52 protein-coding genes and 1 pseudogene (2 of these 53 cut by a window edge) are annotated in these 56,601 nt (G+C 63.0%); 26 read left to right on the top strand and 27 right to left on the bottom strand.

Annotated elements, in window-relative coordinates:
• The 3 genes in view from LDN70_RS18295 to LDN70_RS18285 are tightly spaced (at most 29 nt apart) and all read left to right on the top strand, a layout consistent with a single transcriptional unit that may run on beyond the window.
• Positions 1-24 carry the final stretch of an arsenate reductase ArsC gene (locus LDN70_RS18295; RefSeq protein WP_142937795.1) on the top strand. 399 nt of this gene lie to the left of the window's left edge, so only the last 24 of its 423 coding nucleotides appear in the window; the start codon falls outside the window, past its left edge; the stop codon is at positions 22-24.
• A gap of 24 nt (positions 25-48) precedes the next feature.
• Positions 49-1,026, top strand: a complete 978-nt coding sequence (trxB, locus tag LDN70_RS18290; RefSeq protein ID WP_142937796.1) for a thioredoxin-disulfide reductase — start codon at positions 49-51, stop codon at positions 1,024-1,026.
• A 29-nt stretch (positions 1,027-1,055) separates the two neighbouring features.
• Positions 1,056-2,438 carry an NAD(P)-binding domain-containing protein gene (locus LDN70_RS18285; RefSeq protein ID WP_223941040.1) on the top strand — a complete coding sequence of 461 codons (1,383 nt, stop codon included), beginning with the start codon at positions 1,056-1,058 and terminating at the stop codon, positions 2,436-2,438.
• Here the strand turns inward: LDN70_RS18285 and LDN70_RS18280 are convergent.
• Positions 2,435-3,292, bottom strand: a complete 858-nt coding sequence (locus tag LDN70_RS18280; RefSeq protein WP_166842221.1) for a prephenate dehydratase — start codon at positions 3,290-3,292, stop codon at positions 2,435-2,437. The genes LDN70_RS18285 and LDN70_RS18280 overlap by 4 nt on opposite strands.
• Positions 3,293-3,436: 144 nt before the next feature.
• The gene (locus LDN70_RS18275) at positions 3,437-4,849 is read right to left on the bottom strand and encodes an aldehyde dehydrogenase family protein (protein ID WP_223942683.1); all 1,413 of its coding nucleotides are present in this window, start codon (positions 4,847-4,849) and stop codon (positions 3,437-3,439) included.
• Positions 4,850-5,010: 161 nt separating this feature from the next.
• On the opposite strand from LDN70_RS18275, the gene LDN70_RS18270 reads away from it, so the two are divergent.
• Positions 5,011-5,652, top strand: coding sequence for a LysE family translocator (locus LDN70_RS18270; RefSeq protein WP_223941039.1), 642 nt, complete (start codon positions 5,011-5,013; stop codon positions 5,650-5,652).
• A 2-nt stretch (positions 5,653-5,654) separates the two neighbouring features.
• On the opposite strand, the gene LDN70_RS18265 is transcribed toward LDN70_RS18270, so the two are convergent.
• Positions 5,655-6,281, bottom strand: coding sequence for a DUF4230 domain-containing protein (locus LDN70_RS18265; RefSeq protein ID WP_223941038.1), 627 nt, complete (start codon positions 6,279-6,281; stop codon positions 5,655-5,657).
• A gap of 171 nt (positions 6,282-6,452) precedes the next feature.
• Entirely contained in the window at positions 6,453-7,043 is a 591-nt protein-coding gene (locus LDN70_RS18260; RefSeq protein ID WP_142937800.1) for a TetR/AcrR family transcriptional regulator, read from the bottom strand.
• A gap of 122 nt (positions 7,044-7,165) precedes the next feature.
• On the opposite strand from LDN70_RS18260, the gene LDN70_RS18255 reads away from it, so the two are divergent.
• The 3 genes from LDN70_RS18255 to LDN70_RS18245 all read left to right on the top strand — a co-directional run bounded on the left by LDN70_RS18255 (position 7,166) and on the right by LDN70_RS18245 (position 10,822).
• Positions 7,166-9,148, top strand: coding sequence for a primary-amine oxidase (locus LDN70_RS18255; RefSeq protein WP_223941037.1), 1,983 nt, complete (start codon positions 7,166-7,168; stop codon positions 9,146-9,148).
• 19 nt (positions 9,149-9,167) lie between these two features.
• Positions 9,168-9,599: a hypothetical protein gene (locus LDN70_RS18250; protein WP_223941036.1), complete on the top strand. Its 432-nt coding sequence runs from the start codon at positions 9,168-9,170 to the stop codon at positions 9,597-9,599.
• Positions 9,600-9,784: 185 nt separating this feature from the next.
• Positions 9,785-10,822 carry a zinc-dependent alcohol dehydrogenase family protein gene (locus tag LDN70_RS18245; RefSeq protein ID WP_166842226.1) on the top strand — a complete coding sequence of 346 codons (1,038 nt, stop codon included), beginning with the start codon at positions 9,785-9,787 and terminating at the stop codon, positions 10,820-10,822.
• Positions 10,823-10,892: 70 nt separating this feature from the next.
• Here the strand turns inward: LDN70_RS18245 and LDN70_RS18240 are convergent, their stop codons facing one another.
• The 3 genes from LDN70_RS18240 to LDN70_RS18230 all read right to left on the bottom strand — a co-directional run bounded on the left by LDN70_RS18240 (position 10,893) and on the right by LDN70_RS18230 (position 14,578).
• Positions 10,893-12,128, bottom strand: coding sequence for a pyridoxal phosphate-dependent aminotransferase (locus LDN70_RS18240; RefSeq protein WP_223941035.1), 1,236 nt, complete (start codon positions 12,126-12,128; stop codon positions 10,893-10,895).
• Between the two features lie 48 nt (positions 12,129-12,176).
• Positions 12,177-12,836: a hypothetical protein gene (locus tag LDN70_RS18235; protein WP_223941034.1), complete on the bottom strand. Its 660-nt coding sequence runs from the start codon at positions 12,834-12,836 to the stop codon at positions 12,177-12,179.
• Between the two features lie 146 nt (positions 12,837-12,982).
• Positions 12,983-14,578: an alkaline phosphatase D family protein gene (locus LDN70_RS18230; protein WP_223941033.1), complete on the bottom strand. Its 1,596-nt coding sequence runs from the start codon at positions 14,576-14,578 to the stop codon at positions 12,983-12,985.
• A 122-nt stretch (positions 14,579-14,700) separates the two neighbouring features.
• On the opposite strand from LDN70_RS18230, the gene LDN70_RS18225 reads away from it, so the two are divergent.
• Entirely contained in the window at positions 14,701-15,111 is a 411-nt protein-coding gene (locus LDN70_RS18225) for a hypothetical protein (RefSeq protein WP_223941032.1), read from the top strand.
• Here LDN70_RS18225 and LDN70_RS18220 read toward each other — a convergent pair.
• The 5 genes from LDN70_RS18220 to LDN70_RS18200 form a co-directional block, all read right to left on the bottom strand.
• Positions 15,093-17,525 (bottom strand): HAD-IC family P-type ATPase, encoded by a 2,433-nt coding sequence (locus LDN70_RS18220; protein ID WP_223941031.1) that lies wholly within the window; start codon positions 17,523-17,525, stop codon positions 15,093-15,095. The genes LDN70_RS18225 and LDN70_RS18220 overlap by 19 nt on opposite strands.
• 83 nt (positions 17,526-17,608) lie before the next feature.
• The gene (locus tag LDN70_RS18215; RefSeq protein WP_223941030.1) at positions 17,609-18,622 is read right to left on the bottom strand and encodes a hydroxyacid dehydrogenase; all 1,014 of its coding nucleotides are present in this window, start codon (positions 18,620-18,622) and stop codon (positions 17,609-17,611) included.
• On the bottom strand, positions 18,619-19,554 hold the full coding sequence (locus tag LDN70_RS18210; protein ID WP_223941029.1) for a carbohydrate ABC transporter permease: 936 nt from the start codon (positions 19,552-19,554) through the stop codon (positions 18,619-18,621). Before LDN70_RS18210 ends, LDN70_RS18215 begins: the two co-directional genes overlap by 4 nt.
• Positions 19,551-20,483 (bottom strand): carbohydrate ABC transporter permease, encoded by a 933-nt coding sequence (locus tag LDN70_RS18205; RefSeq protein WP_223941028.1) that lies wholly within the window; start codon positions 20,481-20,483, stop codon positions 19,551-19,553. Before LDN70_RS18205 ends, LDN70_RS18210 begins: the two co-directional genes overlap by 4 nt.
• An 84-nt stretch (positions 20,484-20,567) precedes the next feature.
• Positions 20,568-21,881 (bottom strand): ABC transporter substrate-binding protein, encoded by a 1,314-nt coding sequence (locus LDN70_RS18200; RefSeq protein ID WP_223941027.1) that lies wholly within the window; start codon positions 21,879-21,881, stop codon positions 20,568-20,570.
• 289 nt (positions 21,882-22,170) lie between these two features.
• On the opposite strand from LDN70_RS18200, the gene LDN70_RS18195 reads away from it, so the two are divergent.
• From LDN70_RS18195 to LDN70_RS21180, 4 genes and pseudogenes are all read left to right on the top strand, one after another.
• Positions 22,171-24,192 carry an outer membrane protein assembly factor BamB family protein gene (locus LDN70_RS18195; protein WP_223941026.1) on the top strand — a complete coding sequence of 674 codons (2,022 nt, stop codon included), beginning with the start codon at positions 22,171-22,173 and terminating at the stop codon, positions 24,190-24,192.
• A 128-nt stretch (positions 24,193-24,320) separates the two neighbouring features.
• Entirely contained in the window at positions 24,321-25,400 is a 1,080-nt protein-coding gene (locus LDN70_RS18190) for a substrate-binding domain-containing protein (RefSeq protein WP_223941025.1), read from the top strand.
• A gap of 81 nt (positions 25,401-25,481) precedes the next feature.
• Positions 25,482-25,841 (top strand): annotated as a pseudogene (locus LDN70_RS18185) (DUF1016 N-terminal domain-containing protein); the annotation flags it as partial.
• A gap of 85 nt (positions 25,842-25,926) precedes the next feature.
• A complete protein-coding gene (locus LDN70_RS21180; RefSeq protein WP_286198889.1) occupies positions 25,927-26,055 on the top strand; it encodes a hypothetical protein in 129 nt (42 codons plus the stop codon).
• Between the two features lie 23 nt (positions 26,056-26,078).
• On the opposite strand, the gene LDN70_RS18180 is transcribed toward LDN70_RS21180, so the two are convergent.
• The 3 genes from LDN70_RS18180 to LDN70_RS18170 form a co-directional block, all read right to left on the bottom strand.
• Positions 26,079-26,870 (bottom strand): glucosamine-6-phosphate deaminase, encoded by a 792-nt coding sequence (locus LDN70_RS18180; protein WP_223941024.1) that lies wholly within the window; start codon positions 26,868-26,870, stop codon positions 26,079-26,081.
• A 156-nt stretch (positions 26,871-27,026) separates the two neighbouring features.
• Positions 27,027-29,075: an NHL repeat-containing protein gene (locus tag LDN70_RS18175; protein WP_223941023.1), complete on the bottom strand. Its 2,049-nt coding sequence runs from the start codon at positions 29,073-29,075 to the stop codon at positions 27,027-27,029.
• A 137-nt stretch (positions 29,076-29,212) separates the two neighbouring features.
• Positions 29,213-30,079, bottom strand: a complete 867-nt coding sequence (locus LDN70_RS18170) for a helix-turn-helix domain-containing protein (RefSeq protein WP_223941022.1) — start codon at positions 30,077-30,079, stop codon at positions 29,213-29,215.
• Between the two features lie 121 nt (positions 30,080-30,200).
• On the opposite strand from LDN70_RS18170, the gene LDN70_RS18165 reads away from it, so the two are divergent.
• The gene (locus LDN70_RS18165) at positions 30,201-31,052 is read left to right on the top strand and encodes a phytanoyl-CoA dioxygenase family protein (RefSeq protein WP_223941021.1); all 852 of its coding nucleotides are present in this window, start codon (positions 30,201-30,203) and stop codon (positions 31,050-31,052) included.
• Positions 31,053-31,071: 19 nt separating this feature from the next.
• Here the strand turns inward: LDN70_RS18165 and LDN70_RS18160 are convergent, their stop codons facing one another.
• On the bottom strand, positions 31,072-31,923 hold the full coding sequence (locus tag LDN70_RS18160) for a CPBP family intramembrane glutamic endopeptidase (protein WP_223941020.1): 852 nt from the start codon (positions 31,921-31,923) through the stop codon (positions 31,072-31,074).
• 55 nt (positions 31,924-31,978) lie between these two features.
• A complete protein-coding gene (locus LDN70_RS18155; protein WP_223941019.1) occupies positions 31,979-32,920 on the bottom strand; it encodes an NAD-dependent epimerase/dehydratase family protein in 942 nt (313 codons plus the stop codon).
• Between the two features lie 134 nt (positions 32,921-33,054).
• On the opposite strand from LDN70_RS18155, the gene LDN70_RS18150 reads away from it, so the two are divergent.
• From LDN70_RS18150 to LDN70_RS18120, 7 genes are all read left to right on the top strand, one after another.
• The gene (locus LDN70_RS18150) at positions 33,055-33,798 is read left to right on the top strand and encodes a TetR/AcrR family transcriptional regulator (RefSeq protein WP_223941018.1); all 744 of its coding nucleotides are present in this window, start codon (positions 33,055-33,057) and stop codon (positions 33,796-33,798) included.
• Positions 33,799-33,815: 17 nt separating this feature from the next.
• Positions 33,816-34,607 (top strand): oxygenase MpaB family protein, encoded by a 792-nt coding sequence (locus LDN70_RS18145; protein ID WP_142937822.1) that lies wholly within the window; start codon positions 33,816-33,818, stop codon positions 34,605-34,607.
• The gene (locus tag LDN70_RS18140) at positions 34,600-35,493 is read left to right on the top strand and encodes a DUF817 domain-containing protein (RefSeq protein WP_223941017.1); all 894 of its coding nucleotides are present in this window, start codon (positions 34,600-34,602) and stop codon (positions 35,491-35,493) included. Before LDN70_RS18145 ends, LDN70_RS18140 begins: the two co-directional genes overlap by 8 nt.
• 779 nt (positions 35,494-36,272) lie before the next feature.
• On the top strand, positions 36,273-38,135 hold the full coding sequence (gene dnaK / locus LDN70_RS18135) for a molecular chaperone DnaK (protein WP_223941016.1): 1,863 nt from the start codon (positions 36,273-36,275) through the stop codon (positions 38,133-38,135).
• 2 nt (positions 38,136-38,137) lie between these two features.
• Positions 38,138-38,797 carry a nucleotide exchange factor GrpE gene (locus tag LDN70_RS18130; protein WP_142937826.1) on the top strand — a complete coding sequence of 220 codons (660 nt, stop codon included), beginning with the start codon at positions 38,138-38,140 and terminating at the stop codon, positions 38,795-38,797.
• A 187-nt stretch (positions 38,798-38,984) separates the two neighbouring features.
• Entirely contained in the window at positions 38,985-39,965 is a 981-nt protein-coding gene (locus tag LDN70_RS18125; protein WP_166842239.1) for a DnaJ C-terminal domain-containing protein, read from the top strand.
• A gap of 10 nt (positions 39,966-39,975) precedes the next feature.
• Positions 39,976-40,398 carry a heat shock protein transcriptional repressor HspR gene (locus LDN70_RS18120; RefSeq protein ID WP_223941015.1) on the top strand — a complete coding sequence of 141 codons (423 nt, stop codon included), beginning with the start codon at positions 39,976-39,978 and terminating at the stop codon, positions 40,396-40,398.
• A 6-nt stretch (positions 40,399-40,404) separates the two neighbouring features.
• On the opposite strand, the gene LDN70_RS18115 is transcribed toward LDN70_RS18120, so the two are convergent.
• The gene (locus LDN70_RS18115) at positions 40,405-40,872 is read right to left on the bottom strand and encodes a hypothetical protein (protein ID WP_223941014.1); all 468 of its coding nucleotides are present in this window, start codon (positions 40,870-40,872) and stop codon (positions 40,405-40,407) included.
• A gap of 194 nt (positions 40,873-41,066) precedes the next feature.
• Here LDN70_RS18115 and LDN70_RS18110 point away from each other — a divergent pair, with 194 nt between their 5' ends.
• Positions 41,067-41,369, top strand: coding sequence for a DUF3040 domain-containing protein (locus LDN70_RS18110; protein ID WP_166842241.1), 303 nt, complete (start codon positions 41,067-41,069; stop codon positions 41,367-41,369).
• A gap of 99 nt (positions 41,370-41,468) precedes the next feature.
• Here the strand turns inward: LDN70_RS18110 and LDN70_RS18105 are convergent, their stop codons facing one another.
• From LDN70_RS18105 to LDN70_RS18095, 3 genes are all read right to left on the bottom strand, one after another.
• Positions 41,469-41,891 carry a hypothetical protein gene (locus LDN70_RS18105; RefSeq protein ID WP_223941013.1) on the bottom strand — a complete coding sequence of 141 codons (423 nt, stop codon included), beginning with the start codon at positions 41,889-41,891 and terminating at the stop codon, positions 41,469-41,471.
• 203 nt (positions 41,892-42,094) lie between these two features.
• Positions 42,095-42,745, bottom strand: a complete 651-nt coding sequence (locus LDN70_RS18100; RefSeq protein ID WP_223941012.1) for a CG0192-related protein — start codon at positions 42,743-42,745, stop codon at positions 42,095-42,097.
• A gap of 59 nt (positions 42,746-42,804) precedes the next feature.
• Positions 42,805-43,440, bottom strand: a complete 636-nt coding sequence (locus tag LDN70_RS18095; protein WP_223941011.1) for a TetR/AcrR family transcriptional regulator — start codon at positions 43,438-43,440, stop codon at positions 42,805-42,807.
• A gap of 81 nt (positions 43,441-43,521) precedes the next feature.
• On the opposite strand from LDN70_RS18095, the gene LDN70_RS18090 reads away from it, so the two are divergent.
• The 3 genes from LDN70_RS18090 to LDN70_RS18080 all read left to right on the top strand — a co-directional run bounded on the left by LDN70_RS18090 (position 43,522) and on the right by LDN70_RS18080 (position 46,826).
• Positions 43,522-44,565, top strand: coding sequence for an agmatine deiminase family protein (locus LDN70_RS18090; RefSeq protein WP_223941010.1), 1,044 nt, complete (start codon positions 43,522-43,524; stop codon positions 44,563-44,565).
• A complete protein-coding gene (locus LDN70_RS18085; protein WP_223941009.1) occupies positions 44,562-46,283 on the top strand; it encodes an amidase in 1,722 nt (573 codons plus the stop codon). The genes LDN70_RS18090 and LDN70_RS18085 overlap by 4 nt, the downstream gene beginning before the upstream one ends.
• Positions 46,284-46,484: 201 nt before the next feature.
• Entirely contained in the window at positions 46,485-46,826 is a 342-nt protein-coding gene (locus LDN70_RS18080) for a hypothetical protein (protein ID WP_142937835.1), read from the top strand.
• A 274-nt stretch (positions 46,827-47,100) separates the two neighbouring features.
• On the opposite strand, the gene LDN70_RS18075 is transcribed toward LDN70_RS18080, so the two are convergent.
• The 6 genes from LDN70_RS18075 to LDN70_RS18050 form a co-directional block, all read right to left on the bottom strand.
• Positions 47,101-48,855, bottom strand: coding sequence for a glycoside hydrolase family 35 protein (locus LDN70_RS18075; protein ID WP_223941008.1), 1,755 nt, complete (start codon positions 48,853-48,855; stop codon positions 47,101-47,103).
• Positions 48,856-48,871: 16 nt separating this feature from the next.
• The gene (locus tag LDN70_RS18070; protein ID WP_223941007.1) at positions 48,872-49,579 is read right to left on the bottom strand and encodes a hypothetical protein; all 708 of its coding nucleotides are present in this window, start codon (positions 49,577-49,579) and stop codon (positions 48,872-48,874) included.
• A gap of 5 nt (positions 49,580-49,584) precedes the next feature.
• Entirely contained in the window at positions 49,585-50,526 is a 942-nt protein-coding gene (locus LDN70_RS18065) for a carbohydrate ABC transporter permease (RefSeq protein WP_166842248.1), read from the bottom strand.
• The gene (locus LDN70_RS18060) at positions 50,526-51,452 is read right to left on the bottom strand and encodes a carbohydrate ABC transporter permease (RefSeq protein WP_142937844.1); all 927 of its coding nucleotides are present in this window, start codon (positions 51,450-51,452) and stop codon (positions 50,526-50,528) included. Before LDN70_RS18060 ends, LDN70_RS18065 begins: the two co-directional genes overlap by 1 nt.
• 117 nt (positions 51,453-51,569) lie before the next feature.
• Complete coding sequence (locus LDN70_RS18055; RefSeq protein WP_142937845.1) at positions 51,570-52,850, bottom strand: ABC transporter substrate-binding protein; 1,281 nt, start codon at positions 52,848-52,850, stop codon at positions 51,570-51,572.
• Positions 52,851-52,928: 78 nt separating this feature from the next.
• A complete protein-coding gene (locus LDN70_RS18050; protein ID WP_142937846.1) occupies positions 52,929-53,942 on the bottom strand; it encodes a hydroxyacid dehydrogenase in 1,014 nt (337 codons plus the stop codon).
• A 163-nt stretch (positions 53,943-54,105) separates the two neighbouring features.
• Here LDN70_RS18050 and LDN70_RS18045 point away from each other — a divergent pair, with 163 nt between their 5' ends.
• The gene (locus LDN70_RS18045; protein ID WP_223941006.1) at positions 54,106-56,052 is read left to right on the top strand and encodes a heparinase II/III family protein; all 1,947 of its coding nucleotides are present in this window, start codon (positions 54,106-54,108) and stop codon (positions 56,050-56,052) included.
• Positions 56,049-56,601, top strand: partial view of a LacI family DNA-binding transcriptional regulator gene (locus LDN70_RS18040; RefSeq protein ID WP_223941005.1) — the beginning only. 599 nt of this gene lie beyond the right edge of the window; 553 of the gene's 1,152 nt are visible here — the first part of the coding sequence; its start codon is at positions 56,049-56,051; its stop codon lies off the right edge, out of view. Before LDN70_RS18045 ends, LDN70_RS18040 begins: the two co-directional genes overlap by 4 nt.

Below are 56,601 nucleotides of genomic sequence, written 5' to 3'. Positions count from 1 at the left end.
TCACTGATCCCCGCGGCCAAGTAACCCCGACTACCAGGAGCAACTCCCGTGAGCAACGAACAACTCATCATTATCGGGTCCGGCCCTGCTGGCTACACAGCGGCGATCTACGCAGCCCGAGCCGGCTTGAATCCCCTGGTGCTGGCAGGTTCCGTCACCGCCGGCGGCGCCCTCATGAACACCACGGAAGTGGAAAACTTCCCCGGCTTCCCCGGCGGTATTCAGGGACCCGAACTCATGGATGGACTCCAGGAGCAAGCGGAAAAGTTCGGCGCCCGGATAGTGTTCGACGACGTCACTGAGGTTGATCTCAAGGCTCACCTCAAGCGCGTAGTCACCGGAGCCGGTGAGACCCACGAGGCACCTGCCGTCATTCTGGCTACGGGCTCGGCGTATAAGGAGCTCGGTCTTCCGGAGGAAAAGAAGCTCAGCGGCCACGGAGTATCCTGGTGCGCCACATGCGACGGCTTCTTCTTCCGTGAGCAAGACATCATCGTTGTTGGTGGTGGTGACTCCGCCATGGAGGAAGCGACGTTCCTGACGCGCTTTGGGAAGTCCGTCACGGTAGTGGTCCGGAAGGGTGAGCTGCGGGCATCCCGGATCATGGCGCAGCGTGCCAAGGACAATCCCAAGATCACCTTCGCTTGGAACTCGGCTATCACGGCCATCCATGGAGACACGAAGGTCACGGGAGTGACGCTCAAGGACACGCGTACCGGTGAAACCCGAGAGCAGGCCGCCACAGGAATCTTCGTAGCCATCGGTCATCTGCCGCGAACAGAACTGGTGGAGGGACAAGTGGACCTCGACGCCGAGGGCTACATCAAGGTGGCCTCGCCAACCACCATGACCAACCTCACCGGTGTGTTCGCGTGTGGCGACGCCGTGGATCACCGCTATCGCCAGGCCATCACTGCGGCGGGCACAGGATGCGCTGCCGCCCTCGACGCTGAGCGTTACCTCGCTGCCCTGGACGACGCCGACAGCATTGCAACAGCACTGGTCGAAGAGCCCACCCACTTCTGAGCTTTACCCAACGGAGGTATGAGTTACCCATGGTTGAGAACCTTCCTGTCGCCGTGATCGGCGCCGGCCCCATCGGCTTGGCTGCAGCGGCCCACCTGCTGGAGCGGGGTCTGGAACCGATAATCTTCGAGGCCGGGCCGTCAGCGGGTTCAGCGATTGAGCAGTGGCGGCACATACGGTTGTTCTCCCCGTGGCGATTCAACCTCGACGCAGCGGCAGTTCGGTTGCTGGAGCCCACGGGCTGGGAGTCGCCTCGGCTGACCGCCCTGCCCTACGGCGGCGAACTTGTTGATAAGTACCTCAGTCCGTTGGCAGCACACCCGGCCCTTGCCTCCCGTTTGCAGACCGGCGCACGCGTCACCGCGGTTACCCGCGCCGGCCTCGATAAAACCCACGTGCGCGACCGCGACACCACCCCGTTTATGGTCCGAGTGGAACACGCTGATGGGGAGGTGCGCGACTACACCGTGTCGGCTGTCATCGACGCCTCCGGCACCTGGTCCACCCGCAATCCCCTTGGTACGTCAGGGTTACCTGCTATCGGTGAGGTCCGCGCATCAGACCGGATCTCCTCACCCCTTCCCGATGTTTCCGGACGCGATCGGGCATCGTTCGCTGGCCGACGTGCCTTGGTGGTCGGAGCAGGCCACTCCGCAGCGAACACGCTGATCAACCTCGCGGAACTGGCCAGGACAGAGCCCGAAACACGCATTCTCTGGGCCATCCGCGGTGCATCCCCGGAGAAGGTCTACGGCGGCGGTGATGCCGACGGCCTGCCCGCACGCGGACAGCTCGGCTCCCGGCTTCGCCGTCTGGTGGATGCCGGCACGATCGAACTGCACACAAGCTTCGGCATCAACTCGCTGGTCGATTCGGAGAACGGCGTGACCGTAACCTCCGGTGACGGTCGCAGTGTGGTGACGGACGTCGTCGTGCCTTGTACCGGCTTCCGCCCCGATCTGGACATGCTCCGGGAACTGCGCCTGAACCTGGACTCTGCTGTTGAAGCCCCTACGGAACTGGGCCCGCTGATCGATCCCGAGTTCCACTCCTGCGGCACTGTCCCGCCGCACGGCGCGAAGGTTCTCGCCCACCCGGAGAAAGACTTCTACATCGTGGGCATGAAGTCGTACGGCCGTGCACCCACCTTCCTGTTGGCCACCGGCTACGAGCAGGTCCGTTCCGTGGCTGCCGCGCTGGGCGGGGATCAGGCGGCGGCTGACACGGTGCACCTGGAGCTACCCGAAACCGGTGTCTGCTCATCCGACGCCGGTACCAGCTGCGACGTGCCTGCCGCAGTTCAGTCCTCGGAGGGCGAGCAGTCCGGCGGTTGCTGCTCCGCTCCGGAACCGGTGCTCATTGGCATCCCCACGGGATTGGCTCACGGCCGCTCCGGGGCCAACCTGGACTAGGCGCTGACGGTGTTCCGTTCGCGGTAACCATCGGCGGCGTAAACACCAAGGACCCGAACCTCGGTGGTGAAGAACTCGAGTTCCTCCAGTGCACGGCGGAGACGAGCATCCGCAGGGTGCCCCTCGACGTCGGAAAGGAACATGGTGGCGGCGAATTCGTCGCCCACCATGTAGCTTTCCAGGCGCGTCATGTTGAGGCCGTTGGTCGCAAAACCGCCTAGTGCCTTATAAAGGGCCGACGGAACGTTTCGGACTCGGAAAACAAAACTGGTGATCGCTGGACCGGGCAGTTCTTCCTTGGTGGGAAGCTCGCGTTCACGGGCCAGAACAACAAAGCGTGTGGTGTTGGTGGGATCGTCCTCCACACCGGAGGCCAACACCTCAAGCCCGTAGAGGCCAGCGGCGAGCGGCGGAGCGAGGGACAGCTTCCGGGGATCGTTCCAGTCCCGGACTTCGCGGGCTGAGCCTGCGGTGTCACCAGCGATGACGGGCTTGAGGCCGGCTTCCCGGATGATCCTGCGGCACTGCCCCAAGGCGTGAATGTGGCTGTGGACCTCCGTGGCGCCTTCAATGGTGCTGCCCGGGATTCCCAAAAGGTCGAAGCGGATGGGCAAGAAGTACTCGCCGACGATCTGCAGCTTGGACTGGGGGAGAAGGACGTGGATATCGGCCACACGCCCGGCGATGGAGTTCTCGATCGGGATCATGGCCAGATCCACTTCGCCAGTGGACACCAGCTCAAATGCGTCCTCAAAGCTCGCACATGGAACGCTTTGGAGGTCGGGGAACATTTCCTTGCACGCGAGATCCGAGTTGGCTCCCGGCTCACCTTGGTACGCAATTTTCTGGGCCATGATGCTCATGGTTACACGCAGAGCGCCCGGCCTCCCAACCGCGTCCACCCTGTGACTGGACACCCTAAGACCCCATCTATGTAGCAGCAGAGCGCGTTTTGGGTGCTCAAAACGCGCTCTGCTGCGACTCAGTTGGGTGGAAGGTTAGCCGTTGATGACCTGCGGGACGCCCAGGGCCTTGAGGCCCTCGGCGCCGAACTCCAGGCCGTAGCCGGACTGCTTGGCACCGCCGAACGGGACGCGGGGGTCCACGGCGCCGTGCTTGTTGATCCACACGGTGCCGGCCTGGATTCGTGAAGCCACTTCCCGTGCGGCACCCAAGTCGGAGGACCAGACTGAGGCGCCCAAGCCGACGTCGAGCGCGTTCGCTTTGGCGACTGCCTCGTCAACGGTGCTGTATTTGATGATCGGCAGGGCGGGTCCGAATTGTTCCTCGGCCACCAGCGGGTTGTCGTTGTCGATGTCGGCCACCAGGGTGGTGGGGTAGAAGTTGCCGGGTGCGTCGGCGTCGGGGTTTCCGCCCACCAGGATACGCGCGCCGGAGTCACGGGCGGCCTCCACCAGCCGGGCGACGATGTCGAATTGCTGCCGGTTTTGCAGCGGGCCAAGGACGTTGTTCTCATCGAGCCCAACACCCATGGGCATCGCAGCAGCAACAGCGGTGAGCTCGTTGCAGACGGCCTCGTACTGGGATTCGTGGACGTACAGGCGCTTAAGGGCGGCGCATGTCTGGCCTGTGTTGATGAACGCACCCCAGAACAGGCCTTCGGCGATGGCTTTGGGGTCCGAGTCCGGCAGGACGATGCCGGCGTCGTTGCCACCAAGTTCCAGTGTGAGCCGCTTGACGGTGTCAGCGGACGAGCGGATGATCGCCTTGCCTGTGGCGGTGGAGCCGGTGAACATGACCTTGCCAATGGCATCGTGCGAGGCCAGCGCTTCGCCGACATCGCGCCCGCCAGAGACAACGGACAGCAGGCCTTCGGGCAGCTCTTCGTTGATGATCGAAGCCAGTGCCAGCACGGACAAGGGAGTGTATTCCGAGGGCTTGACCACTACGGCGTTGCCCATGCGCAGGGCCGGGGCGATCTGCCAGACGGTGATCATCATGGGCCAGTTCCACGGGCCGATGGCACCTACGACGCCGATGGGCCGGTAGTGCAGTTCGGCGCGGGTTTCGCCGTCGTCCACTACGGTTTCGGGGTCCAACGGGGTGGCGGCCGTGGCGCGGAGCCACGCTGCGCAGGCGCCGACTTCGAAGCGCGCGTTCGGGCCGTTCAGCGGCTTGCCCTGCTCGCGGGAGAGCAGCTGGGCAAGTTCTTCGGCGGAACGTTCGACGGCGTCGGCGGCTTTCATGAGCGCGGCGGACCGGGCGTCGTGGCCCAGGGCAGCCCACGCGGGTTGGGCAGCGGCGGCCGCGGTGATGGCGGATTCGAGGTCCTCGACAGTGTGAACCGGTGCTTCGCCGACGGCCTCGCCCGTCGCCGGGTCAAAAATGGTGCGGCTGTTCTGGCCGGGGGCCGGGGTGATCGAGGCCAGGAGGGCGTCGTAAGTCTCCATTGGTACTCCGCTCATGTAGTAATTCTTGGCGGCCAGTGAGGCACGCGGCGATGTTTCCAGTGTGGTGGGCGCCACATGCGTGGACCTTGTCTATGCACGAACAGCCCTTGACCGGAAGCGAACGCTTTCCGAAGCGGGGCCGGTGCCTGATAATCGAGCTTGTGACTCTTGCTTCCCTCGCTGCCTTTGCCGGCCTATGCCTCGTCCTTTCCGTGACGCCAGGGCCGGACACATTCCTTGTCCTGCGCATCGCGTTGAACCGTCCCAGTGCGGGTATTGCTGCGGCGGCAGGGTCTGCGGTTGGCGCCATAGCCTGGGCTGCATTGGTGGGGGTAGGCCTCGCCGCTATCCTTGAGCAATCCGCGGAACTGTTCCGCTGGGTCAAGATCGCGGGCGGCTTGTACTTGCTGTATTTGGGCGTTTCGTCATTCATCAAATCCCGCAAGGCAGCCAAAGCCGGCGCCGACGGAACAAGCGCGGACGCGCCCCTCCCTTACAGTCGGCTTTCGGCCATGGGGGCGGGGGCGCTGTCTACGCTGCTCAACCCGAAGGTGGGCCTGTTCTACCTGGCTGTGGTCCCGCAATTCATCCCGCACGGTGGCGACACCATGGGAACCTCCCTCATCCTGGGTGTAGTGGTGGCTGTCATCGCCTTCGCCTATCTGTCGATGATCGCCGTCGTCGCGTTCAAGGCGATGAGGTGGCTCAAGCGTCCCAAGGTGAGTACCGTCGTCGAGCGTGTCAGCAGCGGTGTGATCGCCGGGCTGGGTGTGGGCGCTGTGGCTTCCGGCGCGACCAGCTGAATTTACTGTGCGAATTCAAATTCAAGCTGGATTTTTGGATCCACGCTCGCGATGACTCCAGAGTAAAAAGCCTGGGCCTGCTCCCGGAGAGCACCGTCATTTTGAGAGATGTACTTCTGCTTGTTGTCGTCGCTGAGAATGTTGGTGATCATGCGGGTTTGGACCGCTGCCGGTGTTAGCCAGCTGAGCGCTTCACTGCTTTCCAGCGGATCTTCGAACACGGGATCTTCGTAACCAATCCCGATGAATTCGGGGATGGTCACCCGGTATGAGTCTTTACCGGTGGGTTCGATTTTCACCTTTGACCCGTCGATGCCAAGTTTTGCGTCGAACTTGTACTGGATCAGCGTGGTCTTCTCGCTGGCAGGTACAACCACTCCGAGGATTTCGCCTGAACTTTCGTGCCGTGCCACCCCCTCAATGTGCAGGCTGACCAAAGCAACCTCTTGCACGCGGGTGACGGACTGTTGCACCTGGGAATCGCGTTCGCTCGAGTTGCTGCCGAAGAGAGAATTGAGTGCCAGGGCATTGAGGGCGCCGGAAGCGAATATGGCGACCAATCCTGCAATAACCAAAGGGGTGACCAGGACGAGTGGCCAGAGCAGAACCCTTGCTTTGAAGAACTTCATTACTTTTTCATTCCCCGGTCTTTGATGTCGAAATGTCTTCGAAGGTGCGCGGCGGTCGACGGCAGCAACAGAGCACCGTTTCAGTCCTTTCGAACCATACAAAGGCGGACAGGTGCAGTTCGACTGTTACGTGCTCCAGAGTGCGGCGTAATGCAGTGACGCGAGTCGGGGCTACGCCGCGAGTAGCGCCAGATAGTTATCCAACTGCCCCGCAAGATCCTGCGAAAAATGTTCAGCCGGGGACAATGCCACCACGATCTGTGCGCCGAGCATCATGTTGAGCAGGTGGTCGGCGACGGCGGCGTCCCCGATAGGGGTGCTGATCTCACCGGCCGCCCGGGCTGCTGCGCAATGAGCCGTGATGGTGGCATGCCACTGGCTCATGGAATCGCTGTGGAGTGCTGCCATGTCAGCATCGTTCAGCGCCTTCTGCCAGAACGGAATCACGATGCGGGCTTCGTTGACGCGTTCTTCATCCAGCGGCAGGACTTCGGCGCAGAACGCGCGGAGGGCCGCCACTCCTGAGAGTCCATCCGTCATGGTGGCGATGCGCTGGTTGGTGCGGTTGAAGACGTGCGCGAACGCCGACGTCAGCAGGAGGTCCTTGGTGGGGAAGTAGGGCTTGAGGGCGCCGTTGGCGAAGCCTGCTTCCTCAGCGATTTCGCGCATGGTTGCACCTTCCATGCCCAGCCTCGCGATGATCCGCCAAGTCGCGTCCACTAGTTCGAGGCGTCGTTGATCGTGGTCAACAATCTTTGGCATTGGGCGGGCTCCCGGGAAAATAATCGGCGAAAAGGTCTTGTGACCCATCTTACGTTTTGGTTATTCTCTACATCTATAGAAAATAAATCCCGACCGTTCCAGGTCCCGGACAAGAGGCAGCCATGACGCTTACATCATCTGAGACAGCAACAGACGCCGTCGCCATTGTGGAAACGCAGTACGCCCTGGCAACGGGCGCCGAGATCTCTGAGGTCCAGGGAATCCTGCAGGCCGCCGGACACCTAGGCGCCGAGAAGCGCATCGCCTATCTGGGACTGGTGGACCCGGCCCGAGGCCAGTCAGAGCAGGACCGCCGTTTCCGCGTCTTCCTCCACGACATCTCCGGAGGCGCCCCCACTGACGTCCTCGTCTCCGTGACCCGCGGCGAGATCCTCTCCTCCATAGAGCTCGACACCAAGGTCTCCGGCGAACTCCCTGTCCTGGAGGAGGAATTCGAAGTGGTGGAGACACTCCTCGCCACCGATGAGCGGTGGCTCGCCGCCCTCGATGCCCGGGACCTGGACGTCACCAAGGTCCGTGTTGCTCCGCTGTCCGCTGGCGTCTTTGAGTATGAAGAAGAACGCGGCCGTCGCATCCTGCGTGGCCTCGCCTTCGTTCAGGATTTCCCGGAGGACAGTGCTTGGGCACACCCCGTGGATGGACTCGTAGCCTACGTGGACGTGGTCAACAAGGAAGTCACCCAGGTCATCGATCTGGGCGTCATGCCGATCCCGGCAGAGCACGGAAACTACACGGATCCTGAACTGACTGGACCGCTCCGCACCACGCAAAAGCCCATCAGCATCACCCAGCCGGAGGGCCCCAGTTTCACCGTCACAGGTGGCAACCACGTCGAATGGGAAAAGTGGAGCGTGGACGTCGGCTTCGATGTCCGCGAAGGTGTTGTCCTCCACAACCTTGCCTTCCAGGACGGTGACCGGCTCAGGCCCATCATCAACCGCGCCTCCATCGCCGAAATGGTGGTTCCCTACGGCGATCCTTCGCCCATCAGGTCCTGGCAGAACTACTTCGACACCGGCGAGTACCTGGTGGGCCAGTACGCCAACTCTTTGGAACTGGGCTGCGACTGCCTGGGCGACATCACCTACCTCAGCCCTGTCATCAGCGACGCCTTCGGCAACCCCCGCGAAATCCGCAACGGCATCTGCATGCACGAGGAAGACTGGGGCATCCTCTCCAAGCACTCAGACCTGTGGACCGGCATCAATTACACCCGCCGCAACCGCCGCCTGGTGATCTCCTTCTTCACCACTATCGGCAACTACGACTACGGCTTCTACTGGTACCTCTACTTGGACGGCACCATCGAATTCGAAGCCAAGGCCACCGGCGTCGTCTTCACCAGCGCGTTCCCGGAAGGCGGCTCGGACAACATCTCCCAACTCGCCCCGGGCCTCGGTGCCCCCTTCCACCAGCACCTCTTCAGCGCGCGCCTGGACATGGCCATTGACGGCTTCACCAACCGCGTGGAGGAAGAAGACGTAGTCCGCCAGGCCATGGGCGCAGGCAACGAGCGCGGCAACGCGTTCTCCCGCAAGCGCACACTCCTGACCAAAGAATCCGAAGGCGTCCGGGAAGCCGACGCCCGTGCAGGCCGCACCTGGATCATCTCCAACCCGGAATCAAAAAACCGTCTGGGTGAGCCGGTCGGCTACAAACTCCATGCCCAGAACCAGCCCACGCTGCTGGCCGATCCCGGTTCGTCCATCGCCAAGCGCGCAGCGTTCGCCACCAAGGACGTGTGGGTCACCCGCTACGCCGACGAGGAACGCTACCCCACGGGCGACTTCGTGAATCAACACTCCGGCGGCGCCGGCTTGCCGGCTTACATTGCCCAGGACCGCGACATTGACGGTCAGGACATCGTCCTTTGGCACACCTTCGGCCTCACGCATTTCCCGCGCGTGGAGGACTGGCCCATCATGCCCGTGGATACCGTCGGCTTCAAACTCCGGCCGGAAGGCTTCTTTGACCGCAGCCCGGTTCTGGACGTGCCGGCCAGCGCCTCGGGTTCTAGCTGCCACAGCACAGGCGCGGCAGCCGAATCAGAAGAGCACAGCCAGCCCGCCGGGCACTGCCACTAGAACCGCTCCGGGACACACAATGACCACGACGGCGGGACGGGTCCGGTCAGCCGGGCCCGTCCTGCACCCCCGGATCTGCGCAGCGCTCACGGCAGTCTCGTGCCTGGTGCACCTCTGGCTCGCAGCCTCGGGACACCACGGTGCCTGGCTGGGCGTCCTCATGATCGCCTTGGCCGCCATCTGCGTCCCGTGCACAGTCCATATCTGGCGCCACAGCCGGGTGGGCGCACTCCATCAAGTGACCATCTCCGCATTGGCAATGGTGGGACTCCATGCCGTCCTGCTGCTTGGAGCGGGAGGTGCCGGACACGTCCACGGCGGCAGGCCGACGTCGAACGCTGTTGATACCTCCGGCGCGGCCGGATTGTTGCTGGTTATCGGGCTGGAAATCACGACGGCGTTACTCGCCGCCACGCTGGTGGCGCGCCTGAGGCGTCGGGTGGCAGGCTGACCCACACCTGCCGCCGAAGTGGCCCATCTTCGCAGGAGCAAAGCCCGCTATTCAGCCTCAAGGAGCATGCCGGGGAACCAAAGAAGGGCCAAAGGGGCCAGGCCTTGTTGCTGCGGCCGATGTTGATGCGGGGCATGGTGGGCACCGAAAGTGTGACAGCGGCCGCCAATTGTTAGAGTCGGTCAGTGCGCGCAGTAGTTTTTGATGAGGTCCGGACCCAGCCCGACGTGAGGGAAGTCGCCAAACCCCAGGCTCCCGCGGGAGGTGTGGTGGTGAGAGTGTTGGCAACAGGCATGTGCCGCAGCGACTGGCATGCCTGGGCCGGCCACGATGACATCGCCATGCCCCATGTGCCTGGCCATGAGCTCGCCGGTGTGATCGACGCCGTCGGCGAAGGCGTTCAGCGCTGGAAGGTGGGCGACCGCGTCACCGTCCCTTTCGTCTGCGGGTGCGGAACCTGCGAATGGTGCCTGGCCGGCGAGGCGCAGGTGTGCCCGGACCAACAGCAGCCCGGCTTCACCCACTGGGGATCGTTCGCCGAGTTTGTGGCCCTGCACGCTGCGGACAGCAACTTGGTTGCCATTCCTGACGGTGTTGAGTTCACGACGGCGGCAAGCCTCGGCTGCCGCTTCGCCACGGCATACCGTGCGCTGGCAGCCCGTGCCCAGGTGAAGGCCGGCGAGTGGGTGACCGTGGTGGGCGCCGGCGGCGTAGGGCTGAGCGCTGTGATGATCGCTAAGGCCATGGGAGCAAAGGTCATTGCCGTGGACCGGAACCCCCAGGCCCTGGCTGTTGCCGAGCGATTGGGTGCCGACCATACTGTGCTCGCTGATGGTGCGGACATCCCGGCCGCAGTCAACGCCCTCTCCGGCGGAGGCAGCCACGTGGCGGTGGACGCCGTCGGAAGTGAACAGACCTGTGCCGACGCGATCTTGAGCCTTCGCAGGCGGGGCCGGCACGTCCAGATCGGTTTGCTGCCGTCAGTCGACGGTAACCCGCAAGTACCCATGGCGCGTGTGATCGGCTGGGAGTTGGACCTCTTGGGCAGTCACGGTATGGCCGCCGTGGACTATCCGGGCATGATGGCGCTCATTGAACAGGGCGCGCTCCAGCCACAGCTGCTGATCGAACGCACCATTGGCTTGGAAGACGCCGCTGCACTGTTGCCCGGGTTCGACCAAGCCAACCCCGCTGGCATGACCATGATTGACCCTGCCCTCTAACTGCTCGCGGGCACCCAACTAAGTAGCAGCAGAGCGCGTTTTGAGCGCTCAAAACGCGCACGAATGCGACCTACTTGGGTGCGTCCGCGGGGCGGTTCCGGTACGCGGCGAGGAAATGGTCGATCCGGCGCACCGCTTCCTCAATGTCCTCCGTAGCCGGCAGGATCACAAACCGGAAATGGTCCGGCGTGGGCCAATTGAAGGCCGTTCCGTGCGAGACCAGGATTTTCTGTTCCTGCAGGAGTTGGAGGACGAACTTCTCGTCTGAGGCAATCGGGTAGATCTCGGGATCCAAGCGAGGAAACAGGTACATGGCACCCGCTGCGGGAACGCAACTGACGCCCGGGATCGAGGTGAGGAGCTTCCACGCCAGGTCCCGCTGGTCGCGGAGCCTTCCGCCAGGACGGATGAGCGCTTCGATGCTTTGGTACCCACCCAGGCAGGTCTGGATTGCGTGCTGGGCCGGAACGTTCGCACACAACCGCAATGAGGCCAGCAGTTCCAAGGACTCCCGGTAAGCAGCGGTTGCCGTTCGGGGGCCGGTAACAGCAACCCAACCTGCCCGGTATCCGGGCATGCGGTACGCCTTGGACAACCCGCTGAAGGTCAAGACGCAGACGTCCTCCGCCACCGAGGCCATGTGAATATGGGGGGCATCGACGTAGCGGATCTTCTCGTAAATCTCATCCGAGAACAGAACGAGGTCATGCTTACGGGCCAGGTCCGCGAACTGTTCCAGAATGTGCCGGGGGTAGACGGCGCCGGTGGGGTTGTTCGGATTGATGATCACAATGCCCTTGGTGCGCGGGGTGATCTTGGCTTCGACGTCCGCCATGTCCGGCCACCAGTTCTCCTCCTCATCGCACAAATAGTGCACCGGGTTTCCGCCAGTCAGGGTCACCGCTGCGGTCCACAGAGGGTAATCGGGCGCCGGGATGAGGATTTCGTCGCCGTTCTCCATGAACGCCTGTAGGGTCATGGAGATGAGCTCGCTGACGCCGTTGCCAACAAAGACATCCTCGACGCCGATCGTCATCAGTCCGCGCGTCTGGTAGTACTGCGAGATGGCGGTGCGGGCGGAGAAAATGCCCTTGGAGTCGCTGTAACCCTGCGCACCGCGAAGGTGATGGATCATATCCACCACAACAGACTCCGGGGCCTCCAGTCCAAACGGTGCCGTGTCACCCAGATTCATTTTGAGAATGCGGTGCCCCTCGGCCTCCATGGCCTTGGCCGCTTGGAGGATGGGCCCACGGAGTTCGTAGCGGACATTCTGAAGTTTGCTGGAGTGCTGCATCGGACGCATGGTTGATCTTTTCATGGCAGCGGCCCGGGTGAGCAAACTGTTCCGGAATCAGACCCAGCGTATGACCACGGGAAGGCGCCGGGTGCTTGCCGAAACTTCCCGTTCAGTGCCGTCCACAGCAACAGCGAAGTGCTGAACATCGTCCGCTGAAGCGAGGACCTCAAAGTGCCCGGTCGCGTCACTGACGGCGGCAGTAGCCGATGAATGCGCGTGGATGTAGGCGTCGGAGATGCCCTTGTTGTGGCCATCCACCAGTCGTCCCCGGATGCGGCGCCCGGCAGCCGCGTTGCCCACTGCCGCCTGGGCGGGCGGATCCGACGGTTCCTCGAAGCGGAGGGATACAGGGATGCAGACCAGAAAGCCCAGCCCCTGCCCGATTGCGCCGGCATACTCCTCATGCCGGAGCTCGCCGTCGGACACCACTGAGTACTGGCCATGGAGTTCCACGGCCAGAAGCAGTTGCTCCATGTTGTCCAACTGCTCAGGGCCGTGGCATTCAACGGCCACCTTCAGCTCGAGGTCCAGTGCCGGGCCGTCGCGGCGTGACCGCCCAACCCTGTTGAGGGTTACGGCGCGTACGGTGACCGGAGCGTCGGGTGGCGGAACGACGGCGGTGGGGGACCCGTCGTCGAACCTTACGTGTTGAGGGGCGACGGCGTTGGAAAGTACCCCCAGGAGGTCGGACAGCGACGATTGCACATGGCCCACGGAAGAACCCCACCCGGACGGAGATCCACTAATTCAACTGGAACAAGGCTACTCCCGGAGATGCCCGTAGCGCACGGCGCATGCCCGGGTTTTTGCACAGATAATGCCCCTAAAGCCGCCGCAGGAGGGCATTATCTGTACAAAATTCAGGAGAGGCCGGGGACGCGATCGTTGATGGTGAACGACTTCTTGGTGCTGACCGGGGCGCCCGGCGTGGTGACGTAGTCCAGCACACGGAAGTCGGCGGTCATGGCCTCCTTGGTAATGCGCGTGTTCACGAAGCCGCGGTTGTCGTTGTAGAACTTCAGGTGCGGGTTCCAGGCCATGGTGGGGTCGGTGGTGGATCCTGTGCCGTCACCCGTGGAGGTAATGGACGAGCACACCAGTTCTGTTCCTACCACCGCTGCGGCAGGGTCTTTGTAGTCCACTTTGAGGTTGGTGGCCCAGTGGCGGTGAACGTCGCCGGTGAGTACGACGGCGTTGCGCACCTTGGCGTCCAACCAGCCTTGGGTGATCCTGCGGCGGGAAGCGGCATAGCCGTCCCAGCCGTCCATGGAGACGTCGTCGATGTTCGGCGCCTTGTCGCGGTCCCGTTCGGCGAAGAAGACCTGCTGGCCCAGGATGTCCCAGCGTTGCGTGGAGTTCTTGAATCCGTCCAGCAGCCACTTTTCCTGCTCAGCACCGGTGATGGTGCGGTTCTCGTCCAGACGCTCGGCCACGTTCTTCTTCCAGCCGTCCCCGGCGAGCTGGTCGTCCCGGTACTGGCGGGTGTCCATCATGTGGAAGTTGGCCAGCTGGCCCCACTGGATGGTGCGGTAGATCTTCATGTCGTATCCAGCCGGAACCGATGACGCGCGCAGCGGCATGTTTTCGTAGTACGCCTGGAAGGCTGCGGAGCGGCGCTGCCGGAAGTGCTCCGTGGTGTCGTTGAGCTGGCCGGGGTCGCTGTTCTCGGGGATCTCGTCCGCCCAGTTGTTGTCCACCTCGTGGTCATCCCACACCACCAGCCAAGGCGCGATTGCGTGCGCAGCCTGCAGATCGGCATCGGCCTTGTATTGGGCGTGCCGCTGGCGGTAACCCGCCAGACTGACTGTCTCCGGGCCCTCATGATCACGGGGGTTGCCGCCGCCGATCACGTAGCTGTCCTTTTTGTACTCGTAGAGGTAGTCGCCGAGGTGCAGCACCAGATCCGGGTGGTCTTCGGCCAGCCGCTTGTACGCGGTGAAGTAGCCGTGCTCGTACTGTGCGCAGCTGGCGAATGCCATGGCCAGCGCAGCAGGGGTCTCGCCGGGTGCGGGGCTTGTCAGGGTGCGGCCAACTTCACTCAGGTGCCGTCCTGTCCGGAAGCGGTAGAAGTACTCCCGGCCGGGTCGGAGACCTTTGAGTTCTACGTGCACCGAGTGGGCGGTTTCGATTCTGGCATGTTCGACGCCGCGGGCTACTACCCGGCGCATCGCCGGATCTTCTGCGACTTCCCAGGCGACGGCGACGTTGCGGGAGGGCATGCCGCCCAAGCCATCTTCGGCCACGGGGTTCACTGCCAGCCGGGTCCAGATCACAAAGCCGTCGGGCCACGGCTCGCCCGATGCGATGCCAAGCGTGAACGGATGGGTGCGGAGACCGGCGTCGTCCGCTGTTGAAACCGCTACGGCGGGACTGGCGACGGCGGTGCCAGGCAGGGCGGCGACGAGTCCGGCCCCGAGGCTGGCGGTGATGAGGGATCGGCGGGAGATGTTTTCCATACGACCGAGCCTAGGAAGCCCGGGTTGACTGGATTCAAGGGAGACGTGAATGAGTGGTTAATTGTGTGACAAAAGGTGTAACTCCGGGTTGGGGTGGAGGAAGGCTCGTCTATGCTCAGTTCATGACTACGGGGGAGAGCCGTCAGCGGCCCGGAGTGGTGACGTTCTCAGTGGTGCTGATGTACATCGGCGGCATCGCGCAAATCCTCTTGGGAATCCTGACAATTTTCCTGCGCTACACCCCGGAAGCCCAATCCGGCGGCATTGCTTTGCCCATCACGCTGCTGGGTGCAGGCATGATCCTGTTCGGCTTGTTGGTGATCGGTCTGGCCTCCGGAGTGGCGCGGGGAAGCGAAGCAGCCCGTCGCGGCGCCACAGCAGTCATGCTGCTCGGACTGGCTTTTGCCGTGCTGGACCTCATTATTGCCGCGGACGGAGATTGGTCCGCTGTGATCTCACAATCCATCGCAACGGTGGCTGTGCTGGTGCCGCTGTGGGCAGGCCGGGGACGCCGCTACTTCGAGACGCGCTGATGTAGTGCTTCCTGGGCATCCCGGTAGGCAACACGGCGGTGAACGAAGCGGACAACCTCGATCAGTGCGATGCAGGCAACGGATGTTCCCAGGATCAGTACTGCCGTGGGCAGCGTCGGATCCGTGAATTGCAGGAAGTCACGGGCAATCGGCACCGAATAGACCAGAACAAGCCCGATCATCATGGCGCCGATGACCATCCCCTTGAAACGGGTGACGGGACGTGAGAGCACCACCAGAATCCAGATGCCGATGATCGCCAGGATGAGTGTGGACCCGGTCCGGATCTCCCCTTCCGGAATTTGCATGTTCGCTGCGAGCCGCGCGTAGGAGGCAAGCCCCAAAGTTACGGAGACTCCCGCAGGGACGGCGAAAGTGAGTGAGCGCCGCAGGAAACCGGGAACGTAGCGCTGAGCATTGGGCAGCAGCGCCAGGAAGAAGGCAGGAATGCCGATGGTCAGGCCGTCAGTCACGCTCAGCTGACGCGGAAGGAACGGGAACGGCAGCAGCAGGATTCCGAACGCGATGGCAAGGAAGGTGGCGTACGCGGTTTTAGTCAGGAACAGCATGGAGACGCGCTCAATGTTGGCAATGACCTGACGGCCCTCGGCAACCACGCTGGGCAGGTGCGAGAACTTGCCGTCAAGGAGCACCAGCCGGGCCACCGCTTTGGTGGCGGCGGCACCGGAATTCATGGCCACACCAATATCGGCTTCCTTGATGGCCAAGGCATCGTTGACGCCGTCGCCGGTCATGGCAACCGTGCGGCCCGCACCCTTCAGCGCAACGACGATCCTTTTCTTCTGGTCTGGAGTCACCCGGCCAAAGACCACGTTGTTGTTGATGACTTCCAGCAAATCGTGGTCGTCGTCGGGCAATTCGCGGGCATCAAAGCCGTGAGGTGCATCCAGCCCCACTTCCCGGGCGATCGCGGCCACCGTTTGTGGGTTGTCACCGGAAATGATCCGGACATCCACATCCTGTGCTGCGAAATACGTGAGTGTCTCCGCAGCGTCGGGACGGATATTCTCCTTGAACGTCAGGAGGACCACTGGGACAGCATCTGGCGGAACAGTCTCGTCGTCGGTGGGTGTGCCGTGGGCAAGGACCAGCGTGCGCCGGCCGGTGGTTGCCAACTCCGCGGCTTGGGTGGCAAGTTGCCGCTTCACGGGATCGCTGGAGTCGCGGTCCGGGAACACCATTTCCGGGCCGCCCAGGATCCACATCCCGTCCTCGAAAATCACCGCGCTCCATTTGCGGGCGGACGAGAAGGGCACCCGGTCAAGTGGGAGGCTGGCTGGCTCGTTGAAGTGGCCGGCGAGGCTGCGGGCCGTTGCGTTCGCATCTTTCTGCACGCCATACCAGGACAGCACCGACTCCCAACCAGGACGGGCGGTGAGCGGGTGCGCGTCGTCGAAAACGATGTCGCCCTGGGTGAGTGTCCCGGTCTTGTCGAGGCAAATGATATCCACCCGGGCAAGTCCTTCCACCGCGGGCAGCTCCTGCACCAGCACCTGCTGGCGGGCCAGCTTTACCGCCCCCACAGCGAAGGTGATGCTGGTCATCAGCACCAGCCCCAGTGGGACCATGGCGACGACGGCGGCAATAGTCGCCGTCGCTGCGTCCCGCCACGCTCCACTTGCCGAGGCCTCTGCCCACCCGCCCTGGGCAATCATCTGTGCGTTCAGAACCAATAACGCCACGGGACCGACGAACCAGGTGACCCATTTCAGGACGCGGTCGATCGAGGAGCGGAGCTCGGACGCTACAAGGGAGAATCGTTTGGCTTCCGCGGCGAGCGAGTTGGCGAAGGAATCTGCGCCCACCCGATCCACCACCGCTGACCCTTCACCGGCGACCACCACAGAGCCGGACAACACGCGATCCCCGATTTCCTTCTCCACGGCATCGGATTCGCCTGTCAGCATGGATTCGTCCACTTGGAGTCCGCGTGATCCAGACACCAAACCGTCCGCCGGCACCTGGTCTCCGGCCCTCAGGACGAGGGTGTCGTCCAGCACAACGTCATCGAGGGCGATCTCTGCCTCTGATCCATCACGCATTACCCGGGCATGCGGCGCGTTTAGGAGCGCCAGTCGGTCCAACGCACGCTTGGCCCGGTACTCCTGGACACTGCCGATCACGGCGTTGGCGATGGCGCTGAAACCGAAGAGGGCATCCTGCCAGCGGCCGATCGCGAACAGAACAATGAAGCAGGCCAGGATGATGCCGTTGAACAGGGTGAGCACGTTGGCGCGGACGATGCTCCAGACGCTGCGGCTGGTGTCTTGGACGAACGCGTTGGTTTGCCCCGCGGCCACCCTCTCGGCGACCTCGGCAGTGCTCAGGCCTTGCACGGCAGATCCGACGAGCCGGACGGCCGCCCCTGGTTCATCCTTCGCGTTTTCCGGCACTCAGGCCCCCGTTGTTGAGTCGGTCCAAGGAGATGAGACAGTCCATGGATGAGTTGGAGCGATGGTGTTGAGTATGCCAGTCGTCAGGCGGTGAAGGCGAGATCCTTCGCGTGCAGCCTGTGGAGGAGCGGTTCGCCCCGGGCCACCCGACGGGCTTCTTGGATGGTGCTGACAGCCATGCGTTCCAACTCCGTTCCCAGCGAACCCGCCAGATGTGGTGTCAGCAGCACGTTGGGATGTGTGTAGAAGCCGGAGTCAGCCGGAAGCACCCAGGGGGTGGTCACGTCCAGTACGGCGTAAAGGTCTCCCTGCTCAATGCGACGAAGGAGTGCGTCCTGGTCCACCAGTTCCCCGCGGGCTGTGTTGATGAAGGTGGCTCCGGGTTTGAGGCCGGCTACAAGCCCTTCGTGGACCAGATTGAGGGTGGACGGGAGCGACGGCGCGTGGAGGCTCACGACGTCACAACCCGCTACCAGCTCTTCCAGGCTGAGACGTTCGACGCCGAGGACGGCCGCCTCGGCGTCGTCCAGGAAGGGATCGGCCACCACGATCTGAAGGTCGTAGGCCTTAAGCAGGCGGATTACATGCCTGCCGATCCTGGAGGCCCCGATGATGCCTACTCGCTTGCCGAAGTTGCCCATGTCCGGAAACACCAGGTCCGGCTCGATTTCGACCTTCTCGGTGTGGAGCTTGCGGGCGATCTGCAGGACTCTCTTGTTGGCCAGCAGGATCATGGCCACCGTGTATTCGGCAACCGGAATGGAGTTGGCGTCCGCGGCCGTGCTGATGTGGATGCCACGCTCCCAGCACTCATCGCTGACGTGATGCTTGACCGTACCTCCGGCGTGGAGGACGTGGGTCAAACGCGGGGCCGCGGTCAGGGCAACGGAGTCCAGCTTCGGGCAACCCCAGCCGGTGATGAGGATGTCCGTCTCCGCGAGGAGCTCCAGTGAACGCGACGACGTGAAATCCTCCATGGGCTCCGGGCTGAGCAGCCGCAGTCCACGGGGCAGGGACTCCAGCCTACGGGAGGGGAAGACCCGGGATACGACGCCGGGACCCATGGCCAGTGCGACGTTCAGCTCGGTGGTGGTCACTTGACGCTCCCTGCGGTGAGGCCGGACTTCCAGAAACGCTGCAGCATGATGAATGCCACCAGCAGCGGAATGATGGACAACAGCGAACCCGTGATGACCATGGGCGTGAATTCGGGCTGCGGTACCGAGTAGCCCTGCCAGATGGAGATGCCGACGCTGACGGGCAGCAGTTGCTGGTCCTGGAGCATCACCAAGGGGAGCATGAAGTTGTTCCACACCCCCACGAACTGGAAAAGGGCGATGGTGATGTAGCCCGGCATCATCATGGGCAAGCCCAGCGAGAAGAAGGACCGGATGGGTCCGGCCCCGTCCATGCGCGCGGCTTCAAGGGTTTCGGCCGGAACGTAGCTGGCGGAGTAAATCCGGGCCAGGTACACGCCGAAGGGGTTGCAAAGGACCGGGATGAGGACTGCCCAGATGGTGTTGGTCATGCCCACCAGGGATGCCAGGAGGTACATGGGCAGCACTGTGGCCGTGTTGGGAATCAGGACACCCACCAGGACGAAACCGAACAGCGAGTCCTTCCAGCGGAAGTGGAATTTGTCGAACGCATAGCCGGCCATGACCGAAATCAGGCTGCCCAGTACAGCGCCAACACCGGCATACATCACGGAGTTGGCCAGCCAGCGGAAGAACAGGCCGCCATCCTGATTGGCCACGTTGGCGATGTTCTCGAACAAGGAGAAGTTGCCCAAGGCATAGGCGCTGGTGCCATACAGGTCTGCAGCGTTCTTGGTGGAAGCGAACACCAGCCACAGGACCGGTACCACCATGTAGGCGGAGCCGATGATCAGGAGCCCGTGGACGGTGAGCTTGCTGGCGAAGCCGCCCCCGCGGTTGGAACTGCCGCGGTTGGAACGGGGTCCGGTGCGGCGGTGAGCTTGTTCGGAAGGAGCTGTGCCGTGTGGGCGGGAGAGTGTTGAGGCGCTCATGATTTGTTCATCCTGGAGCTTAGGCGGGTGACGGCCAGGGACAGTACTGCTGCCAGCCCGGCGATGATGATGGAGGCAGCCGCGGCCTGGTTGAGGTTGTGGCGGATGAAGGCCGCGTCATAGGCCCAGAGGTTGGGAACCCAGGTACTGGTGACTGATGCTGTGGCCTTGGAGATGATGGACGGTTCCGTGAACAACTGCAGGGTTCCGATGATGGTGAAGAGCATGATGACACTCAATGCCGGAAGGATCAGCGGGAACTTGATGCTGATGGCAGCGCGGATTTCGCCGGCACCGTCCACGCGGGCGGCTTCCAGGATTTCGCGGGGAACTGCCTGCAAAGCGGTGAACAGGATGATGACGTTGTAACCGGTCCATTCCCAGACCCCGATGTTCACGATGGACGGAAGGACCAAGTGCGCGTCGAGGAAGTTGACCTGGATCCCGCCGCCTTGGAGAGCCTGGACCAGCGGGCTGATACCAGGGGTGTAGAGGTAGGCCCAAATGAGGGCGGCGATGACGCCGGGGACTGCGTGGGGAAGAAATACCAGGAGCTGGAAGAGCTTGCGCGCCTTGGCCACCGTTGCGTCCAGGAGGAGGGCGAAGACCACTGCGCCGCCCACCATGCAGGGAATGTAGATCAGGCAGTACAAGCCAAGGCGGGCGATGCCTTCCACAAACGTTTCGGACTGGAAGACCTGCGCATAGTTCTCGAGTCCTACGAAGACCGTCTTGGCTTCACCGAAGCCCAGCCCGGACTTTTGCTGCGAGTGGAAACTCAGCACCAGGGAGTAGATCACCGGTGCGATCATGGCGATCGCGAAGACCGCGAAGAAGGGAACCAGGAACAGTGCGGCAGTCCTTCCGCCGGTTCCCGCCAGTGCGCGGCCTTGGCGGCGCACTGTGGTGGTGAGGGCCTGGGTGGCCATGGGATTCTCCTAGCTGGGAGGGGGCCTCATCATGAGGCCCCCTGCCTGTGTGGCTACTCGGTGAGTGGCTCTTCGGTGACGGAGTTACTCTGTGACGGACAGACCGGCCTGCTTCAGACTTGCCACGGTGGCGTCCTGGGCAGTATCGACGGCGTCACGGATGGTGCCGCCGGTGGTCAGCTTGCCGTAGGCGTCTTTGAGGGCGGTGTTGGTGATGTCCCAGTTGGGACCCCACTGCCAGCCCGGGGTGATGGTGCCGTACGCCTTGTTGAAGACCTCATAGATGTCGTTGCCGAAGTAGCTGGCGTCATAGGCCTTCTGTGCCACCGGAGTCAGGCCCGGGAAGGCCAGGAACGCGGAGCCGGTGTTGCCACGGGCCTTAATGGCTTCCTGGCTGCTGGTGAGGAACTCTACAAACTTGGCGGCCGCTGCCGGGTTCTTGCTGCTCTTGGTCACGTTGAAGCTGGATCCGCCGTAAAAGGCACCGGACTCCTCGCCCCAGGTGGGCAGTTCTGCAGCGATCCACTGGCCCTTCTGGCCGCTGGCTTCGGTGCGCTTCTGGATACCGGTTGCGCTCCAGTTGGCACCGAGGACACCAACTACGTTGCTGTTGGCCAGGTCCAAACTCCACTCGTCACTGTAGGCCTGGCTGACCTTGACGATCTTCTGGTCAATGAGCTTCTGCCAGTAGGAGGCAACCTTCTGCGTCGCTTCATCATTGACGCCCACCTTCCAGCTGTCGCCTTCGGTTCCGAACCACTTGGCACCTGCCTGCCAGGCCAAGCCGGCGCTCGCCGCTACCTCGTTGGGGTTGAAGCTGGCCAGGTAGGAGTCGGGCGCTACGGCCTTGAGCTTTTTGCCGGCTTCTTCGAATTCATCCCAGGTCTTGGGGACCTCGACGCCGGCCTTCGCCAGCATGTCTTGGCGATACCACATGAGCATGGGGGCTGCGTCGTATGGAAGCGCATAGGTCTTCTCACCGAACTGGACCAAAGCCTTGGTCTCGTCCGTGAGTTTGTCCACAGTTTCGGCCTTGTTGATCAGGCCATCGAGCGGGATCACCTGGCTGTTGCTGACGAACTGGGGCAGCTGCGGGTATTCGATGGTGGCTACGTCCGGGCCGTTGCCTGCCGTGATGGCGGTGGAGAGCTTTGCGTAACCACCGTTGGCACCGTTGGGAATGGTTTCGAAGCTGACCTTGATCTTGTCCTGGCTGGCGTTGAACGCTTCAGCCACTTTGTCCATGCCTGCCAACGAGGACCAGAAGGTGATGGAACCTGAAGGGTCTTCCGTGGGTGTGGGCGCTGCCGCAGGGGTGGGGCCGGTGCCGCAGGCGGCCAGCAACAGAGTGCTGGCAGCCAAGCCAGCTACTCCGGCAAAGAGATGACGACGCTTCATGGTGTTCTCCTTTGAAGACTTGAGATGCGAAGAAGGGTTGTGTGGTTGGGGCCACATGCGATGGATCCATGTAACCGCGCCACTTCGAACATCTACAAGATTTCAAACATTTTCGAACATGGGCAAGATGCGAATGTGTCGAAATTCATCAGTTCAGCCGGTCATGTCTGTGGCAAATTCTGTTTGAACGAACAGAAATGCTGGACGCTGTCAGCTCCGCGCTGCTATGAATTCTGGACACCCGAAACGGCGACTACTGAAAAGTCATTACCTAAGAACAGGGATTCCCATGAAGAAATCGAACATCAGCAGACGGTCAGTCCTGCAAGTAGGCGGAGCAGCGTCGCTCGCCGCGGCCATCGGGCTGGCAGCCGGCCAACCGGCGTCGGCGTCCGGCCTCCTGGGGTCCAAGCCAAAGGCGACGGAAATCCTGGACCTGGGTCCCGCCGTCGTACAGTTCTCCTTGATGAGCGGCTTGCTGGTTGGCGACGTTCTTTACATCGGTTCCCGTAACCTGGAGCCCGTCCGGATTATTGCCTTCCACCTCCCCACCGGGAAGGTCATTGGCCAGACCGAAATCAGCAACGGGCACTCCATTCAGACCCTGGCCGCCGACGCTTCCGGCCGGTACCTCTACGCCGGTGTCCTGCAGAAGTCCACAGGCGTGCTGCCCAACCTGTTCCGCTGGGACCTGAACAGTCTCGGCACCAAGGCTACGGCGATCGGCTACATCGGAGACCGGGACGTCCGGGACCTCAGCGTTGCGCCCAACGGTCGCCTCTATATTGTGGGTGGCGGCAGCCCGACGCCGCCTGCACTGTGGGAGTTCGACCCCGCCACCGGGCAGATCACCAGCCTGGGAATCCCCGACGCCGGTGCCACCCTCGCCCGTGCGGTGGCCGCCACCGACTCCACGATCTTCTTCGGGGCAGGCAGCACGCTCAATGGTGGAAGCGGCGCAAGCCGGGCCTGCTTGTTCGCTTATGACCGCGCTGCCAAGACCTTCACCAATGTCACTCCGGTCGAAATGCTGAAGGATCCCAGCATCCGCGATCTTGGCATCGTGGGAGACAAGCTGATGGTGAGCTCTGCCGGTTCCCTGGAGAACTCCAAGATTGCTGCTGTGAGTCTCAGCAACCCGAAAACCTACGTGCAAACCCTCTCCGAGGGGAAGACAGCCAAGAACTTTGCGGCCATTGGCGACAAAGTGTACTTCGCCAACGAAACCGGGCTGATTGCTTATAGCTTGTCCGCCAACGCGATCTCGGCGGTGCCGTACCAAGGGCCTTCACTGGGGGAGATCTGGGGTGTCGACGCCAAGGGCGGCAAGGTGTTGGTCACCTCGGGCTACGGCTTCGTGGCGGAGATCGACCCCGCAACCGGCAGCACCACGACCACCGACCTCGGCGAAGCCGGCGCACCCGCTGATCCGCAATCCGTCATGGGAATCGCGGCGGGCGCGGGCTACGTCTATGTGGGAGGCAACGGCGTCATTGCACGCCGCTCGCTACGGACCGGGCAAGTCAACAACATGAACGCCCCGGGAGAGGCGAAAGACGCGATCGTGGTCAACGGCGCCCTGTACACCGGGCAATACAGCGGCCAGGGCATCTGGAGCTACGACCCCCGGAACGGAAAGCCGATCACGCAGGTGGCAACGTTCCCTGCCGAACAGAACCGTCCCCTGGACGTCTGCTGGGACGAGCGCAACGAACTGGTCCTCGTGGCGGCGCAAGCGGACACCGAGGGCGGCGGCTCACTATGGACCTATGATCCCCGGACGGGCAAGAAGGGATTCTTCCTGAACCCGATCGACAACGTGCAGTTGCTCCGGGCGGTGGCGTCCCGCGACGGCGTGGCCTACTTGGGCGGCGGCAATCCAAATCTCGATGGCGCAGGAACCGTAGTGGCATTCAACCCTGTGGCAGGGAAGGAATCGTGGCGACTGGATGCCGGCGACGGTGCGGGCATCGCAGCCCTCGCCGTGCAGGGCAAGTACCTCTACGGTGTGACGCGCAAGGGTGGCCTTTTTGTCATAGACCTACCCAAACGCAAGGTTGTTCACCGTTCGGACATCACCTCGGTCAGCTACGGCTTCGCGGCCCTGGTCACCAACCGCGGTGCGGTGTACGGCGTTTCCAACACCCACGTCTTCCGCTTCGACCCGAAGACCTTCGAAGTAGCCACCGTGGTGGCTGATATCGACGGCGCCTGGTACAGCGGCTCGCACATCAACAATGACGAGGACGGCTACCTCTACACCATGCGGGGACGAAACCTCGTGCGGATCAACGACCACCCACGGCGGTAGGTGCCCGGCGTTGAGGGGCCCGCTTTGCGCTCTCTGGCGAGTATTTACCGCGCAGAGCAGGCCCCTCAACGCACGTGCATACGGTCACCTATGCTTGTTTGAACATCAGGACTCCGGAGAGGGTGGGCATGCTTAGCAGCGAACGCCACGAGAAGATTCTGCGTGAGCTTGAAATGAGGGGAACCCTCACCGTCAATGGCTTTGCGGAGAAGATCGGCCTGTCCACCATGACCATCCGCCGGGACCTGACGCAGCTCGCTGCCCAAGGACTGCTGCGCCGGGTCCACGGCGGTGCGGTTCCCGTCCCCTCTGAACGGCAGGGCGACACCGTTCACAGGAGATCCCGTCAGCCGCTCGCGACCCTCGGCCTTATTGTCCCGACCACCGGCTACTACTTTCCTGAGATCATCCGCGGCGCGGAATCAGCCGCGAGGGAATTAAACGCCCGGCTGATTCTGGGGGTCAGCAACTACTCCGCCGAGGATGAGCAACGGCAGCTCCAACGCATGGTGGCCAACTCCGTGGACGGGATACTGTTGGCCACCGCCGGGTCTCTTGAACCCGGATCTCCAACGTTCGAGCTGCTGTCCGGGCTGCGAATCCCCGTAGTTCTCGTGGAACGTTCAAGCCGGGTGTTTGAATCCGTGATGTCCGATCACAGTTATGGAGCCGAGCTTGCCCTCGAGCACCTCGCATCCCTGGGCCACCGCAGGATTGGACTTGCCATCGCCACCAGCCCCACAGCGCCGTGGCTCCGTGAAAGCCACGAACGCATGGTGGCCAAGCTAGGGCTCGAAACTGATGCGCCCATCATGGAATACGTCCGGTCAGTGGTGGGGGCAGGCAACAACCAAAAGGAGTTCGCGAAATTCCTCAAAGACTGCCGCCGCACTGAGACGCGCGCGGCCCTGGTGCTTCCGGACGAGGAAGCCATCACCCTGATCAACCTCGCCGAGGAATCGGGGCTTGACGTCCCCGAGGACCTGGCGATCGTGGCCTATGACGACGAGGTGGCGGACCTCGCCCCGGTACCCCTGACCTCCATCGCCCCGCCGAAGCGGGACGTAGGCCATGCTGCCGTCGCCATGTGCATGGAGCGCCTCGCGGGCAAAACCGGCTCCGCCGTGTCACCTGCACTCCGCCGCGTGAGCCTGGCGCCGAAGCTGATTATTCGGGAGTCCACCGTGCCGGGGGAGGACGCGGAGTAGGGGTTTGCTCTGAGAAATGTCAGTGGCCGCAAATAGGTTTGCGTGCATGACTGATGCCTTTCACGGTCGAACCTTTTCTATATGCGGGCTTTTGCCGACGCATGGCCGGACCCAATTGTGCAACAAGTTGTTGCACAATTGCCGTGGGGGCACGTCACCGAACTTTTGGACAAGGCAGACACTCGACAGCATCGGGATTGGTACGCGGCTGCCGCAGTTGACCACGGCTGGTCTCGCAACGTCCTGCTGAACATGATCATGAACCGGACGTTGGAAAGGACAGGCGCGGCGCCGTCGAACTTTGTCCAACGGCTTGTTGGACAAGATTCCGACCTGGCCCAGCAGGTAGCCAAGGACCCCTATAGCTTCGAATTTCTCGGCCTGTCGGGGGAAGTCGCCGAACGGGATCTGGAACTGGCCCTTACCAGCCGAATCGCCGAAACTCTGAGGGAACTCGGGCCGGGATTCTCGTTCGTTGGCCGACGACCGCAGCGTCAGGTGCAGCCTCGGGCGGTCAATCTCACCCATGGCAGTTGCCGCCTATACATACGACAAGCTCCCCGCCTCCGAACAGCAAGCCCTGCCCAACGAAGGCCACCTGGTGGCTGCCCTCGAATGGGCAGAACCTGACGAGGCACAGGCCGAGCCCACTTAGGCGGTAACGCCAACAATTGCCCGCTAAGAACCTGCTGCATGCAGCTCCTGCGCCGAGCGCCACGCGTGCCGGTAGTACTCGGCATGAGCCAGCTTTGCGGCGGCGTCCTCATCGATGATCACCGTGGCCTGCGGATGCTGTTGAACCACAGAGCCGGGCACCGCCGAGGAAACGGGCCCTTCCAAAGCCGCCGCAACGGCCTGGGCTTTGTGAGCTCCGAAGGCCAGCAGCACCAACTGCCTGGCACGGAGGATGGTGCCCAGGCCTTGGGTGATGCAGTGGGTGGGAACCTCCTCAAGGGACCCGAAAAAGCGGGCATTGTCCTTGCGTGTTTGTTCGGCCAGCGCCTTTATTCGGGTCGCCGATGCCAAGGATGAGCCGGGCTCGTTGAAACCCACATGGCCGTTGGAACCGATGCCGAGAATTTGGATGTCGATGCCCCCGGCCTCCGTGATCATCGCTTCGTACTCCGTGCCGGCCAGGGTGACGTCCGGGCCCGTACCTCTGGGCGTGAACACGTGATTCGGATTCAATCCCAAAGGCTCCACCACCTCGCGGGTGATCACGGAGCGGTAGCTCTCGGGGTGCTGCGGTGGGACGCCGAGGTACTCGTCCAAGGCGAAGCCACGCACGCCGGAAACATCGATCCGGTCATCGCGGACTGCCCGCGCCAATGCGGCGTAGGTGGACAGAGGGGTGGATCCGGTGGCGAGGCCAAGCACGGTGCCCGGGTTCGTGATGATCTGCTTTGCGAAGATCGACGCCGCCACTCTTCCAGCCTCGGCTTGGTCGCGGACAATGATGATTTCTGCCATGGGTTTCCTTAACTTCGAGCGTGCTTACAGCCGGGACGGCAGCGCACGTGCAGTCCCTCGGGATGTTCCATCCAGCGTTTCAGCCGAGGACCCGGAATTCCATCATCCGAACAAATTCAGACATTCCGCTTGCCTGCTGCATCGGTTCTGCCAGGGCTATTTGGGCTTCTTGTCCTTCTTCTCTTTCTTTTCCTTCTTGAGCTTCCCTTCAGGGGATAAGTCATCAATCCGGACCAGATTGGGCCCCTGCAAGGTGTAGAGCAGTCCGTCTTCGTCTGCCGTGATGTGTGGGCCGCTGTACCAGCCGCCGTTGATTGCGGCCACCACCACTGTGACCTCGAACGTGGTGGGATCGATGCTGAAGACTGTGGTGTCGGAGACTCCGTAGACCTTCTCCTCAGTGGCCACCAAGGCGCCGAAATCAGTGCACACCGCGCTGAGGTCTCCGGTGTGGACCACCTGCCTTGTGGTGAGATCCACGACGAACAGGCCGGCCGCCTTCCGGGACATTCCAAAAAGGTAGTTGCCGTGGATGGCCAGGGCGGCGATGCCCTGGGTCTGTCCGGGATCCAGACGCCACAGCTCCTGGTTCGCCACCGGGTCCCAGGCCACCACGGTGCTCCTGGGGCCGGTGGCGTAGATGTTGTCGCCACCCAGATAAGCCACACCGTCCTTGGTTGCCACGGCGCGGACCATCTGGAGGGCGTCAATCGGGTTGACCTTGGTGATGACCTGCGTGGTGGAAGGTTTGTAGGCGGCGAAGCAGCCACCACCGCCGGTATCGTTCTGCGCTCCGGCTATGACGAGGCCGTTGACTGCATCCCAACAGACATCCAAGGGCCGGTTCTGTCCGGGGGGAAGCGCGGCCACCTGGTAGGGAAGCTGCCCGGTGGCGGGATCGTAGGCGTAGATTCCCCGGGAGTTGTACTGGCCCGTGTAGAGGATTCCGCCCACGATCACGGCGTCCTTGGCTTCGCCGGTTGCGCGGAGATAGGACACCTGGTCCGTGGCCAGTTGGTGACGGGCAATGGTTCCGGTGCCGCCCACATAAACGTCCCCGGCGCCCGCAGCGAGGCCCATGCACAGCTGAGGCCCGCCTGGCGCTCCGGCCTGGGTGAGGTCGTGTTTGACGGCTGTCTTCGCCACGGGATCGATCTTGATGACGTCGTAAGAGGAGACCGTGAGTGCCTTGTTGCCATAGACATCCAGGCCCCACATAGCGCCAACATCTTCCGTGAGGATCTGGGTGATCTTCTTGGTGACCATGTTGTAGGACCACACGCCCGGCTCCTTGACGAAGAACACGTCGTTGCCCAACTGCCTGAACATGACGCCAGTCTTGGCGATGACGGCGTACTGGGCATGGTTGGCCAAGTTGATCAGCACGGACTTCCCGGGCCCCTTGACCCCGACTCCGAGCTGCCCGTTCAGCACGCTCAATGAAGTCACTGAGACACCCGTGGCAACGTCCGCCGGGAGGATATTCGTGGACGTCTTGGTGGTGCGATCGAACGCGAAGAGGCGTGCCGGGCTGGAGCCATTGCCACCGCCCAGAGTGCTCCCAGTACCGAAATACACGTGGCTGGCAGTGGCAGCCACAGCCTGGGCAATGGTGGCTCCAAGGTCCGGGATTCCCCAGCTGGTCATGGCGTTCGTGGAGGGATCGTATTCCCACAGGGAGGGAGCATCGGTGGTTTGTCCGCCACCGGCGAGGTAGACCTTTCCATCAGGGGCCACGGCCAGGGCCCGGATATCACGGTCGCCCGTTTCGCCGACGCCCACTGCAGGAACGTTCGGTGTGCTGAGGTCCCAGCGGTAGAGGTTCGGCTTTCCGTCAACCCCGTCACGCAGCACGCCTGCGTACAGGTAGCGTCCGGTGGAGTCAGCGGCCAGGGCCTGAATGCTGTACCCGGAGCCGAGGTCTGTCCGTGACGTGATGGTGCCTGTGGGGAGGTGGTATCCAATCACCCGTACCGGGTTCAGGTTGCGGGACCCGATGTAGACGGTGTCGCCCACCAGCAGCGAGCTCATCAGGGAAAACTGAACGACGGCGGGTCCAAGGTCGGTGATCTGCGGGCTGCCTGCGGTTTGTTTCTTCGGTGCGGCCTGGGCGGCACCGGAGGACATTGCTGACAGTGCTACGGCGAGTCCGCCGATGCCCCCGGTCTGCAGCAACTGACGACGATTGATGGCGAAAGTGGACATGGAAGATCTCCTCATTGAGTGTCCCGTGGGGTGTTTCCAAAAGCGGTATTCGTGCTGTGGGGGACGTTCCGGAGACGTCCTGTGCACTGGGTCCAGCGTTTCAGCCACCCATCAGGAAATCCATAATTCGAACATTTTCAGACATCCCACGTGTGCTGCTCCATCGGGTCAGCACGCTGGTGCTCCCGGCGGAACTGGCTTGGCGAGGACCCGGTCTTCTTGGTGAAGAGCCGGCTGAAGTAAGCGGCGTCGTCATAGCCCGTGAGTGACGCGATCCTTTGAACGGGAAGATCCGTGTCAGCCAGCAATGACTGGGCGCGCTGTATCCGGAGCTGGATGAGGAGCTCCTTGGGGCCAACACCGGTAGCGGTCTGCACCGCACGCCGGAGTTCGGGAACCGGGACCTTGAGCGAGGCGGCCAACTGGGACAAAGTGAGCGGCAGGTGGGCGGCCTCGCGAAGTGCGGAGATCAGCTTGTTGTCTTTTGCCCGGGGGTCCATGACCACCGGATTGCGCGGCTTGCCCGTCTGGATCAGGACCCGCTGGCAGAGCACGGAGGCGTCCAGATCTCCTTGTGGTCCACCCGTCAGGAGAGCCGCGTTGAGAGCAGGAAAAAGTCCAAGAGCCTCCTCCAAACCAACCTCCGAGGAACCATCAAGCTGCACAAGAGCCTGGCTCCGTGCGAAGCATCCCAGCTCCTCCAATGCTCTCGCCGTAGGTCCGGTGAACAACAACCAATGCTCTTTCCAGCCCCTCGGTCCAGGTCCGTACCCATGGCTTACCCCGGGGAAGAGCCTGATGATCGCAGGAGCCTGGACCTTGAGGCGCCTGCCGTCCACCATGAAGTGCCCGGATCCTTCGCTCACCAGCACTATGGCGTGGCTGCTGAGGGTTCGTCCGGCAAAGGAGGGCAACATCCCACTTTGCTCACCGGCACCGAGGCATGCCAGGCCAAGATCCCTCAGGGGAGACGCGGGATGCCGGTAGGTTGACCAATTGTCCATGGGCCAATGCTGCCCTTGCCAAGGCCCCAAGACAAACGGCAAGGCAGGCCACACAAAAGTCCAAGTCTTCAGGAATCGGAGTCCATTCACCTGGCTGCTTGCCACTGACAGGGTGGGAACTATGTTGACTTCGAATGGCTACGTCCTGGACGAATCGGATTCCCGTCTCGCCGAACTTGAGCCGGTGCCACCTGCCGAGCGCCGGGACCGTGAAGCCCTGTGGGCCAGGCTCCGCAGAGACGGGTACCTCTACTTGAAGGGTCAGCTGAACCCGGAACAGTTGCTGGATTTCAGGGAGTTCTACTTTGGCTCTCTGAGCGGAGCCAACGTCTACGCGGAGGGTACGGATCCCCGTGAGGGCATTGCGGCGCCTGGTGACGTGGACCGTGCTGTGTTGCGCCGTGGCCTCTTCCAGCACATCGTTCCCGGGCCGGAGTATCAAGCACTGTGCACTGCGGAGGGGATTGCCGACTGGTTTGCCTGGTTCCTCGAAAATGACGTGCATCTGCACCGGCGAAAAATCATTCGCCACACCAAGCCCGGTGACAGCGGCATAGGAACGGCCACCCAAGCTCACTACGATCTGGTCTATCTCCGCGAAGGCAGTGATCGCGTGTTGTCCATGTGGATTCCGTTGGGTGATTGCCCGCGCGAGCGTGGTGGCCTGGCTTATTTGGAGGGCAGCCACCACTGGGTGATGGCCGAGGAGCGGGAGGGAACGTTGAAGATGCCCGCAGCCTCAATCACGGCAGACCTCCCCGGCCTGGCGAATGAGCACGACGCCCGGTGGCTCGTGACCGATTACGAGGTGGGTGACGTGGTGGTCCACTCCGTGCATATTGTGCACGCGGCCTTGGACAACACTGACAGCAACGGCACAATGCGCCTGTCCACTGACATCCGCTACCAGCGTCTCAGCGAACCCATCGACTGGCGATGGCAGGAGCATTGGAATTACGACGACGGGCTCTAGCCCGCCGCCGCTCCCGGGATCAGGCCGCGTCGATGGAATCGGGGGAGTCGAGCTTGTTTCTCGTGGCATGTCCCTTGACGAGGAAGATGGCCAGCAATGCCAAAAGAATGTAGACCCAGTTGAAGAGCCCGGCGATTGAAATCAGGCCGGCCGCTCCGGCTGATTCGGTGGCTGCATCGATGCCACCTGTGGCCAGGAACGTGGTTGGATCCGTGGCGGCGTGCAGCAGGATTGCCCAGGTGATGCTGCCTGTGACCCGCATGGAGAGGTACATCATGGCACCAAATCCGAAGGTGTAGACCACGGTCACGGCCACAACCAGCGGCTCCATTGTGAGGATGTTTCCGCTGTGCAGCAAGGCGAAATACGCGGTAGACAAAACGAAGACCAGCCGTTCACCGTAGCCCCCGTTGCGGAGCATGTTAACAACGATTCCTCGTGTGGCGAGTTCTTCGGTAAATCCCACGCAGAGGCCGAAGAAGGCCATGACCAGAACAAGTCCAACAGAGTACGCGGACCAGTTGGTCGCTACCAGCCGCAGGAAGATAGGGATGACGAGGAGGGGAATCGCAACCCACATCCAAGCCTTCCCCCGGAGGGGCTGGGGGCCGAAAATCTCCTTGACCCAACCGAGCGAGCGTGCAAAGAGGAACAGCAATATTCCGGCGATCAGGATGGGCAGCGCAAGCATGAGGAACGCGGTGAGTGGATCAGCCAACGGGTCCTTCAGGTTGATGAAGCTCCCAGACAGGGTGCCGATACCCAGCCCGATCAGTTCATAGACGCCCCAGTAGGCAGCAATGAACAAAAGGGCTTTCCACCATGTCCCGCGGTTCCAAAAGCGGATCCATCCAGAGTCACTTTCATGCATGTTCAGCACCTTCCTGCTTGTTCCCCCCCTTTAGGCCGGGGCCATCCTGATGAGCCTAGGCCGATGCCTGGGTCGGATGTGCAGCGCCACGCCACCACGCAACGGTGGCCGCTGCAGCTTCCGCCAAGGGAGTCGGCTCGAGGCTCAGGAGCTTCTGGCTCTGCGAGGAATCCATTAGGAACGGGCGCTCAAACTGGTACAGCATTTCCGCCAGTTCGCGCATGTCAGTGGAGAAGATGCCGGCCGCCCGGAACACCCATCCGGGTACGGCGCTGACTTTCGGCGCGGCAACAGCGGCGGCTGATGCGTGCGCTGCGGCCATGTCCCGCTGCGTTACGGCCGGGCCCGTGGGGGCGTGCAGTACGGTGTTCCACAGCTCGGGTTTATGCGCTGCCGCAATCATGGCAGCGGCAAGGTCCGGAACGTAAGTGAAGGAATGTGGCTGCTTGGTGGACCCGATGAACTGCACTGCCTTGCCCGCCAGGATGGGCTTCACCATGCGCTCGCCGGCATGCGCCATCGTCACGCGAGGCCCGAAGAAATCACCGGCAACCACGCTCACAGTGTTGGCCGCATGCGCCTGCCGTGCCGCGAGCAGTGCTGTCCGGATGCCGCGCTTCCCGCCGGCGGCTGTCCGGGGACTTGCTTCGGTCATCACGCGGTCAGGTTCGCTGTACGAATAGAGACTTTCGGGGAAGACGACGACGGCGCCCGCGGATGCCGCTGCGTCCATCACCACTTGCTCTGCTGGGGGAAGTTCGGCGGCCCACGCTGCTGCACGGTAGGCGGAGCCGTGGATGCAATGGAAAACTGCCGCGGCACCTGCCACCGCTTCAGTGAGCCGCACGGGGTCGGCGGCATCCACCCGCAGGCGCTCCACCAGTGGATGATCCGGGCCGCTGCCCGAGCGGGTAAGGACGCGCACCTGGTGACCCTGCTCTGCCAACTGCTCCGCGACAGTGAAACCAACGGGACCTGCTCCTGTGACGACGTACATGAGGTTCCTTCTATAGTTCGGAAATCTAAAACAAGAGCAGTGCTCTCTAAAACAGAATGACCGCACTATCCATGAAAGTCAAGAGCGGTGCTCTCGTTTGTTGACGGCGCTCTCTGTTATGGCAAGCTATTGGCATGACGTCAGCCCAACCCATCGCAGCCAAGGCCAAGGCAAAGCCCCCAACTCCGAGGGAGCGGGCACGCACGCAAACCATCGCGGACATCATCCGGTTGGGCCGTGAGCACCTCGCCGTCCACGGCGCAGCGGCTCTTTCCCTGCGAGCCGTGGCGAGGGATCTAGGCGTCGTATCCTCTGCCGTCTATCGGTATGTCGAGAACCGCGACGAGCTCCTCACGCTGCTGCTCATCGACGCGTACAACGAGCTCGGTGATGAAGTGGATCAGGCCGTGGAGTCAGTTCCGGACCAGGACTACGCCGGGCAGTTCACAGCGCTCGCGAAGGCCGTACGAGCGTGGGCCATCCGAGAGCCCGCCCGCTACGCCCTGCTTTTCGGCAGCCCCGTCCCTGGGTATCAGGCACCGGGGGAGCGCACCACCGTTCCGGGAACACGCGTCATCGTCCGTCTCGTCGGGATCTTTGATGCCGCATACCGCGCGGGTGCCCTGTCCGCAGAGGTGACTCCCGCCGTCGTGATTCCCTCGGCGTTGGCCGAAGACCTGTCGGCCATTCGCGCCGAAATGAATCTCGCGGCACCAGACGCGTCGTTAGCGCGCGGTGTTCTGGTGTGGACGTCGGTGTTCGGGGCCATCAGCTTCGAGGTTTTTGGGCAGTACGGGCCGGAGACTTTCAAGGCCCGCGACGAGCTTTTTGAGCATCAGCTGGGCGTGCTTCAGGGCGTCGTGGGGCTCCAAGGCTAGGGCGCTACAGTATTCAGATGGTTCGTGGACTGGCTGACATTGGTGCGGAGGGTGTCCTCCTTGCCGGCGCGGGCCGCGCAATTCTCCTGCAAATCGCGGACCCCAAAGTGGGTCATGGCGTGGCCGAGCACAGCAATTTCGCGGAGCGCCCCATGGATCGGCTCCGCGCGACCATGACCTACGTGTATGCGGTGGTTTACGGCTCGGAGGAACAGCTGAAGGCCGTTCGCCGCGCCGTCAACCGAGCCCATGCCCCGGTCCGCCGCGGACCCGATGGTGCTTCACACGGCTACAGCGCTTTCGACGCCGACTCCCAACTTTGGGTGGTCGCCACCCTTTACGACACCGCCGTCACCGTCTATCAGCAGGTCCATGGAATGCTCGACGACGATACCGCCGACCGTATCTACCGCGAGTATGCGCGGATCGGGACAGCCCTGCAGCTTCCGGCGGATAAATGGCCGGCTGACCGGGCAGCCTTTGCAAGGTACTGGGAATCCCAGGTGCGCGGACTTCGCCCGGATGACAAGGCGCTCAAGGTAGCCAGGGACCTTCTCTACCCGGCTGGAGGACCACGGTTGCTGCGTCTGGCCATGCCGTTGGCGCGGTTCCTCACGGCCGGCCTGTTGCCGGATCACGTGCGCGAGGGATTCGGCTTCACCTGGGGCGAAAGCCAGGCGCGGCGCTTCGAGCGGACCATGCGGATGGTGGGTCGCGTGTATCCGCGCTTGCCCCAGCGGATCCGGCACTGGCCCCGCGACCATTATTTGGGCCAGCTTGTGGTGGATTCCGCGGTGCCCTATGCGTAACTCCACGTCGGTGGAAGAGTCCATCGACGCCCTTGCGCACCGTTACCTTGACCGAACCCCCGATGGCCGTGTGCGGGCCGGGCTGACCGAGTTCGTGGTGTTCGGGCTGAAGCAGGCGTGGGCTTGTGTGTTCGGTGCAGCCCTGCTCGCGGTGATCATCGCAGCGCGCCTCTGGTACCCGGATAACGCGGGCCTTGCCCGTAACGATTTCCTGACCATTGCCGCCGTCGTCATTCAGGTCCTGATGATCTCCTTCAGGCTGGAGACGCTGCTGGAACTGCGGGTGATCCTGCTGTTCCATGTGGTGGGCACGGTGATGGAGTTGTTCAAGACGGACGTCGGATCCTGGGCGTACGAGGCCGAAGGCGTCCTTCGGATCGGGGCCGTTCCACTGTTCAGCGGCTTCATGTATGCGGCCGTGGGGTCCTATATGGTGCGGGTGTTCCGGCTGTTCGACCTCCGCTTCGACCGGTACCCGCGGCGGTGGATCACGGCACTTGTTGCGGCCGCGATCTACATCAACTTCTTCTCGCACCACTACATCTTCGACGCGCGCTGGGTGCTGCTGGCCGCCGTCGTGCTTGTCTACGGACGGTGCGTGATGCACTTCCGGGTGTTCCGGCGTCGCTTCCGTATGCCCATCCTGGTCTCGTTCCTGCTGGTGGCGCTGTTCATTTGGTTCGCGGAGAACATTGGCACGTGGTCCCGCGCGTGGCTGTATCCGAACCAGCTTGAGGGCTGGCAGGCGGTCTCCATTGACAAGCTCCTGGCATGGTTCCTGCTGATGATTATCTCCGTGGTGCTGGTGGCATGGGTGTACAAGCCGGAGCCGCTTGACGCTTCTACTGACGCGGAGAGTCCTATGCTTCGCCGCGTATCGCCTTGAGTGCCGCGCGCCGGGACTGAAGCAAGGGCTCGACGTCGGGCACTCGGGTCAGGCGGACGGCTTCCGGTGGGGTTGCGTTGGGCGTTGATCACTATGCCGAAGCCGCCGAATGTCCCGGCGGCGAGCCACGATTTCGCTCCGCGCCAGAGCGTTACGTCTGTGGGCGTGCCGTCAACGGTGATGGTGAGCCGCTCAACGGCGAGGGCGTTGAAGGTTGCGTCCTGGCGTTGGGGCTCTTCCAGGTTGTGCGGTATTCCGGCCGAGGCGCGCCAACGGTTTCTGGCGACGTCGCGTGGATCCTGGGGTGTGGTGATCACCTCGACCAGCGTGCCCGTCTGCGAAAATCCGTCGCCGTGGGACACTCCACCTTCGCTGCCGTCCAACTGCCAAGATCCCAGCATGACAGGGCCTTCCTGGTCCTCCATGGAGAACAGCGGGAGCTGGTGCGCGCCCCTCCGAACCTCTTGCTCCATCCGGTCATTCATCTCCCAGAACTCGTCCGGAGGCACGTATCCAGTGATCTCCATCGGGCCAGTTTGCCAGTTCACCGTGGGCGAAACCAGCCCCTGAGCCGCGTGATTCCGGGGCTTTCCTAGGCTCTCAATCCAAAGTTGAGCGTACGTCACTCAACTTTGGATTGACATCTTTCCGAGGCTGAGTACAGTTGAGTGCAGAACGCTCAACTAGCCGATTGTTGAGCAGGCTTCCGGCACGTAGACCGCCCAGCGGACCGCTGTCAGGTGCAATCTCCAACATCGGCCATTGAAAGGAAACAAGATATGTCACGTGCAGTAGGTATCGACCTCGGAACCACCAACTCCGTGGTCTCTGTTCTCGAAGGTGGCGAGCCCACCGTTATCGCCAACGCAGAAGGCGGCCGCACCACGCCGTCCGTCGTTGCGTTCTCCAAGTCCGGCGAAGTCCTGGTCGGCGAAATCGCCAAGCGCCAGGCCGTCAACAACATCGACCGCACCATCGCTTCCGTCAAGCGCCACATGGGCACCGACTGGAACGTCGCCGTCGATGACAAGAAGTACACGCCGCAGGAAATCTCCGCGCGTATCCTCATGAAGCTCAAGAACGACGCCGAGAGCTACCTGGGTGAAAAGGTCACCGACGCTGTGATCACCGTTCCGGCCTACTTCAATGACGCCGAGCGCCAGTCCACCAAGGAAGCCGGCGAAATCGCAGGCCTCAACGTCCTCCGTATTGTCAACGAGCCCACCGCTGCTGCACTGGCCTACGGCCTGGACAAGGGCAAGGAAGACGAACTCATCCTGGTCTTCGACCTCGGTGGCGGAACCTTCGACGTCTCCCTCCTCGAGGTTGGCAAGGACGAAGACAACTTCTCCACCATCCAGGTCCGCGCAACCGCCGGTGACAACCGCCTCGGTGGCGACGACTGGGACAACCGCGTTGTCGAGTGGCTCCTGAGCCAGCTCAAGGTCAAGGGCATCGACCTCTCCAAGGACAAGATCGCCCTCCAGCGTTTGCGTGAAGCTGCCGAGCAGGCCAAGAAGGAACTGTCCTCCTCCACCAGCACCAACATCTCCCTCCAGTACCTCTCCGTCACCCCCGACGGCCCGGTCCACCTGGACGAGCAGCTGACCCGTGCCAAGTTCCAGGACCTCACCAAGGACCTGCTGGACCGCACCAAGAAGCCGTTCCAGGACGTCATCGCTGAAGCCGGCATCAAGGTTTCCGACATCGACCACATCGTCCTCGTCGGTGGCTCCACCCGTATGCCTGCCGTCTCCGAGCTCGTCAAGGAACTCGCCGGCGGCAAGGAGCCCAACAAGGGCGTCAACCCGGACGAAGTCGTGGCCGTTGGCGCCGCACTCCAGGCCGGTGTCCTGAAGGGCGAGCGCAAGGACGTCCTCCTCATCGACGTCACCCCGCTGTCCCTCGGCATCGAAACCAAGGGTGGCGTGATGACGCACCTCATCGAGCGCAACACCGCTATCCCCACCAAGCGTTCGGAGACCTTCACCACCGCTGACGACAACCAGCCGTCCGTGGCCATCCAGGTCTTCCAGGGCGAACGTGAATTCACCCGCGACAACAAGCCGCTGGGCACGTTCGAACTGACCGGCATCGCCCCGGCACCTCGTGGCGTTCCGCAGGTTGAGGTCACCTTCGACATCGACGCCAACGGCATCGTCCACGTGTCCGCCAAGGACAAGGGCACGGGCAAGGAACAGTCCATGACCATCACCGGTGGCACGGCACTGTCCAAGGACGACATCGACCGCATGGTCCGTGAAGCCGAAGAGCACGCTGCAGAGGACAAGGCCCGCCGCGAAGCTACGGACACCCGTAACTCCGCAGAGCAGCTCGCCTACTCCGTGGACAAGCTCATCGCCGACAACGAGGACAAGCTGCCTGAGGAAGTCAAGACCGAGGTCAAGGCCGACGTCGACGCCCTCAAGTCCGCGCTGGAAGGCACCGACGACGCCGCTGTGAAGACTGCGTTCGAGAAGCTCCAGGCCTCACAGACCAAGCTCGGCGAAGCCATCTACTCCCAGGCCTCCGCAGCTGACGCTCCGGGTGCCGGTGCAGAAGGCGCTCCTGCCGGTGACAAGGCTGCCGACGAGGATATCGTCGACGCCGAAATCATCGACGAAGACGAAGCGAAGAAGTAGCCATGCCTCACCACGGCAACGAAGCAGAGCACTCAGAAAGCGGCGAGCCGCGCAAGCCCGTTATCCGGGACAACCGCAAGGTTGACCCGGAGACCGGGGCAGCCCGTCACCCGGATAGCGAAGCTGCAGCTCCCACCGAAGGCAACGCCGCTCCTACAGACGGCGACGCCCTCTCCCAGGCTGAGGAAATCCTCAACGGGGTAGAGGTGCCGGCCGAGGAATCGGTAGCCTCCGGTGCCGCGGCTGAAGCCCAGGCAGCGGAGCTCCGCAACGACCTCCTCCGCCTCCAGGCTGAGTACGTCAACTACCGCAAGCGCGTCGAACGCGACCGCGCCGTAGCAGGAGAGATGGCCGTCATCGGCGTCCTGAACTCACTGCTCCCGGTGCTGGACGACGTCGACGCCGCCCGCCAGCACGGTGACCTCGAAGACGGCCCCTTCGCCGCCATCGCCACCAAACTGGAGAACGCGCTGAAGACGTACGGACTGGAACGCATCGCGGATACCGGAGTCGAATTCGACCCCACCATCCACGAGGCACTCATCCAGCAGCCCGGCGAAGACATTGAGGTTGACACGGTCAGCCAGGTGCTGCGCTCCGGATACCGCTCAGGTGAGCGGGTCCTGCGTGCAGCCCAAGTGATCGTCGCGGTTCCCGCTTAGTCCCACCGCGAAGCGAGACAAGGGGCCCGCCCCTACGCGTGGCGGCTTTAGTCCTACGGACTTAGCCGCCACGCTCCGGCAGGCCCGATGCCACTCCCGGGCCCCTTGTCTCGCTCCGCTCCGGCGGTCGGCTCGCCTAAGGTGGGTGGACGCAGGTGCTTGTTTATTGATTTGAAAGGAAACGCTCTTGGCCAGCCAGGACTGGGTTGAAAAGGATTTTTACGCGATCCTTGGTATTGCCAAGGATGCGTCCGATGCGGATATTAAGAAGGCTTACCGCAAGCTAGCGCGGGAGCATCACCCTGATACGAACTCTGGGGATGCTGCTGCGGAGAAGAAGTTTAAGGACATCTCCGAGGCGTACTCGGTGTTGTCCAATCCTGAGGACCGTCAGCAGTACGATGCCATCCGTGCCATGGGCGGTGCCCGGTTTGCTCCGGGTGCTGGCGCCGGGCGTGGTGGTGCCGGAGCTAACGGTGGCTTTGAGGACCTGTTCGGCGGCCTGTTTGGCGGTGGGCCTGGTGCCCGTCAGCCTGCGGGCGGTGGCATCCCTCCGGAGTTCGCTGACCTGTTTGGTGGTGGGTTTGGAGGTGCCGGCCCCACCGGGTTCCAACGGGCTCCGCAGAAGGGCGCGGACCGGACGGCTACAACGTCCATCTCCTTTGCCGGATCCATTAAGGGCACCACGGTGAGCCTGCGTGAGAGCAACGGCAACGTGATCGACGTCAAGATCCCGGCCGGCATCAAGGACGGGCAGAAGGTCCGCCAGCGTGGCAAGGGCAACGCTGGCCCTGCCGGCAACGGCGACCTCATCATCACGGTGAGCGTCAAGCCTCACGACTTTTTCCACCGCGACGGCGACAACATCCGCATCCACGTGCCCGTCACGTTTGCGGAGGCGGCGCTCGGCGCCACCATTGAAGTTCCAACGCTCGACGGCGACACCGTCAAGGTGCGCGTTCCGGCCGGGACTCCGTCGGGCCGTACCCTCCGGGTGAAAGGTCGTGGCGTGAAGACGTCCAAGTCCACCGGCGACCTGCTGGTGACAATCGACGTCGCGGTCCCGCAGAACCTCAACAAAGAAGCAGAGGAAGCCGTGAAGGCTTTCGCGGCGGCCACCACTGATGCCAACCCGCGCAGCGACTTGGCCGCGAAGGCCCGGTTGTAAGGAGGCGGTCATGGCAATCGACGTCAACCAGCCGATCTTTGTCATCTCCGTGGCTGCGGAGCTTGCCGATATGCATCCGCAGACGTTGCGCCAGTACGACCGTTTGGGCATCGTTTCGCCCAGCCGCGCTCCCGGCAAGTCCCGCCGCTATTCGCAGAACGACGTCAATAAACTGCGGGAGGTCCAGCGCCTCTCGCAGTCCGGCGTCTCGCTCGAGGGCATCAAACGCATCCTCGACCTCGAAAACCAGGTTGCTGCCTTGCAGTACCGGGTTACTGAGCTGACCGAGGAGTTGTCGCGCCGCCGCTCACCCGTGGATGCGCGGATCTTCGCGGCAGGTGCCGCGGGCGACGTCGTTAGCTTGGCCCGCGGGCAGCGTCCACGAGCGCGGTCGCAGGCCGTAGTGGTGTGGCGGCCGCGGTCGGCGGACTAGCTCGGGCTACGCCCGGCTGCGGTCCCAACTGACCACTACCCGGGCAGCGCCGGCTTCGGTCCGCTCTACGTCCACCACGATCTGCGACTCTTTGGCTCCCATGTCCCGGATCTGCTGCTTGTAATCCTCAAGGTGCTCCTGCAGGGACTCCTCGGTCCATTCGCCCGGGCGCATCCTGGTGGAGATTTCCACGGGCTCCTCCCTGACCAGAATCTCCTCCGGTTGACGCCGCGGTGTCTTGGCCGGCTCAGATTCGCTGGACGGTACCAGCATGCGGAAGCCGAAAACTCCGCCAGCTATGCCAGCGACGAGGCCCGCGGCAATAAGCCAAATGGCCTTTCGAGGTCCGCGGCGCCCAGGAACCGCTTCAGTGATGCTCTGTGCTTTTCTAGCGCTTCGTCGTGCCATGGGGAGTTCAACTTTCCAGTCGGCGGTGGGGGTTCCATGCTGGTGGTGCGTCTGAATCCTGCCCATCCATCGTAAGCATGCTTAGAACCTTTGGTAAGTCGATACCTGGACCTGCCGCCGGTGATGAAGGGGGACCGCCATATGGCTAGAACACCTCAACGGGAAGATAATGAAGGCATAGCACGGCAAGCAGCGCTCGTGCGGGTGTTCTGAGCATTGACGCAGCCTCGGCGGCCCTGCTCGTGTGGTGAGGAATTCCGATGTCGTTGTCGGATGAAGAACGCAGGAGCTTGGAAGAGCTGGAGCGGGATCTCGCTTCAACGGATCCCGGCCTCGCCTATGAGCTGAAGTCCGGTCGCCCACGTGGCGCTCTGGCGCGCAACGTTCTTGGCAGCCTGGCCGTTCTGGTCGGCTTCATCATGGTGATCGCCGGGATCGTCACCCAGCTGGTCATCCTGGGCGTCGCGGGGTTCCTGCTGGCCAGTGGCGGAGCCTATTGGCTCGTGACCGGGACATCGCTACGGAGACTGTTCGGACGGCACGACGACCACGCGGCACCTTAGCAGGTTCGGCACCTGAGTCGCCCCGCACCACCCTGCCGGTGCGATGGGGAGCGGCGGCTAGGGACGACGTTCGGGGGAGACCTTCCGGGAAGACGTTACCTAGGGAACCGGTGGGACCGGCGGCTGGACCGGGGTTTCCGGCCGCTGGACAGGCTCGGGTTCGCCCGGAGGCATCATCATTCGCCAAGCAAACACTGCGCCCGCTCCCACGACGGCAGCAGCAATGGCGGTGAACCATACTGCACGGCCGGAGCTGCGCTGCGTGGTCTTCCGGCTGAGCGCCCGGGTGGCCTTCTTTACTGCCTTGGCGGCAGTGCGTTTAGCTTCCTTGGCGGCCTTTTTGTTGCCGGTCAAAGTGAGCATCACACCCTGGACCACGGACGGCACGTCGGCGTGGTTGATCCGGGACAAAGCCCACCTCACCACTGCGTCTGTTTGTGCGGTTGTGCCCTCTGTCGCATGCGTTACCCATTCCCGGGCAAGATCCTGGGCGGCGGGAATGATGCTTTGCGCTTTGTACATGCTGAGCCCCTCACGTGGTTAGACGACCTGCTTGCCAGCCTACGCTTGAGCACCTGTGATCAACAGATGCCCCCCGGCGCGCGCTCCTTCCCAGTTGCCCAGTGCCACCCCGCATATAACGCGGGCCTGGGGGCCGACACGCCGTGGCTTACAGGCGGCGAGGCAGGGCAACCGGGAAGGAGCGGCGCGAAGCATCCGGGTGATTAGGTCCGCACTACCGAGGCCAGCTCCACCGGCTCCTCCAGTCCGGCCCACTGTCCGTTGAGAATCAACTCCCCGTGAAGCTCCTGGGCCGCTGCGGTGCTGGCCGAAGCATCTGCGGCTACATCCAGAACCCGGGTAATCTTCAGCCGGAGCTCGCCGGCATCGATGATGGTCACGCCGCTGCCGGATACCGGCGCCGAAGCGCTCAAGGTGGGAGCGCCGCCGTCGAGCTTTCCGCTGCCTTTCACCGTGACAGAGCTGGGCCGGGGCTCGGGCTCGCCGTCGACGATGAGCTCGGCCTCGTTCTGGCCGGTCAGGATGGCGGTGGCCAGGACTTTGACGTATACGGGATCAGCGCAGGCGTCGTACACCCAGCGCTTTCCCAGGACCGAGTGGTCCATGGTGCCGATGAGCCACTCCTCGGCGCCGGCAAGCTCGTAGCCGCGGTAGCTGAGCGGCACCTGGTAGATGCGCTCGCCGGCCGCGACCACGTGTGTTTCGAGCCCCACCTCGCCGGTGGGATCGTCAAAGCGGTAGGCGCCGATGAGCTCCGGGGTGCCGTCCTGGATGAACCAGGGCTGCTTCGGTAGGTAGTCAGCGATGAGTTCGAGCTTGGACGGGGACAGGGTTGCCTTGTGAATGATCGCCATGCTCCCAAGCCTAGGGCAGGGCAGGACTGGCTCCCGAAGGCGGCCCCGGGTGGGGCGGCCTACGCTCCCGGTTTGGGCACCAGCGAACCTCGGGCGGCGCCCACCATTCCCTCGACGGCGCGTGCAAGGTGCGTGCCGCGGTCGTTGACGCCGTCCCATCGGACCAAGGCCTGCGCGTTCAGGCCATCAACCATGCCGAGGATCTGCCAGGCGACGGCGGCGGCGTCGGAAACGTTGAACACTCCTGTGGCGTTCCCGTCCTCCACCACGTCCTGGAAGACCTTCTGCCAGGCATCCATCTGCTCCCGGACGGCGGCGGCAAGGGTTTCATTGCGGCGCCCCAAGGTCCAGGCTTCCACCCAGATTGCGGTGACGTCGAGCCTGCTGTTGTCCAGAAGGGTTTCCACCAGCAGGGCCAGGCGTTCAGATGGTCCTGGGCACTGGCTCAGCAAGGCGGCGACTTCCTGTGTTTCCGCTGCCACGATGGTGGCGAAGGTGCTGGAGACCAGTGCGTCCATAGTGGGCTGATAGTGCGCCACCAGACCGGAAGCAACGCCAATTCGCGCGGCGACGTTGCGCAGCGTGAGCGCCGTGAGGCCTGCCTCGAGGGCGATCTCGCGGGCGGCTTCGGTGATTTCTGCGGCGCGCTCAGCCGGTGACTTACGGACTGCGCGCTTCTGTTGAGTGCTTGACATTACAGACCAGTCTAGATTAGGTTTTCTGCATTGTTGATCATGCGATCAACAAGAGAATGCCTGAAGACGAAGGAGTCACCCATGGCTTGGAGAATGCCGGCCGAAACCGCACCGCATGAGCGCACTTGGATGGCGTTCCCCCGCACCGGCCTGACGCTTGGCGACGACGCCGCCTCTGCCGAAGAGGCCTACGGGGCCTGGACCGCCGTCGCCCATGCTGTAGCCGAATTCGAGCCGGTCACCATGGTGGTGGACCCCAGCGAACGCGAGCGCGCCGCCCGGATGCTGGGTAACGGCATCGAACAGATCGAGGCGCCGCTGGATGAGTTCTGGATGCGCGACGTCGGACCCACCTTTGTGCTGGACGACGAACGCCCCGGCGTGCTTGGCGCCGTGGACTGGATCTTCAACGGCTGGGGTGCTCCGGCATGGTCCGAATGGCAGAAGAGCGCCGGAATGGGCTGTTTCGTTGCGGAGAAGTCCGGTGCCGAACTTGTCAGCTCTTTGCTGGTCAATGAAGGCGGTGCCATCCACGTAGACGGCAAAGGAACGGTGCTGGTAACAGAAACAGTCCAGTTGGATCCAAACCGGAACCCTTACGCCAACAAGGCAGCAGTTGAAGCCGAACTGGCCCGCACCATCAGCGCCACCAAGGTCATTTGGGTACCCCGCGGACTGACCCGCGACTACGAGGACCTGGGCACGCGAGGCCACATCGACATGGTGGCCACGCTGCCCGCACCCGGCCAAATCCTGCTGCATTCCCAGACCAACCCGGAGCACCCGGACTACGAGGTCAGCCGCACACTTCGGGCATTCCTTGAAACGCAAACAGATGCGGCGGGCAAGCCGTTCGAGATCGTGCCGCTGCCGGCGCCGGAAACGCTGCGCGACGAAGACGGCTTTGTGGACTGGAGCTACGTCAACCACTTGGTGGTCAACGGCGGGGTCATCGCTTGTGGATACGGGGAAGAACATGCCGACTCCCTCGCCGCTGAAATCCTGGCCGAGGCCTACCCCGGCCGCCGTGTTGTCACGGTGGATGCCCGGCCCATTCTCGCCCGCGGCGGCGGCATCCACTGCATCACGCAGCAGCAGCCCAAACTTGCAGGAGGTGCAGCGTGACGGCTCCATTCGACGTCGTTGAGGCCTCCATCGCAGAGCTGCGCGAGGCCCTGGAAACAGGGGAGGTGACCAGTGAGGAACTGACCCAGGCGTACCTTGACCGCATCGAGGCCTACGATCACAACGGCATCAGACTCAACGCACTGGTGGTCATGAACCCCGATGCTTTGGCGGACGCCCGGGCCTCGGACGAACGCCGGACGCAGGGCGCGCTGCGTGGGCCATTAGATGGCATCCCCTACACCGCCAAGGACAGCTATCTGGCCAAAGGGCTCACCGCCGCGGCGGGTTCGCCCGCCTTCGAGCACCTGATTGCGCAGCGAGACGCCTTCACCATCGAGCGGCTCCGCGATGCCGGTGCGGTGCTGATCGGGCTGACCAACATGCCGCCCATGGCCAACGGCGGCATGCAGCGCGGCGTGTACGGTCGCGCCGAAAGCCCGTATAACGCCGACTTCCTCACTGCGGCGTTCGGTTCCGGTTCCTCCAACGGTTCCGGGACCGCGACGGCAGCCAGTTTCGCTGCCTTCGGCCTTGGTGAGGAAACCTGGTCAAGCGGCCGCGCACCGGCGTCGAACAATGCTCTGTGCGCCTACACGCCCTCCCGCGGCGTCATCTCCGTACGGGGCAATTGGCCGTTGGTCCCCACCATGGACGTCGTGGTCCCGCACACCCGCAGCGTGGCCGACATGCTCGAGCTGCTGGACGTCATTGTGGCCGACGACGCCGAGACCCGCGGCGACTTCTGGCGCGCGCAGCCCTGGGTTCAGATCCCGAAATCATCCGAAGTCCGGCCGGAGTCTTACACGGCGCTGGCTTCGGAATCGCTCGACGGCGGACGGTCGGCTCTGCGGGGCAAGCGCCTTGGAGTGCCGCGCATGTACGTCAACGCAGATCCGGACGCCGGGACCAGTGCGCAGCCGGGCATCGGCGGGCCGACCGGGCAGCGCATCCAGACGAGGGCTTCCGTGATTGATCTGTGGGAGGCCGCCAAACAGGACCTTGAAGCAGCCGGGGCCGAGGTTGTTCTGGTGGACTTCCCGGTGGTCTCCAACTATGAAGGGGACCGTCCGGGCGCACCCACCATCGCCACGCGGGGCCTTGTCACCCCTGGATACCTCAAGCGTGAAATCGTGGACCTGTCAGCCTGGGCGTGGGACGACTTTCTGCGTGCCAACGGCGACCCCGCACTAAGCGGCCTTGCTGAGGTGGACGGTTCCAGGATTTTCCCGCACCCTGAAGGCGCCCTGCCGGACCGCTACACCGGGTTCGACGACGACATTGCTGAGTATCCGGGACACGTTCGCGAGCACGGAGTTTCCCGGTTCACGGATATCCCCGAGCTGGAAAACGGGGTGCGTGGCTTGGAGGAGACCCGGCGGGTGGACTTGGAGGAGTGGATGGACGGGCTCGGACTGGACGCCGTCCTGTTCCCGGCCGTCGCGGACGTCGGGCCCGCCGATATGGACGTCAACCCTGCTTCTGCCGACCTCGGCTGGCGCAACGGCGTCTGGGTGGCCAACGGAAACCTCGTCCCGCGGCATCTCGGCATTCCCACAGTCACCGTACCCATGGGAACCATGGCAGACATTGGCATGCCCGTGGGCCTCACCTTCGCGGGCCGCGCCTACGATGACACAGCACTGCTGACCCTGGCTGCCGCCTTTGAAGCAACAGGTTCTCGTCGGACGGTGCCACCGCGCACGCAGGCGCTGTAGTTGCGCCGCCGGCCCTGCGCTCCTGCCCGGTTACTTCCCCGCTGTCACCGTAGATAGGCTCCGACACCGGTGAGTCGACCTAGTTTGCTGCCCGACCGGGGGTCTAACTGGGAAGGAGCGCGGGCAAGCGGCCTGACGCCGATGCGTGGACGGGCCCCGGCACTGATTACAATCAAAGGGACGTCGACCACTGAGGGAATCATGAAGAAACTCACCACTGTCCTGATCGCTGCCGGGCTCATCGCCTCGGCATCCGCCTGTTCCGCCCAGCAGCAGCTGACTACCGCGGAAACGTGTGACCGCGTGGGCGTCGCCGCATCCGGCATTCCCCAAAACGCTAGCAAGACCGCCACCAACCGCGTGGCCAACGCCATCCGGCCCATCGAAGTCGTTGCATCGGACGAAATGAAGCCGGTTGTCACCGCCATCCTGGAGTACATGGATGAGCAGTCCAAGGAAACCCCGGACGAGGCGAAGCTTGGCGAGCTCGGCCAGGCCTACCAGGAAGCCGGCACCAAGTACGGCGAGCTCTGCCGCGGCTAATGACGCCCGCGCGCTGAACACACAGACGTGCTGAACACGAGAGGGACCGGTTGAAGGACCGGTCCCTTTCGCGTCCCAACCGTCTCTCACATTCCGGCCCTTAAGCCGGAACCGTCTCTCACTTCCCAGCCGTTATGGCGCGACGCTCTATCACTCCTCTGAGAAGAGCGAGAGAGGGTTGGCGGGAAGGGGGTGGGATGTGAGAGAGGGTTGCCGGGAAGGGCGTGGGATGTGAGAGACGGTTGGGTTCAAGCAGGTGGGATGTGAGAGAGGGTTACTTTTCGTCGGGGCCCAGGTCAGGCCCGACGGCGAAACTCACCTCACGCGTCGCGCTTCCGTGGAGTTCCAGGATGGCGAGCTCATTGGCGCCTTCCCGAATGAGCGGACCGGGAACATAGAGCGTGCGCTGGGGCCCGCGGCTCCAGTACCGTCCGAGGTTGAAGCCATTGATGAAGGCGTTGCCCTTGGTCCAACCGTCCAGGCGGAGGAACCTGTCTCCGGGGCCGTCGGCGTCGAAGGTCGCGAACGAAACAGATGGCCCAGCCACCCCGGCAGACGCGAAACCGCGGGGAAGCGTAACCGCTGCGGACCGGTAGGCCTCCAGCGAGTTCACATCAACAGCGCCCACTTCCCAGTCGAAAAGCTCCACACCGTTCAGCATCGCGGGACCGATCAAGCCCTTGGCCTCGCCGATCCGTTGGCCGTAGTTCACCCGGCCCTGGTCCTCCAGAAGAACCTGCAGACGGCCGCCGCCCGGGATGACAACAGCGCGTTCGCCCAATTCCCGGCTCAGGACGCCCACGGGCACGCCATCCAGGAAGAACTGTGCCCGGTCCCGTATTTCCGAGAAGGACAGCACTCCGCCGGAAGGCAGCGATGCCTCGTACAGGTAGAAGCCCCGGTATTGGCCGGTCACTTCCACCGGCGGTACCGGCCCGGGAACCAGCTGCGCAGCGGTCGGAACGGAGAGCAGCGGGACGGAGGACGTGACGGACAGGACAGAGGATTCCGGAACAGGCGTCCGCCGATGCGGCACCTCGGAAGGAACCGGGAAGTGCTTGGCAATGACGTCCCGGAAGGCGAAGTACTTGGCCGTGGGTTGTCCGTCCTCGGAGAGCGGAGCGTCGTAGTCGTACGAGGTAATGGTGGGCTCGTAAATACCCTTGTCGTTTGCCCCGTTGCTGAACCCGAAGTTGGTCCCGCCGTGGAACATGTAGATGTTCACCGAAGCCCCGGCAGTCAGCAGCGCATCCAGTTCGGCGGCGGAAGCAGCGGCGTCGGTGGTGTGGTGGTGCGTGCCCCAGTTGTCGAACCAGCCGTTCCAGAACTCTGCGCACATCAGAGGGCCGGTAGGCTGACGCTCCCGCAGGAACGCCAGCCGCTCATCCGCGCGTGATCCAAACGTTCCTGTCTTGTGAAGTTCGGGCAGCGAGCCGTCCTCGATCATGGTCTCGAATGGTTGGTCGCAGGTGAACAGCGGAACATCAACACCCAACCGTTTGGACAGGTCAACCAAGTGCTGCAGGTAGGCCTTGTCGCTGCCGTATGCGCCGTACTCGTTCTCGATCTGGAACATGATCACGGGCCCGCCTTGGGTGATTTGCCGCGGCACCACAATCTCCAGCACGGACTCCATGTAGGAGGAGACGGCGGCGAGGTAGCCGGCTTCGCTGCTGCGCACTCCCACGGTGGGATCGGTGAAAAGCCAGGCAGGGAGTCCACCGTTGTCCCATTCGGCGCAGATATACGGGCCGGGCCGCACGATGGCCTGCATCCCGGCGTCGGCCACCAGGTCCAGGAACCGGCCAAGATCCAGGCCGCCGTCGCACACAAAAGCGCCGGGAACGGGGGAATGCTCATTCCAGGGCACATAGGTTTCGATGGTGTTCAGACCCATCAGCCGGGCCTTCTCAATCCGGTCCGCCCACTGGTCCGGATGGACCCGGAAGTAGTGGATGGCTCCGGACAGGATACGGAAAGGCTGATCGTTCAGGAGGAAATCCTGACGGCCGATTGCGAAGGTCTGCAACTAAAAATCCTAAAAATCAGGCCGAACGGAGAACGGCATGGAAAGCGAACGACGCATTGCTCCAGATCACGAACAGCAGCGGCGCCGGTGCCAGGGCAACGCCGAGAACGGGCTGTAGCACGGCAGCGGACACGATGATTCCCAGCAGGATCAGCATGGCGGCGCTGAGGTACCAGCGCTGCACCACCAGATACAGCGAGGCCTTCAGCACGCTCTTGAGCTTCGCATCGGGCAACAGCACGACGCCGGCAATCGCCGTGACGGTGAGGCTCACCGTCACGGCGGCTGCTACGACGATCAGAGGCACCAAAACTGCGGCGCCGGGGATGGCCTGGTTCTGGACGACGGCCAGGTCCACGCCGAGGAACATCAGGAGGCCCACCGCCCCGACGCCCAACAGCGCGGCCTTGCCGAAACTGCGTTTGTATCCCCGAAGGAAAGCGGCAACCGGCTTGACCGCACCGCCGTCGTCGTTCAAGGCCTTGAAGGCGGCGAAGATGCCGGCGAGCGACGGTGCGACGGTGACGGAGAGAGCCAGGAAGAAGGGCCAGGCCGCCGCCGGATCTGCAACCAGTGACAAGGAAAGTACCAACGGGGCATTGGCCACCGCCATCAGCACATTCCCGGCAAGGAAGGTGTAGATGAAACCGAAGATGCTGCCAAAAGCCTCGAACCCCGGGCTGGGGATTCGTCCTGCCAGGCCGCGCCGTTTTGTTCCACCCACAACACTCATCCTTTCATCCCGCTGGTGGCGATGCCCTGGATGAAGTAGCGCTGGCCGATCAGGAAGATGATCAGGATGGGGATCACGGAGATCACCGAGCCGGTCATGATCATGGCGTATTCGGCGTCGAACTGGCCCACGAAGGACCGCAGGCCCAGCTGGACGGTCCAGAGGCGGTTGGACGTGAGGTAGATGAACGGTCCCATGTAGTCGTTCCACGTGTTCACGAACGTCAGCAGCGCCAGGCTGGCCAGGGCTGGCTTGGACAGTGGCAGGATCACCCGCGCCCAGATGCCATACTCGCTCAGGCCATCGATCCGGGCAGCCTCGCAGAGCTCATCCGGGATGGTCATGTAGTACTGGCGCATCAGGAATACGCCGAACGCACCGAACGCCTGCAGCAGGATCAAGGCGTTGAAGCTGTTGGTGAGGCCCAGGTTCTGCATCATGATGTACTGCGGCACCATGTAGGCCTGCCACGGAACGGCGATGGTGCCGATGTAGGCAAGGAACAACACGTCGCGGCCCGGGAAACGGACCTTGGAGAAACCGTAGGCAGCCAGGGAACCCGTCAGGACCTGGAGGCACGTGATGATCACTGCAAGGTAGAGCGAGTTCTGCAGGTATCCCATCATGGGAATGCGGGTCCAGATGTCCGTGTAGTTGCTCCACACGAACTCCTGCGGGATCCACTGGATGGGGACTGTGAGGACCTGGTTGTTCTCCTTTAGCGAGGAGGAGAGCATCCAGATGAATGGCACCATGAGTGCCACCACCAGGACCAGCAGCACGCCGTAAATAATGACGTTCGCGGTCCGCTTCTTTTGCTCCCGCGGGGACCGCTTGCGGTCAGTACGACGGCGGTCTTCCGCAGTGGGTGCGCCGTTCGGCAGCGGCGATGCGTCTGTCACATGAGTGGCTTTGAGGTCTTCGGCCATGTTGGTCATCAGCGTTCCCTCCGCTGTTGGATCTTGAACTGCAGGACGGTAACCGTCAGCACGATGATGAACAGGACCAGCGAGATGGCCGAAGAGTAGCCGAACTTACCCTCGCCAATGCCTTCCTGGTAGATCAGCTGGGACAGCACCGTGGTGGAGCGGCCCGGGCCACCGTTGGTCATGACCACAATGAGGTCGAACACCTTGAAGCTGGAGACCGTCAGCATGACCACCACAAAGAACGTGGTGGGACGCAGGGACGGGATGGTGACGTTCCAGAAACGCTGCCAGGCGCTGGCACCGTCAACTTCGGCGGCTTCGTACAGCTCGGTGGGGATCGCCTGCAGGCCGGCCAAGTACAGCACCATGTAGTAGCCCATATCGCGCCACACACTGGTGATGATCACAGCCGGCATGGCCCAGTCCGAACTGGAGGTCCAGCCCGGCGGGTTGGCGATGCCGATTGCGCCAAGGAACTGGTTGATGGGGCCGCTGTCCGGGCTGAACAGCATGTTCCACACGACGGCGACAGCAACCAAAGAGGTGATGTACGGGAAGAAGATGGCCACCCGGAAGAAGCCGATGCCCTTGAGCTTACGGTTCAGCAGCATGGCCAGTAGCAGTGCCAGGGCCATGGTCAGCGGGACGTGCCCCAAGGCGTAAACAACAGTGTTTCGCAGCGCGATCCAGAAGGAGTCGGACGCGAACATGCGCTCAAAGTTGGCCAGGCCAATCCATTTTGGAGCGCTGAACGAGGTCCATTCCATGAAGGAGAGCGCGAATGCGGCCACGACTGGAATGAGGGTGAAGGCCAGGAAGCCAAGGAAGTTCGGAAGGATGAACGTCCAGCCGATCAGCGTGTTGCGCCTGGCTTGCTTCCTGTTGCCGCGGCTCTGCACGGGGGCAGGTGCCTGGGTGATTGTTTCTGTAGTCATGATGACCGCTCCCGGGGCGGGGGCGTTCCTCCATTTCAGGATCCGGAGAGTTCAGATCCGGTGCTGGTGCTGCGCCTGACGGACGCAGCACCAGGACCGGGGGAGTGTTACTGGGAGCTACTTGCCCAGAACTTCGCTCGTGACGCGCTTGCCCATCTCGGCGATGCCATCAGTGACGGAGCGCTCGCCCACCATGATCAGATCATGTTCCTGGTTGAGGATCTTGTCCGTGGCGGCCGACTTGTCGCTGACAGGCATTTCCAGCTCGGTGGTGTCCGGCGTGAAGGCCTTCTTGGACAGCTCATCCGTGGGCATGCCATCGAGCTTGAAGTACTCAGCGGTGATGGAGTCGTTCTGCAGCGCCGGAACTACGCCGATCTTTGAGATCGCCTTGGCGCCTTCTTCGCCTGCTGCCCACTCGATGAACTTCTTGGCTTCATCGGAGTGCGTGGCGTTCTTGTTCACGGCGAAGGCCGTGGGCGAACCGAACGTGGTGACCTTGCCGTCGTCGTTCTTCTGCGGCATGGGAGCCAAGCCCCAGTTGACGTTGGTCTTGCCGTCCTTCTTGGCCTGCAGGATGCCGGCGATGTACCAGGTACCCATGGGCATCATGGCTGCCTGGCCTGACTCGAACATGGTGCGGTAGCTGGTCTTCTGGCTCTTGGCGGTGCCGAAGTCCAAGGTGGCGCCGGACTTCTGCAGGTCCAGAGCGGTGTTGTACTGGTCCTGCATGAAGCCGTAGTCGCCACTGTTCTGGTCAGCGCCGTTCTGTGCTGCCGCGATGGCCTGGACCACCGAACGCCAGATGTGGTGGTAGGTGCCGTAGGTCTTCTTGCCGCCAGCCTCGGTGGAGAGCTTCTTGGCGATCTCCGTGTACTTCTCCCATGTCAGATCCTTGGGATCTTCAATTCCGGCAGCCTTGAACAGATCCTTGTTGTAGTACAGGAGCCAGAAGTCCTGGCGGTAGGGAGCTGCGTAGTACTTTCCGTCAATGTTGAAGGCATCCGTGCCGGCCAGGTTGTCCTTGCCCAGCTTGTCCACCACGCTGTTGATCTCCTGAAGCTGGCCGTTGTTGGCGTAGCGGGAGTAGTCAATGACGTTCTTCATGGTGAGGACGTCAGTGGTGTCGCCGCCGGCAAGCATGGTGGTGACTTTCTGGGGGTAGTCATCGGCCAGGATGTCCACGGGTTCAATGTCAACGTTGGGGTTGGCGGCCTCGTAGCTGTCAAAGAGGGCCTTGAACTCCGGGGTGCCCTCGTAGTTCCACACCGAGACGGTCAGCCGGGTCTTGCCTTCGGCCGCCTGCGGTTCGGCGGGACCGGCAGCGCCGGCACAGCCGGTGAGTCCGAGCCCTGCAGTCACCGCAAGGGCGATTGCGGCGAGGGTTGTGCGCTTCATTGCGTTCTCCTTTAGTACTGGTTCTTAAGTTTGCCGTAGGTGCGGCTTTGTTTTAGTGCCGAGGTGTTCTTGAGGAAGCTAGGCGCTGAGGCCGAGGTCCGCGTGGACCACTTGGGCCAGGAGGTCCTTGCCGGCGAGGTACCGTTCAAGGTCATCCAGTGCGGCATCGGACATCCGCCTGGTTTCGGTCCCAAGCGAACCTGCGATGTGCGGGGTGAGGATCACGTTGGGGAGACTGTACAGGGTGGAATTTGCGGGCAGTGGCTCGGGTTCCGTGACATCCAACAGGGCGGTGATACGTCCGGTGGCGCATTCTTTCTCGAGGGCTTCAGTGTCAACGAGCGAACCGCGGGCGGTGTTGATAAGCGTCGCATGGTCCTTCATGGACTGCAGCTCCGCGGTGCTGATCATGTTGCGGGTTTCCGGAAGTGCGGGCGCATGAATGGTGACGACATCGGACACTGGCAGGAGTTCCTGAAGGCTGACCAGCGTGCCGCCTGCTGCCGCAACTTCAAGCGGATCTGCATAAGGATCGCTCACCAGACAGGTGACGTCCTGGAGCTGCTGAACCAGCTGGACTACCCGGCGGCCAATACGGGAGAACCCGATGACGCCGATGACCCGGCCGATGTTCCCCAGCTCCCCGCGGTCGCCGATGTAGCTCCAGTCGTCCCGGTACATGCGGGCGTCGTTGGCCAGGACGTGTGCTTTCTTGCCTGCCAGGACAATGGAAGCGAACGTGAACTCGGCTACGGGGATCGCATTGGCGTCGGCGCCGTTGGTGACGGTAATGCCGCGATCCCAGAGTTCCTCGCTGACGAAGCTGCGCACCGTTCCTGCACAGTGGAAAACTGCCCGGAGCTTGGGCATGCGCTCCAGACGCTCTGCGTTGAGCTGCGGAACTCCCCAACTGGTGAGGAGAATTTCCACCTCTTCCAAACGGCCCGTCAGCTCCGGGGCGTCCAAGGAATCCGTCCACGGCTGATCACCGAGATCCACCATTCCCGCCAGCCGCTCCAGTCGCGTGGAATCGAACTGATCAGCAAAGGTTCCGCTATTCATGACCAGCAGTGCCTGGGGCTTGAGCGACATTGAGGGGATCCTCCTTTCGAAACTAACAGCGGTCTGTTCGACCGTGATTTATGTGTTGCATCACATCTAATAATCAGTACATACTCATAAACAAGACAGTTCATTCAACTCAATCGAGCTTGATCTAAAACGTTCAAACTCGAACAAATGGGAGAGAATTCCTATGGCAACCGGCACCGCCGCCGTTCAAGCGCCACCCCTCCTGAGTGCATGGGGTTCCAGTGCCAATGCCTCCGCCTTGATGGAGTCACTCCGCGGCGCCCGTGATCGCCTTACCGTTCGTCCAGCGTCCGACGCCGGGTGGCGGCTCACTGCCGACCGCCCCCTTGTGGAGCTACGCACCCAAGCGGATGCCGAGAAGGGTAGCCCATGGCCGCAACCGCTGGTCTCGCACTACGCCCGCTACTTCCGCGACGGGAACCGCACGGCGTACGAGGGACTCGTGGCGAGCCGACAGCAGCGCCTGACCCGCGCCGTCGTGATGGCCTTGGTCAATGACGGACCCGGCGGCGACTGGCTCGACGAGGTGATCGACGGCGCCTACCTCCTCTGCGAACAGAGCTCATGGAGCTGGGCTGCCCACGATGACGTGTTCACACGCAACAGCGACGTTGTTCCGGACCGTTCCCGCCCGTACCTGGACCTGGGTGCAGGGGAAGTGGTGGCGCAGCTGGCGTGGCTTGACCATGTCCTGGGTGCTCAGCTTGATGAACGGGCCCCCGGGTTGCGGAAACGTCTTCGCGAGGAGGCTAACGAGCGAGTCATCCGCCCGTTTCTGGACCGTCTCGACTGGCACTGGCTTGGGTTGGACGGCGATGTCCACAACTGGAACCCGTGGATCCACTCGAACATACTTGTGGCAGCGCTGGTGCTGGTGGACGATCCGCAGTTGCAGGCGAGGGTCGTTGCCCGCTGCATCGAGGGGTTGGATCGCTTCCTCGCCTCCATCCCGGCAGACGGCGCCATCGACGAAGGGTTCGCCTATTGGTGGAACGGTGCAGGCCGTGCACTTGAGGGCCTTGCAGTGTTGGAGGAGGCCAGCAACGGTGTCCTGAACCCGGACCTGCCCGTAATCCGTGCACTGGTTGCTTTCCCGCACCGGATGCACTTGGGGCACCGTTGGTTCCTTAACGTCGCCGACGGCCCGGCTCGCGCCCACGAAGGACTGCCGTGGGGCATGCTGCACCGTTGGGCTGTGAGGCTTGGGGATTCCGAGGCCGCCGCGCATGCCGCAACCTTTGCCGCCGTCGAGCCTGAACCTCAAGCAGCCGCCGGCCTGGGCCGCGTCCTCACCCAACTAAGTAGCAGCACAGCGCGTTTTGAGCCCTCAAAACGCGCTCAGCTGCGACCTGGTTGGGGGACGTACCTGCCGTCTGTGCAGATCATGGTGGCGCGGCAAACCCCGGGCTCCTCCGCCGGGCTGACCCTAGCGGCCAAGGGCGGGCACAACGGTGAACACCACAACCACCGGGATGTTGGCTCCGTGGTGGTCGCCGTGGACGGCGTGCCCTTGTTGGTGGACGCCGGCCAGCCCACGTACACCGCCCAAACGTTCGGACCTGATCGGTATCAGATTCGGGCCATGCAGAGCGCCTGGCATAGCGTGCCCGCGCCGTTCGGGCTGGAGCAGGGGACAGGGCCCTCGTTTGCGGCAACCGTTGTGCAGGAGCCCACCCCGGAGGAACCGACCCTCGCCCTTGGTCTCGGAGCTGCTTACGGCCTGGACCACGCCGAGCAGTGGATTCGCACCTCGCTGATGAACCGCGAGTTGGGCAACGTGGTCATTGATGACCGCTGGAACCTCGCAGCGACTCCACCCGAAGGAACGCCCGACGTCGACATCACCTATCTGGTTGCCGGCGCCGTCCGCGTCGGTACAGACGCGACCGCGACCATCACCTCTGTCGGAATTCCGACAGTCAGTAGCCCCGTGGGATTGCGCTTGCGATGGAAGCCGGCCACCGCCGTCGTACTGGTGGATGAATGGCTCCTGGACGATCCGCTCCTCAGCGATATCTGGGGCGCAAAACTGACCCGGCTCCGTTTTCGCATGCCGGCCGAAAACCGCGCTTCCGGCGCATTCACCCTCACCGTGGAGGCAACATCTTGAGTTCCGAACAGACCCCCGAAGTGGGCGGAAAGTCGCTGTTTTCGCTGCAACGTCGTGAGCTGCTCATGGAGGAGCTGCGTGCCCACGGGGCCATCACAGTGCGCGACATCGCCGCGAAGCTGGGCGTTAGCGAACTGACCATCCGGCGCGACGTGAATACGCTCGCTGACGAAGGGCTGGTGTCACGTGTTCACGGCGGTGCCACGTTGCCCAGCCCGTTGGATCGATCGGCGGCTGTGGGGAGGCCGTCGGCGCACAGTTACTCCATTGGCATGGTGGTCCCGTCATTGGACTACTACTGGCCGCAGGTGATTTCGGGGGCACGCGGGGAGGCCGAGGTGCAAAATCTCCGTATCCTGGTGCGCGGCTCGGCTTACGATGCCGCAGATAACCGCCGCCAGGTCCAGGCGCTCCTTGATACGCAGAACATTGACGGCTTGATCGTGGCCCCGGATATGGGTGGTGAACATGGCAAGGAGCTGCTCCGCTGGCTGAACGCCCTGCCCATCCCGGTGATCATGGCTGAGCGTCGGGCGCCATCGGAGATTC

Origin of the sequence: Arthrobacter sp. StoSoilB22, from assembly GCF_019977315.1 — a bacterium.
Classification (GTDB): Bacteria; Actinomycetota; Actinomycetes; order Actinomycetales; family Micrococcaceae; genus Arthrobacter.
The sequence above is the reverse complement of the archived record's forward strand: the minus strand, read 5'-3'. Positions and strand labels throughout refer to the sequence as shown.

Excerpts from the sequence above, each read along its gene's own strand:
- LDN70_RS18285 (WP_223941040.1), top strand. The coding sequence starts at position 1,056 with ATGGTTGAGAACCTTCCTGTCGCCGTGATCGGCGCCGGCCCCATCGGC.
- LDN70_RS18280 (WP_166842221.1), bottom strand. The coding sequence starts at position 3,292 with ATGGCCCAGAAAATTGCGTACCAAGGTGAGCCGGGAGCCAACTCGGAT.
- LDN70_RS18275 (WP_223942683.1), bottom strand. The coding sequence starts at position 4,849 with ATGGAGACTTACGACGCCCTCCTGGCCTCGATCACCCCGGCCCCCGGC.
- LDN70_RS18265 (WP_223941038.1), bottom strand. The coding sequence starts at position 6,281 with ATGAAGTTCTTCAAAGCAAGGGTTCTGCTCTGGCCACTCGTCCTGGTC.
- LDN70_RS18260 (WP_142937800.1), bottom strand. The coding sequence starts at position 7,043 with ATGCCAAAGATTGTTGACCACGATCAACGACGCCTCGAACTAGTGGAC.
- LDN70_RS18255 (WP_223941037.1), top strand. The coding sequence starts at position 7,166 with ATGACGCTTACATCATCTGAGACAGCAACAGACGCCGTCGCCATTGTG.
- LDN70_RS18250 (WP_223941036.1), top strand. The coding sequence starts at position 9,168 with ATGACCACGACGGCGGGACGGGTCCGGTCAGCCGGGCCCGTCCTGCAC.
- LDN70_RS18240 (WP_223941035.1), bottom strand. The coding sequence starts at position 12,128 with ATGCGTCCGATGCAGCACTCCAGCAAACTTCAGAATGTCCGCTACGAA.
- LDN70_RS18230 (WP_223941033.1), bottom strand. The coding sequence starts at position 14,578 with ATGGAAAACATCTCCCGCCGATCCCTCATCACCGCCAGCCTCGGGGCC.
- LDN70_RS18225 (WP_223941032.1), top strand. The coding sequence starts at position 14,701 with ATGACTACGGGGGAGAGCCGTCAGCGGCCCGGAGTGGTGACGTTCTCA.
- LDN70_RS18210 (WP_223941029.1), bottom strand. The coding sequence starts at position 19,554 with ATGAGCGCCTCAACACTCTCCCGCCCACACGGCACAGCTCCTTCCGAA.
- LDN70_RS18205 (WP_223941028.1), bottom strand. The coding sequence starts at position 20,483 with ATGGCCACCCAGGCCCTCACCACCACAGTGCGCCGCCAAGGCCGCGCA.
- LDN70_RS18200 (WP_223941027.1), bottom strand. The coding sequence starts at position 21,881 with ATGAAGCGTCGTCATCTCTTTGCCGGAGTAGCTGGCTTGGCTGCCAGC.
- LDN70_RS18195 (WP_223941026.1), top strand. The coding sequence starts at position 22,171 with ATGAAGAAATCGAACATCAGCAGACGGTCAGTCCTGCAAGTAGGCGGA.
- LDN70_RS18190 (WP_223941025.1), top strand. The coding sequence starts at position 24,321 with ATGCTTAGCAGCGAACGCCACGAGAAGATTCTGCGTGAGCTTGAAATG.
- LDN70_RS21180 (WP_286198889.1), top strand. The coding sequence starts at position 25,927 with ATGGCAGTTGCCGCCTATACATACGACAAGCTCCCCGCCTCCGAACAG.
- LDN70_RS18180 (WP_223941024.1), bottom strand. The coding sequence starts at position 26,870 with ATGGCAGAAATCATCATTGTCCGCGACCAAGCCGAGGCTGGAAGAGTG.
- LDN70_RS18175 (WP_223941023.1), bottom strand. The coding sequence starts at position 29,075 with ATGTCCACTTTCGCCATCAATCGTCGTCAGTTGCTGCAGACCGGGGGC.
- LDN70_RS18170 (WP_223941022.1), bottom strand. The coding sequence starts at position 30,079 with ATGGACAATTGGTCAACCTACCGGCATCCCGCGTCTCCCCTGAGGGAT.
- LDN70_RS18165 (WP_223941021.1), top strand. The coding sequence starts at position 30,201 with ATGTTGACTTCGAATGGCTACGTCCTGGACGAATCGGATTCCCGTCTC.
- LDN70_RS18160 (WP_223941020.1), bottom strand. The coding sequence starts at position 31,923 with ATGCATGAAAGTGACTCTGGATGGATCCGCTTTTGGAACCGCGGGACA.
- LDN70_RS18155 (WP_223941019.1), bottom strand. The coding sequence starts at position 32,920 with ATGTACGTCGTCACAGGAGCAGGTCCCGTTGGTTTCACTGTCGCGGAG.
- LDN70_RS18150 (WP_223941018.1), top strand. The coding sequence starts at position 33,055 with ATGACGTCAGCCCAACCCATCGCAGCCAAGGCCAAGGCAAAGCCCCCA.
- LDN70_RS18145 (WP_142937822.1), top strand. The coding sequence starts at position 33,816 with ATGGTTCGTGGACTGGCTGACATTGGTGCGGAGGGTGTCCTCCTTGCC.
- LDN70_RS18140 (WP_223941017.1), top strand. The coding sequence starts at position 34,600 with ATGCGTAACTCCACGTCGGTGGAAGAGTCCATCGACGCCCTTGCGCAC.
- dnaK (WP_223941016.1), top strand. The coding sequence starts at position 36,273 with ATGTCACGTGCAGTAGGTATCGACCTCGGAACCACCAACTCCGTGGTC.
- LDN70_RS18130 (WP_142937826.1), top strand. The coding sequence starts at position 38,138 with ATGCCTCACCACGGCAACGAAGCAGAGCACTCAGAAAGCGGCGAGCCG.
- LDN70_RS18120 (WP_223941015.1), top strand. The coding sequence starts at position 39,976 with ATGGCAATCGACGTCAACCAGCCGATCTTTGTCATCTCCGTGGCTGCG.
- LDN70_RS18115 (WP_223941014.1), bottom strand. The coding sequence starts at position 40,872 with ATGGGCAGGATTCAGACGCACCACCAGCATGGAACCCCCACCGCCGAC.
- LDN70_RS18110 (WP_166842241.1), top strand. The coding sequence starts at position 41,067 with ATGTCGTTGTCGGATGAAGAACGCAGGAGCTTGGAAGAGCTGGAGCGG.
- LDN70_RS18105 (WP_223941013.1), bottom strand. The coding sequence starts at position 41,891 with ATGTACAAAGCGCAAAGCATCATTCCCGCCGCCCAGGATCTTGCCCGG.
- LDN70_RS18100 (WP_223941012.1), bottom strand. The coding sequence starts at position 42,745 with ATGGCGATCATTCACAAGGCAACCCTGTCCCCGTCCAAGCTCGAACTC.
- LDN70_RS18095 (WP_223941011.1), bottom strand. The coding sequence starts at position 43,440 with ATGTCAAGCACTCAACAGAAGCGCGCAGTCCGTAAGTCACCGGCTGAG.
- LDN70_RS18090 (WP_223941010.1), top strand. The coding sequence starts at position 43,522 with ATGGCTTGGAGAATGCCGGCCGAAACCGCACCGCATGAGCGCACTTGG.
- LDN70_RS18080 (WP_142937835.1), top strand. The coding sequence starts at position 46,485 with ATGAAGAAACTCACCACTGTCCTGATCGCTGCCGGGCTCATCGCCTCG.
- LDN70_RS18065 (WP_166842248.1), bottom strand. The coding sequence starts at position 50,526 with ATGACCAACATGGCCGAAGACCTCAAAGCCACTCATGTGACAGACGCA.
- LDN70_RS18060 (WP_142937844.1), bottom strand. The coding sequence starts at position 51,452 with ATGACTACAGAAACAATCACCCAGGCACCTGCCCCCGTGCAGAGCCGC.
- LDN70_RS18055 (WP_142937845.1), bottom strand. The coding sequence starts at position 52,850 with ATGAAGCGCACAACCCTCGCCGCAATCGCCCTTGCGGTGACTGCAGGG.
- LDN70_RS18050 (WP_142937846.1), bottom strand. The coding sequence starts at position 53,942 with ATGTCGCTCAAGCCCCAGGCACTGCTGGTCATGAATAGCGGAACCTTT.
- LDN70_RS18045 (WP_223941006.1), top strand. The coding sequence starts at position 54,106 with ATGGCAACCGGCACCGCCGCCGTTCAAGCGCCACCCCTCCTGAGTGCA.